The following is a 57,671-nucleotide window of genomic DNA, read 5'->3' on the forward strand; positions in this document are numbered from 1 at the left end:
GGGCCGCGGCCACCTGGATGGTCCGGTGGTGGTCATCGGCACCGGGTTGCTGGGCACCAGCATTGGGCTGGGCCTGCGGGGGCGCGGCGTACCCGTGTTCCTTTCGGACCCGTCGCCCACCAACCAGGCGGTGGCCGTGGACATCGGTGCCGGCCGCCCGCTGCCGGAACTGGGCGATACAGCGCCGCAGCTGGTGGTGGTGGCCGCTCCGCCGGACGTCACGGCCGACGTCGTCCTTGCTGCGCTGTCCAACTACCCGGACGCTGTGGTCATCGATATCGCCAGCGTGAAGGCGGACATCCTGGCCCGGCTGCGGGAATCGGGCGTCGACCTGTCCCGCTACGTGGGGACCCACCCCATGGCGGGCCGCGAAAAGTCCGGCCCGGTGGCGGCGCGCGGTGAGCTTTTCACCTCCATGCCCTGGGTGCTCTGCCCCTCGGAGGAGACGTCCGGCGCCGCCCTGCAGGTGGCCCGCTCGCTCGCCTCGGACCTGGGGGCCGTTGTCTCGCAGTTCACGGCGGACGAACACGATGAAGCGGTGGCACTGGTCTCGCACCTGCCCCAGGTGATGTCCTCGCTGCTGGCCAGCCGGCTGCAGGGAACTCCGCTGCATGCGCTGTCCCTGGCAGGCAACGGACTGCGCGACGTCACCAGGATCGCGGCCAGCGACCCCACCCTGTGGGTCCAGATCCTCGGGGGCAACGCGGACAAGGTGGTGGAGATCCTCTACGGTGTCCGGGAAGACCTGAACCGGCTGATTGGAACCCTGGAGAACCCCACCGCACCCGGGGCCCGGCTGGACCTCGCGCAGCTGATCAGCGAGGGCAACGCCGGCCAGGCGCGGATCCCCGGGAAACACGGCGGTCCGCCGCAGGCTTACGCGTGGCTTACCGTCCTGGTGGATGACAAGCCTGGCCAGATCGCCCGGCTGCTCACCGAGATCGGGGAGATTGGTGTCAACCTGGAGGACATGCGGCTTGACCACTCGTCGGGCCAAAACGTGGGTATGGTGGAAATCTCCGTGTTGCCGAACAAGCACGACCACTTGATCGAAGCTCTCAACGACCGCGGATGGCGGGTACTTCAGTAATGACACAGGAACTCCTCGAATCCATGCGCGCCCTGCGCATCGGCCGGTCGCTGGTGGTTGCCATCGACGGGCCTTCAGGCTCCGGAAAGTCGAGCGTGAGCAAGGAAGTTGCCCGCAGGCTCCGGCTGGCCTACCTGGACACCGGCGCCATGTACCGTGCCCTGACCTGGTACTGCTTGACCGAAGGCATCGATCTTGAGGACGGCGCGGCGGTGGAGCAGGCATCCAGGGACTTCGTCCTGGAACTGAGCACCAGCCCCCTGGAGGAATATGTCCGGGTGGGCGGCGTGGACGTCACGGACGCCATCCGAGAGCCGGCCATCTCTTCCGCCGTCAGTGCCGTCGCCACCACCCTGGGCGCCCGGACCGAACTGATCCGGCGGCAGCGGGACCTCATCGAAAAGCACCACCGCCGGATGGTGGTGGAAGGCAGGGACATCACCACCGTCGTCGCGCCCGGAGCCGAGGTGCGCATGCTCCTCACTGCCAGCGAGGAAGCCCGCCTGCGCCGGCGCGGCATCCAGCTGGGCGGAACGCAGAACGCCGAGCAACTGGCGGCCCAGGTCACGCACCGCGATGCCAAGGACTCCACCGTGGTGAACTTCACCCAGGCCGCTTCCGGGGTGGTGACGCTGGACTCCTCGGACCTCGACTTCGAACAGACCGTGGATGCCGCCCTCGTGATCGTTACCAAGGTCCTGAACCGTGACTGACGCCGGGGCCGGCCTGCCGTCCGGGCTGACCACGGCATGGAGCAGGCCGGTGGGCTGGATCCTTGACCACCTGGTCTACCGGACCACCGTGACCGGCAGGACGAATGTCCCCACCGGCGGACCGGTGATCTTCGCAGGGAACCACATCAGCTTCCTTGACGGGCCGGTGATGTTTGGCGCCGCGCCGCGGCCGATGCACATCCTGGTGAAGCAGGAGATGTTCAAGGGTTTCCTTGGCCGCGTGCTCACCGCGTCCGGGCAGCTGCCCGTGGACCGCCGCGGTGACCGTGCAGCGCTCCAGCGCTGCAAGGACGTGCTCGACGCCGGGCGCTGCGTTGGGATTCTTCCGGAAGGGACGCGGGGGAGCGGCGCAGCAGCGGATATCAACGGTGGGGTGGCCTGGCTGGCGCTGAATTCCGGAGCCCCTGTGGTGCCGGTAGCCATCCTGGGCACCCGCCAGGGCGATGAGCACCTGGACTTCGTTCCACCGCCCGGGCGGCGCTTCCACGTCAGCTTCGGATCAGCCCTGACCCTGGCCCGCCGGGCCGGTGAAACCGGCCGTGCTTCAATGGACAGGGCCGCGCAGGACATACGTGCAGCGCTGGCAGGGCACGTCCAGGACACCATCCAACTCAGCGGGCAGCCCCTGCCCTTCGCTGACCATAAAGACTTGACAGCAGTAGCCGGGGACGCCGGCAGATGACCACTAAGGACAGTGCAATGAGCGACACCACCCAGGCTTCCGGGCACCCCGGCGCCGACGACGAATACACCCCCACCGGCACCGACCAGGTTGCAGAGCGCCTGGCGGCGATCGGCGACGACGAAGCCGAGCTCCGCGCCGCCTCCCTCCGGGCCGGCCTGGAGGACTACGAGCTGGACGAGGACGACGCCGCCCTGCTGAGCGGCGAATACGGCGACGAGGACCTCGAAGGTCCCCTCAAGCTGGACCCCGTCCTGGCCATCATCGGACGTCCGAACGTGGGCAAGTCCACCCTGGTGAACCGTATCCTGGGCCGCCGCGAAGCGGTGGTGGAGGATACTCCGGGCGTGACCCGCGACCGCGTGATGTACTCCGCGAACTGGAACGGACGCAACTTCACCCTGGTGGACACCGGGGGATGGGAGCACGACGCCCGCGGTATCCACGCCAGGGTCGCTGAGCAGGCCGAGATGGCCGTGGAACTCGCCGACGCCGTCCTCTTCGTGGTGGACTCCGCCGTCGGTGCCACCGCCACGGACGAAGGCGTCATGAAGATGCTGCGCCGCAGCAAGAAGCCGGTCATCATGGTGGCCAACAAAGTGGACGACTTTGCCCAGGAAGCCGACAGCGCAGCACTGTGGGGCCTTGGCTTCGGTGAGCCCTACCCGGTGTCCGCCCTGCACGGACGCGGCGTGGCCGACCTCCTGGACCACGTCATGGATGTCCTGCCCGAGTTCTCCACCGTTGAAGGCGTGGAACGCTCCGGCGGTCCGCGGCGTATCGCCCTGATCGGCCGCCCGAACGTGGGCAAGTCCTCGCTGCTGAACAAGCTCGCCGGATCCGAGCGCGTGGTGGTGGACAACACCGCCGGCACCACCCGTGATCCCGTGGACGAATTCATCGAACTCGGCGGCCGCACCTGGCGCTTCGTGGACACCGCCGGCATCCGTCGCCGCCAGCACATGGCACAGGGCGCGGACTACTACGCCTCACTCCGGACGCAGGCCGCGCTCGAAAAGGCGGAGGTCGCCGTCGTGCTCCTCGCCGTGGACGAGGTCCTCAGCGAACAGGACGTCCGCATCCTCCAGCTGGCCATCGAGTCCGGCCGCGCCCTTGTCCTGGCCTTCAACAAGTGGGACCTGCTCGACGACGAACGCCGCCGCTACCTCGAGCGCGAAATCGAACAGGACCTGGCACACGTTGACTGGGCGCCGCGGGTCAACATCTCGGCAAAGACCGGCTGGCACAAGGACCGCCTGGTCCCGGCCCTGGACCTGGCACTGGAGAACTGGGACCGGCGCATCCCGACCGGGCGCCTCAACGCCTTCCTGGGCGAGCTGGTCGCCGCACACCCGCACCCGGTCCGCGGCGGCAAGCAGCCCCGTATCCTCTTCGGCACCCAGGCCTCCAGCCGGCCGCCGAAGTTCGTGCTGTTCACCACCGGGTTCCTGGATCCCGGGTACCGCCGGTTCATTACGCGGCGCCTGCGCGAGACCTTCGGATTCGAGGGCACGCCCATCGAGGTGAGCATGCGCGTCCGCGAGAAGCGTGGCCGGAAGCGTTAATTGCGACACACCTTGGGCCGATCACCGGAAAGTGTCACTGGCACCCCTCCGGATCGTGTAAGCTCTTCTAGGTGGTTCGGCCGGACTGCTGATGAAAATCTTCGGGTTTGAGTTCAGCGGAGAACGGCGGAACCAGCGGGCTGTAGCGCAGCTTGGTAGCGCACTTGACTGGGGGTCAAGGGGTCGCAGGTTCAAATCCTGTCAGCCCGACCAAAGAAACCGCAGGTCAGAGGCCGTTTCCGGAGAAATCCGGAGGCGGCCTCTGCTGTTTAACGGGCCGGGTGTAGCAACGGGTGTAGCAACGCCCGGAAATCCATGCTCAGAACCCCATGGCGTCGGACAGCTTGGAGATCGCGGCGCGTGCACTGTCATCGGATGTGTGCCCGTAGATGTCGCCGGTGATGCTCACCGATTGGTGCCCCAGCAGGTCCGACACGGCTTTGATGTTCACTCCTGCTTCCAGCATGGCCGTTGCCGCGGAGTGACGCAGTGAGTGAACGCCCACGTCCTTGAGCCCGGCCCGTGCCGCCGCCGTCTGCACCACCCGGTAAAGATTTCGCGGGTCCACCGGCTGGCCGCTCTCCGTGGTGAAGACGTGCCCGGTGTCCATCCAAGCACTCCCTGCATGCAGCCGCTCCGCGACCTGGGCCTTCCGCTGCGCCGTCAGCAGGACAGCTGTGACGGGGGAGACCGGCAGCACCCGGCGGGACCGATCCGTCTTGGGTTCCGTCACCGTGAGCTTTCCGCCGATACGGGAGAGGGTGCCCCTGACCTTTAGTATTCCGGCATCGAAGTCAACGTCTGCCCAGCGCAATGCCAAGCACTCACCACGGCGGATCCCGGTTGCGGCTATCACTACGAGGGCACTGTGGTACCGGGAGGACTCGGCAGCACTCAGGAGACGGCGAACCTCGGCGGGGGACAGATGCCGCGCTTCGGTGCGCTCGACCCCGGGCCGACGTATCACCGCCGCTGGATTACGGGCAAGCAGTCCATCCCGGACAGCGCCGTCCAGGGCGGAGCGCAGGACCGTGTACGTGGTCCGGATGGTCGAGTCGGAGAGTGCGCGGACTTCTACTTCGCCGCCGTCCTCCGCCCGCGCTTGGCGTGTCCTGGCCCGGAGGCGGAGGACCAACGCTTCGATGTCTGACGGCTTGAGCTTGTCCAGCCTCAGAGCGCCGAAGGGCTCTGGCATCAAGTGCTTGGCCGCGAGGGTCCGGTATAGCGAACGGGTGGACTCCTTGCGGTCGCTCGCGGCCAGCGTCGTCGCGGCCCAGTGCTGGAGCCACTGGGAAACCGTGGCTTTCGAGTCGCTGACCGGTCGGCCTTCCTCGAGCCGGTCGCTGGCTTCGCGTAGCCTTGTCCGAACCTCGGCGCGGGTCTTGCCGTAGAACACTTTCCTGCTGTTCTTCCCCGTCGCAGGGTCCTCGTAACTGAGTGCCCCGACATAGCGTCCGTCAGATTCGCGCTTGTATATAGAACCTTCGCCGTTTGCCCGTTTGCTCATGGCTGCTGCTGCCTCCTGCCTGGCTTCGCTGACTCCGTGACGTACCCGGCTTCGCGCGCCAATCGTATGTACTTCTCGGACGTACTCTTTGATATTCCTAGGCGTTCGCGGACCGCCTTGAGTGGCGTGCCGTCAATGTGCTGGTTGTAGATCGTGGCGGCTTTGAATATGAGGTCCGGCTTGACCGCGTTAGAGCGCCGTTCAATGCTCCGCGCAGTTCGGCGCTGCGTGGGCTGGTCCGCTGTGAGCGAGTGCAGTTGTGTGAAGTACTCGATCGCGCGTCGCCGAACGCGGTCAATCTCGGCGTGTTTGAACAATCCCGTCGTCATGTCTTCCGTCGTCGGCGACTCTCCAGCCGCGGGGTCTTCAGTGATGGAGAACTGAACGCCCACGCACCGCACAGCTGTGTCCCAGGCAGCGAAGGTGTACCAGACGTGAAGCGTCAGACCTGACTCGCCTGTGCGTGCACGCTCAATAGCGCCGAGGAGGTCTCTGGGGTCTTCTGCGGCACCTTTAAGCCGGACGCGGTCGATGACCTCAAATCCTCCGGGGAAGGGCACGCCCTCGATGGGGACCCACTTGCGGGGTGCTTCGGGGTCAGGCCATAGCTCAAGGACAAGTGGGCGCTCGTGATTTTTCGTCGGTTGGATCACGCGGCTTTCAAGCTGGTGCCCCTTGGGAAGTGCTTTCACTAATGCTTCCTTTCGTGTGCTTTTAGCTTACGCAGGTTTCAAGCAAGGTGGAAGTACAAGCACATAATGACAAACGAAGGCGGCTACCCATGGAACGTGTACTAGTGACCATAGATGAGGCGGCGACGGCCCTAGGGGTGGGGCGGTCCACCATCTACAAACTGATGAACACCGGGGAGTTGATCCCTGCGAAGATAGGCCGACGGTCGCTACTCACGGCCGAGAGCGTCCGGGCTTACGCAGCCAAGGTCAGCGGGGCGAACGTGGCGGTAGGCGGTGGCCGCGAGTGAGGGCCGCACTTGAACCGTCCATGGGTCTCCGCCGCCGCCAGGCTTCGCTGCGTTGTCCGCCTATGGACTGTGGACGCCGGGACCCTATGGACACCTACCCGGAGGGTTTCCTGGCGGCCCCGGTAGTGATGGGCCTGGAACCGTGGGAATTGCTGGCCGAAGCCAAGCGCCTTGAGCGGGCCGGGTGGTGGCCGTGGGAAATCCGGACGCGGCTCGGTCTGACCTGGGGCGGGGGTGGCAGGCCATGAGGGACCTGTTCGCGGCGTTGACGGATTCGGAGTGGGGCCAAGCCGTTACCCCTGTTACCGCTGTTGCCGATTACGACACCAGTGGGCGGGCGGTTCATGCCGTGCTGCTGGACGACGTCCAACGGTTCCTTGAGCGGTTCATTGCTTACCCGTCGCCCGAAGCGGCGACCGCCCACGCGCTGTGGATCGCCCACGCCCACCTGATCGAGGCGTTCGAGAACACGCCGCGGCTGGCGTTCCTGTCACCGGAACCCGGCAGCGGCAAGAGCAGATGCATGGAACTGACGGAGGCATTGGTGCCGCGCCCGGTGCTGTCCGTGAACGCAACGGTTGCGTATATCTTCCGCAAGATCAGCGACGAGGCCGGAAAGCCGACCCTGCTTATGGACGAAATCGACGCCGTGTTCAGCGGCGGGAAGTCCGAGAACAACGAGGACTTGCGCGGGCTGCTGAATTCCGGCTACCGAAAGGGCGCGACCGCCGGGCGTGCCGCCATACGCGGCAAGGAAATAGTCACGCAGGAATGGCCGTCGTTCTCCGCTGTGGCGCTGGCTGGCTTGAATCAGCTACCGGACACACTCATGACGCGCTCAATCGTTATTCCCATGAAGCGCCGGCGGCAGGGGCAGCGAGTGGAACCGTACCGCCGCCGGGTCAACGGCCCGGAGGCCGCGGGACTGCTTGACCGGCTGGCGGAATTCGCCACCGAAGTCCGCGCCGAAGTTACCGACGTGTTCCCAGACCTTCCGGAGGGCATCGAAGACCGGGATGCCGATATCTGGGAACCGCTGCTCGCTATCGCGGACGCCGCCGGCGGTCACTGGCCGGACACAGCACGAGCCGCCGCCGTCGTCATGGTTACCAAGTCCAAAGACAAACCGGCCACCCTGGGTATTCGGCTGCTGACCGACATTCGGACCGTCCTGGGCGACCGGGACCGCATTACTACGGCCGGACTCCTTGACGCGCTGCACGGGCTGGAAAACAGCCCATGGGGCAACATCAAGGGCGAACCCATCGACTCCCGGTTCCTGGCGCGGACCCTGGGCAAGTACGAGATACCGACGAACAACACGATCCGGACGGAAGCCGGAACGGCCAAGGGCTACCGGCGGCACGATTTCGCGGACGCTTTTGACAGGTATCTGCCCCCTGTTACCTCTGTTACCGATCCCGGGACGGACGGAAGGGAAGAATATGGCCAGCGTTACCGGAATGACCAAAACAACACACACCTTGACTCAGTCATTCTCAATAGTGTGGGTTTCATTCTCAATAATGAACCTGCTGACGCTGCCGCGCCCGTCTCCCCGGAAATCGGTAACAGCGGTAACAGCAGTAACAGTGAGCGGTGCCTGAAGCACGGTACTCCAGCTCACAAGGGCATGTGCGGGCGCTGCGACGCGGGCGCGTGATGGGTGGCAAGCCGGAGCGTCTAAAGGACGCTCAAGGCCACAAATGGCCAATTACGGGCTACTGGTGCGAGGCGTGCGGAATGCCGCTTCACAGCAGCCTTCTAAGCGGCGGCGTGCATCCATGTTGCGACGATCAACGACACCGCGAGCCCGCGTCGAAAGGCACAACGTGATCCACGCAAGAGATCTTCGGGGTCAACGTCATAACGCCGAGGGGGTACGGGGCGGGGTATCTGCCAGGGATGAGGAAGGTGCCGGGGAGGGGGCGTCCAAATCGCTAGAACTTCTGCAAAGGGACCCCTTTGCCAGCAGTAGTTCATATCCCCCCGAAAATTTTTGCCCACCCAACCGAGCTTGAGATTGCAAGGAGAAGAAACTTATGGACAGACAACGGGAAGCGCTTGAACGGACCATCGCTGCGGGGGGCGGTGTCCTCACTGACAAGCACGCGGCATTACTGGCTTTGTGTCGGGAGCTCGCAGAACAGATGGATGGGGAACCTGCGGAGTCCCCGCCGTCAACCCGCCTGATTGCGGCATACCTTTCAGCGCTAAAAGATCTTGGACGGGCACTTAACTCCAAAGAGGAGAAGCGGACGGGTGGGAAGCTCTCTGAGCTCCGGAGTATCAGAAGTGGTGCAGCCACCGGAACGCGGCGTGCCCGGAAAAGCTTAAGCATCGAGGGATTATGAGCACCAATACAGACAAAGTTAGCGAGCATCGCCGAGGCTGTGATTGCTGCGCGTTGGTGCTGGCCGAACTTGAGGCGCTCCGATACGAAGTGGGGCAGCTCACGGGGCTTATTGTGATCGGGAGCATTGGCAGCTAGCACGTGTGTAGGGTGTCGCACCTCCTAGCAGGCTGCTGAGGAGGAGTTTCCGAAGGCGGCAATCTTGCAACCCGGCGCACCAGGTAACGGAGGCCGAGACCGACAGGATATAAACGTCAGGGTGCACTGCAACAACGCCGAAGGAAGAATCAATTGCCGAACTACGCCGAGAGCGTTTCAACCATTTCCCTCCTAGTGTCTTTGGGCACCCTCGGCTGGACAATGTCACGGGCGGTGAGGGACCAGCCGAGAATCATGGTCCGGGGCGATTGGCTCTTTGCCTCCCAAGGATTCCCCATGACTCGGAGCAACTCAGCCTGGGAACTCACTGTGCAGGCCACGAATGATGGAGACAAGCCTGTCACCTTGACCTATGTCGGATGGTTGTTGATGCTTCCCATGGGCGACGTGCTTGTCTCGTGCCGTCCCTCTCATATAGGTGGCCGACCTGGTGAAGAGGCAGAGATGACGTTCCCTCCGACGGAACCCGAAGAGGACTGGGCATTTCCGCGAAGGCTGGAGGCGCACGATACCCGCACATGGACGATTCGTATTCCGATGGACGCCGCAAGGTGGGAGGGGGTTGCCGCTGTGCCTATCGTCAGGTTTGCCAAGCGCCGAGGGCTCTTCGATAAGTCGAACCACGATTTACACTACAAACAGGTCGTGGGCGAATGGCAGACCCTCAACAGCGACTTGGAGTAGTCCACGCTTCCCTCGCGACGACGCCGGTAGTCGTCCAGCTTGTACTCGCTCGTAATGCAAGCACGTTCTGCCCGACTGCGAGGGCATTGGGACCTTCGTCGCCGTTCGAGTAGGGCCGAGGAGCCGCGTAACCCGGGTCTATTGTCCATCCAAGATGGTCGCAGGTCGCTAACGTGGATTTGTGAAACTAACAGAGGCAACCCGCGAACCAAAACGCAAGACAGCCCGTGCCAGGAAGCTCTTTCAAGAAGCAGAAGCTGAACTTGATGCGTGGTCCTCAGCGAACCCGATCGTCGCCCGGCTCGTGCCGCACGATAGCCGAATGAAGATCGACATTGTCGTAGAGGCGGGCACAGAGCCACCCCTAGATGCCGTTGCCCTAACAGTTGGCGACGCGGTCCACAATCTTAGATCCGCTTTGGACAACTTGGCATGGACGCTGGCTCACCTGCCGGGCCTCCCAAAAAACCCAAAGAGTATTTATTTTCCTGTTTGTGAAAAGCTCAGCGCATGGGACAAAGCCACCAAGGATTTGGCATCAATCCCTAAACCGATTTTGGAAAGAGTTAAGACACTTCAGCCGTTCACCTTTCCCAAGAACGAAGAGTGCTTTCTTTGGCAACTCCACAAATTGGACATCGCTGACAAGCACCGGTCGTACTTGTCGGCTCTGGCACAGTGGCAAGGGTCCGACATAGAAGGCCTAGCGCTAGATGTCGAAGCCGATACCACTGTCCGGACTTTAGCGGCGAATCCCCGGCTAAGCACGATGAGGAATCAAGTAATCGGTTCAATTGAGCTTTCCAAGCCGTATCACAATCAGACTCCGATCCGGGCGACCGTTGGTGTGGATACCCTCTTCGTGGTTACCTACGAAGAAGGCGGACCAGCCTTCTCCGTAGGCGACATGGCCAAGTCCTTCCCCGCAATCGTAGATGGCATGATTGATTTGGTTTGCCTAGGGGAAGTAGGGCCGGACCAGATCACGGAAGAGAGACACTTCATCGGTCCTTAGCCGGTCGTTGGCCGCATCGATGACCGCAGCCAGGCCACACGCAGAACGAGCTGACGTAAGATTTGTCCTTCGCCTCTGGGTGCTGCGAAATCAGGAGAACGACGTTTGCCGTTAATGTGTTGAAAGCGGTCAGATCTTTACTCGCCCGAATTTAGGTGGCTCATAGCAGTGCCTGCAACAGCTGTGACGGCGGACTGCGAACCAACGCGGCTACACTTTCGGCTATGAGGATGGCATTGGCATGAGCCAAGATGAAGAACTGCGCTACGTGCGACGCCGCGAGGGGACGCACCGCTCAAGTTCCAGAGAGACCCCCGGCTATGAACGAGACCTCCTCCGCGAAAACGACACTGAAAACCTCCTAGGACCGACCGAATCACGTCCAGCAAATATCGACGAGATTATTCGATCGCACACCCCAGCCATGCCGCCCCGCCCATCAATAGCCCAGCAGATCGCTGGCCAGGTCGCCATTGACATCATGGACGCGCTCAGGCCACATATGATGCATGGTGTCGACGTTGCAGTCGACACCAAGCTCGGCATTCCCAAACTGGTTAAATGGGCCAAGACCAAGGCGGAGCAACGAAGGAACGAGGTTCGCAACCAAAGCCCATCCGCCGGTGCCCGACTAGACGCGGTGCCCGCAAAGGCAACTTCCGATATCGACGATGAAACCGGCACTCTCGAGGTACAAATGCCCAGCGTCACCGCCGAACAGTACCAGGCGGCCCTCCACTCGGCTCTTGAGGCCGAGCAGTACGCGGCACAGATGAGGCAGGTGCTTGCTCAAGTAACAGTTCGTGATGGTGCGGAGAGTGCGACACAGACGGCCTTGGAGGAAACCACTTCCTCGATCGACGAGGCGACACTCAGGCGTGCAGTGGAGCGGTTGGACAGCAGTCGCTCGGTCGATGGCGAGTTCATGCTTATCAGGAACCAGGACGCTGACACGCCGCCACGGACGGTCGACGGGCAGTTGTCATAGCCCCCAACTGGGGACTCCAGCGGTCGATGCGCCGACCTCGACTACACCCTGAAATGCGAAGAGCCATTTATGCTCCATTGCCGCTAGTCTGCATTTGGTATTAGTCGCAAGGAATAGAGGGGGAAGCGTGCCATATAACCGCACCGAAGAACAATGGGAACAGCTCATCGACGCAGCAATGGCAAACCTGACGGCCGTCGCGGAGCAACGAAGCCAGAAGTCCTACTCGAAGCTCAATGCAGAGCTTGCCGACGAAACAGGCCAACCTGCATTTAACTTCCGCAACCCGGGCGATTTAGCAGGAATGAGCCGCCTGCTGGCAAATGTCGGGGAACGAGGCCTAATTGCACATCCAGATTTCCTTATCACTTCGTTGGTAACCGGGAAGCATAGCGGCGAGCCTGGCCTCGGTTTCTACAGTCTTGGCGAGAGCGCGGGGCTACTCCAACCCGGCGGCGACAAGGAACAATTCTGGGTTGAGCAGACAAATGCGGCGCATGCCTATTATTCGCCTAAACGCAACGTTAGGTGATCGGCCAGAGCCAGGCGGCGGGATCAAACATCAAGCGTCAGCGCCCCGGGAGGAATATTCCACAAAGCCCCAGGCAAATCCGAAAGAGCTGTCATGACCTTGTTTACCGCCGCTGGACTCCGTGAGGCTGGATTTGTCGTTCCGATTCCATTTAGGGACATAGAACGGACTGACGTCCTCTCCTACCGCGGCGCTTCCGACGTCCAAGGCGTCTACATCGTGCTGCACGAACCCGCACCACAACCAGATTTCCTAGCCCCCGATCACCCCAAACACCAAAAGGTGACGGCGACAGCCTGCTTGGCTGAAAGATGGGTTCCTGAAGCTTCCGTCCTCTACATAGGCAAAGCCCCACTTCGCGCTCCTAATAAGCGTGGCAAGCGTGCTGGCCTGTGGCAGCGCATCAAAGAGTATCGGGGTTTCGTATACAGATCCCGAACCAATCACCAAGGTGGGGAGGACCTGCGACGACTGCCTGACCGGGACTCTTTTATGGTCACCTGGAAGGATGTGCCGAACCCCTCCGGAACTGAGCGGGATCTCATTCTTGAATTTTCGGGGGTCTACGGTCGAAGGCCGTTCGGCAATCGGGATGATGGCGATGGCCCGCTAGTCGGGGCAAAGTCCTGTTAGGGCGTGTCTCCCAATTCGTGGGTGAGACGCGCGGCACGGTCTCGGTGTGGGTTCGTCCCGCTTCTGGTCGTTGACCAACGCGCAGTGGGAGCGGGATTGGTGCCTCTCATTGTCCGTTGTCGGCTGATGAACCGCGGTCAGGAGACCGCTTCGTCTGAGCTGTGAGGGTAATCGGTCGTCGCGGGCGATGTCGGTGGATCGGAAAGCGGCCGGATCCTCAGCATGGACCGGATACACTTGCACACGGCTTGCGAAACTTGGTTCAACCCTGACAGAAGGGTGATGATGCGGGTGTCCTGCCTGTCCGATGAAGGGCTTGCCGGGCATCTGGGCGTAATCAAGGACACCGTCTAGTCCTGGATTGCTATCAAGGGCGTGCCCTCGCACAAGGTTGGCCGCGCTGTGGAAGTTCCAAATCAGTGAAGTTGATGAGTGGGTGCGCAGTGACGGTGCGGCCGAAGAATAACCGACTTCGTCGGACAAGGGGGAATGACGGACGTGCGGATCATCGACAACGTTAATGAGCTGCTGGGTGATGATCTTAAGGCAGAGATTGTCAGGGGTTCGAGGTTGCGCATCGCGGCGTCCTCCTTCTCAATTTTCGCGTTTGAGGCGCTACGCAAAGAGCTGGAGCACCTTGAGGAGTTGCAGTTCATCTTTACCTCGCCCTCTTTCGTAACCGCCAGAGCAACTGACCGACTCCCGAAGGAACAGCGCGAGTTCTTCATCCCGCATGGCCAGAACGGCGAGTCGACGTTGTACGGCTCAGAGTTTGAGATTCGGCTGCGCAACAAGATGACTCAGCGGGCCATCGCGCGCGAGTGCGCTGAGTGGGTGCGGCGAAAGGTGCGGTTCCGGTCGAACAAGACGGCCGCGCCGATGCAGCAGTTCGCCATCGTTGACGATACGGCCGCATACCTGCCGCTCCAAGGTTTCACATCTGCGGATCTGGGCTACGAGCGCGGCAACGCCGTGTCCAACATGGTCACCAAGCTTGACGAAGCGCCGATGACGTCGCAGTACATGCAGCTCTTCGACCAGATCTGGCACAACTCTGCGCAGCTAGAAGACGTGACCGAGGCAGTACACGACCACATTGCGTCGGTGTACGCAGAAAACTCACCAGCCCGCGTCTACTTCCTGATCCTGTTCAATTTGTTCTCGGAGTTCCTCGACGACGTTAACGAGGACGTGTTGCCCAACGACCTGACCGGGTACCAGGACAGTGCGATCTGGAAGAGCCTATACAACTTCCAGCGCGACGCCGCGACGGGCCTGATCAACAAGTTGGAGACCTACAACGGCTGCATCCTCGCTGACAGCGTAGGCCTGGGCAAGACGTTCACGGCGCTGGCGGTCATCAAGTACTACGAGCTGCGCAACAAATCCGTGCTCGTGCTCGCGCCGAAGAAGCTGGCTGAGAACTGGACGAACTACAACGCGAACCTGACCACGAATATCTTTGCGTCCGACCGCTTCAACTATGACGTGCTCGCCCACACCGACCTCTCGCGCACTCGGGGTGAGTCCCTGGGTATCCCGCTGGACCGCGTGAACTGGGGAAACTATGACCTCGTTGTGATCGACGAGTCGCACAATTTTCGCAACGCTGACTTCACCACCGAAAAAGAGACCCGCTACGGGCGACTTATGCGGCAGGTCATCCAGCAGGGTGTGAAGACCAAGGTGCTCATGCTGTCGGCGACGCCGGTTAACAACCACTTCACCGACCTTCGTAATCAACTCGCGCTGGCCTACGAAGGCAACTCGCAGAATCTGTCGGCCAAACTCAACATCTCCACGAGCATTGAGGAAGTATTCCGGCAGACTCAGCGCGTGTTTAACGAATGGTCAAAGCTCCCTGCAGAGCAGCGCACTACCGATGCGATCCTCTCCCGGCTGGACTTCGACTTCTTCGAGCTGCTCGACGCGGTAACCATCGCCCGCTCCCGCAAACAAATTCAAGCGTTCTACGACACATCTGACATAGGGGCGTTCCCCGAACGGTTACCGCCGGAGTCTGTGCGGTCGCCGCTGACCGACCTAGACGGGGTCCCATCATTCAACGAAATGTTCGAGCGGCTGTCGTCACTAACCCTCGCGGTGTACGCACCGCTGACGTACGTTTTCCCGAGCAGGATGGGGAAGTACGAGCTGCTCTACGACCCGGCAACAAGCGGAAGCATGGCCAACCTGGGGCACGCGAACCGTGAGCGTGGCCTCCAGAAGCTCATGACGGTGAACCTACTTAAACGGCTCGAGAGCTCCATCGAGGCATTCCGCATCACCCTTACCAAGCTCGTAAGCACAGTTGACCAAGGACTCTCTGCGATAGACAATCACGTCGGTTCGGTAGCCGATCTCGCGGCGGCCATCGGTGACCTCGAAGCCGATGACGACGATTTTGAGTTCCCCTCCAGCGGCACCGTCGGCACAAAGGTACGGATCGACCTCGCCGACATGGACATCGAATCCTGGCGGCAGGACCTCGCTCACGACGCAGGCGTGATTGCCGAACTGTTGGCAGGGGTCAGCGTCGTCACTCCGCAGCATGACCTGAAGCTCCAGGCACTGAAGCAGCGCATCCAAAGCAAGATCGCCACCCCAATCAACGTGGGCAACCGCAAGGTGCTCATCTTCTCAGCGTTCGCCGACACCGCCGCTTACCTCTACCGCGAACTCGCCCCGCAACTCGCACAGCAGGGCTTGCACACGGCAGTGGTGACCGGCCAGGGCAACCCCCGCACCACGCTCGGCAAGGGCTTCGCCTTCCAGCAAGTGCTCACCCTGTTCTCCCCAAGGTCGAAGTCCCGCCACCTTGCCATGCCGAGCGAGCAGCGCGACATCGATGTACTCATCGGCACCGACTGCATCAGCGAGGGACAGAACCTCCAAGACTGCGACTACTTGGTCAACTACGACATCCACTGGAACCCGGTGCGGATCATCCAGCGGTTCGGTCGCATTGACCGCATCGGCTCTATCAATGCGCAGATCCAACTTGTGAATTTCTGGCCAGATATCTCCCTAGACGAGTACATAAACCTCAAAGAGCGCGTCGAGAACCGCATGGTCATCGCCGACCTCGCCGCGACCGCCGACGACAACGTCCTCACCCAGGAGTCAAGTGACACCGCTTTCCGCAAGGAACAGCTTCGCAAGCTTCAGGACGAGGTAATCGAACTGGAAGACGTGCGCACCGGCGTGTCCATCACCGACCTCGGTCTTAATGAATTCCGCATGGACCTGCTGGGTTACGTCAAGGAGTACGGCGACCTCGCCGCAGCCCCCAAGGGCCTGCACGCAGTCGTACCCGCACGGCCCGAGATTGGCCTGCGTCCCGGCGTCCTCTTCGCACTCCGCAACGTCAACGCCGACGAGACAATCAACCGCGGAAACCGCCTGCACCCGCACTACCTCATCTACCTCGACAATGACGGCAACGTGATTGCCGACCATACCGAGGTCAAGCACATGCTCGATCTCATCCGTGCGGGATCCCGTGTCCATGACAAACCCGTCGCCGACGTCTGCCGGATCTTCAACGCCGCCACCCTCGAGGGCTCCGACATGAGCCGCTACTCTGACCTGCTTACTGTCGCGATCCGCTCCATGATCGACGTCACCGAGGAACGTGACCTCGACAGCCTGTTCACCGTCGGGCACACGACGGCGCTCACCCAAACCATCGCTGGACTCGACGACTTTGAACTCATCGCTTTCCTCGTCATCCTTGACCCGTCCGATCATCCTTCCACTGCGGAGGCGAGACAATGACGGCCTCGCTGTATCGCTGGCCCCAAGCAGCAGCCTTCGGACGCGTGGTTCCCAAGACAAAGTTCTACGAGCACACTACGATCTCTACTCAGGTGCGGGAGAAGTTCACCTCACAGGTACAGCGCATCACCTGGGCATACAAGCTCGCCGAGGCGACAGTCCGGCTTCGCGGCGACACGGGGGTGCCCGAGATGCAGGTGTTCGTCATCGATGCCAAGGACGACGACGTCAGCGACGAGGTGCTCATCGCCGTCGACAAGGCTGTACAGTTCCCTGTCATCTTCGAGATCAACCGTGGCCTAGACTTCAATGCCCGCACGCGCATGACCGCCGCGTACAAGAAGCCCGGCGCTGGGGTCATGAAGGTGAGCGCGTACTTCACATCTGAATGGCTGCCCGCGGACTCACCTCGAGTGCCGCTACCCCCAGCGGTCGACCTGGCTGGTCTCTACGGCAGCCTTCTGACGCCGATGATGCCAATCGCCGTGCGGCTCGGCGAGACTTTGTCTGCGGTCACCGACAGGATGGACCAGGTCCGCAAGCTCGACCGCGAGATCGTGAAACTGGAAAAGAGACTTCGAAGCGAACCCCAGCTCAACCGCAAGGTCGAGCTGCGGCGGCAGCTTCGAATGCAAACTGCCCTACTCAGCGCGCTTACCGACACCGCTACACCCGAAACCGAGGACATCACGTGGAGAAGCTGACGATGCATTCATCCGATCTGACCGAACGGAACATCGGCAAGATCGCCGAGTTGTTCCCCACCGTCATCACTGAGGGCGTCGATGACGAGGGCAATCCTACGCGCGCGATCGACTTCGACCTCCTGCGGCAGGAACTCTCACCCCACATCATTGAGGGGCCGCAGGAGCGGTACCAGCTCGACTGGCCCGAGAAGCGCGAGGCGCTCTTCGCCGCGAACGCACCCATCGCGAAAACCCTGCGTCCTGTGCGCGGGGAATCACTCAACTTCGACACCACCCAGAACCTCTTTATCGAGGGTGACAACCTCGACGTGCTCAAGCTGCTCCAAGAGTCCTACCTCGGCAAGGTCAAGCTAATCTACATCGACCCGCCCTACAACACGGGTTCCGATCTGGTCTACAAGGACGACTTCTCCGCAACGAAAGCGGAGTATCTCGCGAAGTCCGGGCAGGTTGACGCGGCTGGCAACCGGCTGGTCGTCAACACGGAATCCAACGGACGATTCCACTCAGACTGGCTCACCATGATCTATCCGCGCCTAAAGCTCGCCCGGAGGCTGTTGACCGATGACGGGCTGATCCTCATGAGCATTGACGATGCAGAGCAGGCATCACTGCGGCGAGTTGCGGACGAGATTTTCGGGGAGCGCAACTTCATCGCGCAACTGGTGTGGGAAAAAGGGCGCAAGAACGACGCAAAGTTCTTCTCATCGGGTCACGAGTACGTCCTCGTCTACGCGAAATCGAAGGCTCTATTGAGAGAGCGGGGGACAGAATGGCGCGAGGAAAAGCCTGGTGCGCGTGAGATCTGGGAAGAGTATGTGCGTCTTCGAGAGATTCACGGCATCGACGACGAGGCAATCGAGAAAGACATCACCAAGTGGTTTGCGGATCTCCCGAAATCCGAACCGGCGAAGAAGTGGTCCCGGTATCGGCGTATCGACGCGTCGGGACCGTGGCGCGACCGCGACATCTCTTGGCCCGGCGGCGACGGACCACGGTACGACGTCATCCACCCAGTCACCGGCCAGCCGTGCAAGGTGCCGGAAGCTGGATGGAGATACTCGACCTCTCAAGAAATGCAGCGACAGATCGCCCTCGGACTTGTGGTCTTCCGCGAAGACCACACTGAGCCTCCCTTCCGTAAGGCGCATCTGAGGCCAGTCACCGGAGAACTGGACTCCGAGTCGGAAGGCGAATCAGATGATGTAGAACTTGCCAATCAGGTTCGCGGTTCGTATTTCTACAAGCAATCACAAGCTGCCGTAGGTCACCTTCGCGACTTAATGGGGGCGAAGGTCTTCAATAATCCGAAAGACCACGTAGAGCTTTCGCGCTTGTTCGAGTACGTCCTGAATGGAGCGGAAGGCATTGTCATGGACTTCTTCGCTGGGTCAGGCTCGACCGCGGAGGCCGTGTTTGATTTGTGCGCTCGTACCGGCCAGAACTGCCCGGTCATCCTGGTGCAATTGCCTGAACGTCTCGAAGACAATCTCGTGACTGCCAAGGGCTCGGCGAAGACGACAATCTTGAACGCCATCAAGTACCTCCAACAGCGGCAGAAGCCGACGGTTATCGCGGAACTCACCAAGGTCCGGCTTGAATTGGCGGGTGAACGCGTCGTTGCAGAAAAAGCTCATCCAAAGTGGTTGCAAGATGTCGGATATCGTGTCCTGAAGGTTGATTCGTCAAATCTTTTCGACTTGCTTCGCACACCTGATGACCTCTTGCAGAGCGAACTTGATCTCTTCACCGACAACGTGAAGCCAGATCGGACGGGCGAGGACTTGTTGTTTCAGGTCTTGCTTGACTGGGGTCTCGAGCTAACCATGCCGATCGCCGTCGAGCTGATCGGCGAGCAAGAGGTGTTCGTCGTCGAGGACGGCGCGCTCATCGCATGCTTCGCGGAATCGGTCGGACCCGCACTCGTGCGCGAGATCGCGAGCCGCGCGCCGTTGCGTGCCGTGTTCCGCGACTCTAGCTTCGCTACTGACGCCGAGCGGATTAATGCCCAGCAAGTCTTTGCTGAGGTCTCGCCCGCGACTGATGTGAAGGCGATCTAACCCCAAATGAAACTTCAGTTCAAGGTTCATCAGTACCAAACGGACGCAGTCGACTCGGTGGTCGGATGCTTCGCAGGGCAGCCACGCGATGACGGGGTAAGCTACCGAATTGACCCTGGACGGCAGACGCAGCAGGCACTGACGGAGGATTCGGGCCTGCGCAACGCCGAGATCGTGCTGAGCCCGACGCAGGTCCTGGCAAATATTCAGGCTGTACAGCGCAGCCGCAATCTGCCCTTGTCTTCTGCGCTCGTGCCGAGCAAGGCAGGGCCGATCAATCTGGACATCGAGATGGAGACCGGGACGGGCAAGACCTACGTCTACATCAAGACGATCATGGAGCTGAAGAAGCTTTACGGATGGTCGAAGTTCATCATTGTGGTGCCGAGCGTGGCGATTCGCGAGGGTGTAAAGAAGTCGTTCGACATCACAGCTGAGCATTTCCAACAGATCTACGGCACCAAGCCTCGCTCGTTTATCTATAACTCCTCGCAGCTGCACGAACTGGAGCGGTTCAGCTCCGACGCCGGCGTCCAGGTGATGATTATCAACATCCAGGCGTTCAACGCCGTAAGCAAGGACAACCGGCGCATCTACGACGTGCTCGACGACTTCCAGTCCAGGAAGCCGATCGACGTGATCAGTGCGAATCGCCCGATCGTTATCATCGATGAGCCGCAGAAGATCGGTGCCGCTAAGTCCTTGGAAGCGCTGTCGCGATTCCGGGCACTGATGGTGCTGCGCTACTCAGCCACGCATAAGGTCGAGCACAACAAAGTGCACCGGCTCGATGCAATAGATGCCTACAACCAGAAGCTCGTGAAAAAGATCGCCGTGCGCGGCATCACGGTCAAGGGTCTGGCGGGGAGCACCGCCTACCTGTATCTGGACGCGATTGAGATCGCGAAGGGGGCAGGGCCCCGTGCGCGGGTTGAGCTGGAGGTGCAGACGAAGAGCGGCATCAAGCGGCAGGTCAAACGGCTCGACCGCGGAGCTCGGCTCCATGACATCTCCGGTGGGATCGAGGCATACAAGGACCTCATAATCACCGACATCGACGCTAACCGCGACGTCATCGAGCTTAGCGATGGCAGCATCGTGGCCTCCGGGCAGATCACTGCGGACGTGACCGAAGAGGCTAAGCGCCGCATCCAGATTCGTGAGGTCATCCGCGCTCATCTGGACAAGGAGCGCGAGCTCTTCGCGCAAGGCATCAAGGTGCTATCGCTGTTCTTCATCGACGAGGTGGCCAAATACCGCGACTACGAGCGTGGCGACACGCTCGGGGACTATGCACGCGTCTTTGAGGAGGAGTACCGGGCACTGGCGGCCGACGAGCTGAGCCAGCTGGACTTCGACATCGAGGCGGAGGCATACCGTCACCATCTGGGATCAATCCTTGTAGAGAAAACGCATCAGGGCTATTTCTCAATCGACAAGAAGACCAAGCAGCTGGTCGACCCAAGCGTGACCACACGCGGCGAGGATGCGGGCCAGTCCGCGGATGTCGGGGCCTACGACCTGATCCTTAAGAACAAGGAGCGACTGCTCTCGTTCGACGAGCCCGTGCGGTTTATCTTCAGCCACTCGGCGCTGCGCGAAGGCTGGGACAACCCCAACGTCTTTGTCATGGGCATGCTCAAGAAGAGCGATAATACGGTCTCCCGCCGCCAGGAGATCGGTCGCGGCCTGCGACTCGCCGTCGACCAGCACGGCGAGCGGATGGACAACCCCGTCACCGTGCACGATATCAACGAGCTGACCGTCGTCACTGACGAGTCCTACACCGACTTCGTGGCGGGCCTACAAAAGGAGATCAGCGAGTCGCTCGCCTCTCGCCCCCGGAAGGCGAGCGTTAAGTACTTCGTGGGCAAGACGTTCGCCACCGAATCCGGCGAGAGCCTCGTCGAGGAACCACTGGCAGCAGCGCTGTACAAGTACCTCGTCAAGAATGACTACATCAACGACGACGACAGCATCTCCGACGCCTACAAGACCGCCCGGGATGCAGGCACTCTCGCCGAGCCGAACTCGGACGTACTCAAGCCGGTTATTGACTACCTCTGGCCGCTCATTGACGGGCTTTACATTGGCGTTCCAGTGCCGGATGACGGGCGCAAGCCAAAGCGCATCCCGCTGAACGAACAGAACTTCGCCAAGAAGGAGTTCAAGGATCTCTGGAACCGCATCAGCCAAAAGGCCGTCTATCAAGTCGAGTTTGAATCGAACGAACTGATCGACAAGTGCGTCGCGGCGCTTGACGCCCACCTGAAGGTCAACGCGATGCAGTACGTCGTGCAGTCCGGCGAGCAACGTGCCGAGCTCGACTCAGACGATCTGGCGGCCGGGACCGTTTTTTCTGTTAGCTCGACGAGCACACATGCGGGGACGATCTCGGCGGGGTCCCAAGTCAAGTACGACCTCCTCGGCGAGATCACAGAAAAGACCCAGCTCACGCGCCGGACGGCCGGTTCGGTCCTGCGAAGGATCAACCCCTCGACGTTTGCGAAATACCGGCAAAACCCCGAGCACTTCATCGCAGAGGCCACGCGGCTTATTAACGAGCAGAAGGCCACCGTGATCGTTCAGCACCTGACCTACGACACGCTTGCCGAGCGGCACGATACCGCAATCTTTACCGCAAACCAGACTAAGCAGGACTTCGTCAAGGCGGGGGAGAAGCTGAAGAAGCACATCTACGACTACGTCGTCACCGATTCCAAGGGCGAACGCGCCTTCGTCACGGAGTTGGATACCAGCGACGAGGTTGTCGTCTACGCTAAGCTCCCACGCGGCTTCTTCATTCCAACTCCGGTTGGTGACTATAACCCCGACTGGGCCATTGCCTTCCGGGAAGGCGCAGTTCGGCACGTCTACTTCGTGGCGGAGACCAAGGGCTCGTTGTCCTCGATGCAGCTTCGCGGGGTTGAGGAGGCCAAGATCGAATGCGCCCGAAAGTTCTTCGCCGAGCTGAGCCGCAAGCATGATGAGACCGTGACTTATGACGTTGTGACCGACTATAGCCAGCTCATGCAGCTCGTCGGGGGATAGGGATGCGGAGATCGCGCTGCCCTATCGCTGGATCGGTAAGGTAGCGGCACCCCTGCCCTCGGCCCTGAAGTGTAGCAACGGGTGTAGCAACGCTACTGAAATCGCGGGTGTTCGCTAGGGTCCGCCACCGTCCGGGTTCCGCGGAATGTTGCGGGTTTTGGACGGTGGCGGATCTCGGTGAACCCCGTGCCTCTGCCTGGGGGTCAAGGGGTCGCAGGTTCAAATCCTGTCAGCCCGACCAAAAAGCGGAAAGCGCCGGAGAATTTCTCCGGCGCTTTCCGCTTTTTTGGGTTCGTGGTGTTTCCTGGCCGCGCACCAACATTCGGACAACCCACCCCGGGAGCCGGAGGTGATTTGTCCGGTTGGGGATGTCCTGGGCGGCGCCGGGCACAGCGGCCAGTCAGCCGAGGGCGGCGTCGAGGGTGACGAAGCCGTAGCCTGCAGCCCGGAGCTGGGAGATCACTTGGGGGAGGGCCGCAGCGTCGAGCGTTGAGCCGTCGTCCGGGTTCGAGCCGAGGTGCATCAGGACGATCTCACCGGGCTGCGCGGAAGCCATGACGCGCTGGACAATAAAGTCCGGGCCGCGCGTTCCGTTCATAGTGCCCTGCCAGCCAAGGGTGTCGACGGTCCACCGGACCGCCGCGTAGCCGGCGCCGTTGACATCGGCGATCGTGCGCGAATCGCGGGCGCCGAACGGGAAGCGGAAGAACGGGAGCGGGTCGCCTCCTGCGGCCTCGATGGCCCTCTGCGCGCCGCCGATCTCGGCCGCGATCTGGGCATCGGTCAGGGTGGTGAAGTCCGGGTGGGTCATGGAGTGGTTGCCGATTCGATTCCCCGCGTTGTAGATCAGGGCCGGGTCGGAGGGGAACTGGTTGACCCAGTTTCCGGTGAGGAAGAACGTGCCTGGGACCCCGTTGGCTGCGAGGGTGCTGAGGATCGATCGCAGGCCGGCGTCGTTGGCGCCGGCGTCGAACGTGAGCGCGACAACTTTCTGCGTGGTCGGAATGCGCTCGAGGTCCACGCCCAAAAGTGAAGCCGGGATAGTGGCATGGATGACCTCAATCCTGCTGCTGGCCTCATGCCACAGGATCGAACCGTGCTGGAAGTCGCTGCGGCGTCCGCCCGTGATGCCGTACTCGTCGCTGGTCGGGTAGCCGAGCCTGCTGTGCTCCCAACCGAGGGCCGCCCACTGGGCCCGGATGGCTCCATGCACCTCGTGGGCTCCGGTGGCGGGGCTCCAGTAGATCGAGCCCCCGGCGAAGTGATTGAACCTGCCAACGCCGTCGGGGGTTCCGGTCTCGTCGGTGAGGGGGAAGCCGAGGAATCCGGCGGGGCCGCCGAGTTCCGCGTAGTGTCCGCGGATTGAGCCATGTATTTCGTGGGCTCCGGTGGCGGGGCTCCAGTAGATGGCCCCTCCGGCGAAGTTGTTGTAGCGGGCGGTGCCCGGGGTGGCGGTCTCGTCGGTGAGGGGGAAGCCGAGGAATCCGGCTGGGCCGCCGAGTTCCGCGTAGTGTCCGCGGATTGAGCCGTGTATTTCGTGGGCTCCGGTGGCGGGGCTCCAGTAGATGGCCCCTCCGGCGAAGTTGTTGTAGCGGTAGCGGCGCCCGGGGTGCCGGTCTCGTCGGTGAGGGGGAAGCCGAGGAATCCTGACGGGCCGCCGAGCTCCGCGTAGTGTCCGCGGATTGAGCCGTGTATTTCGTGGGCTCCGGTGGCGGGGCTCCAGTAGATGGCCCCTCCGGCGAAGTTGTTGTAGCGGTAGCGGCGCCCGGGGTGCCGGTCTCGTCGGTGAGGGGGAAGCCGAGGAATCCTGACGGGCCGCCGAGCTCCAGGTAGTGTCCCCCGATTGAGCCGTGTACTTCGTGGGCTCCGGTGGCGGGGCTCCAGTAGATCGTTCCGCCCGTGTAGTCCTGCGCACGGCCCCCTGCGATGTCGTAGGGGCTGCCGACGGGCGTACCGAGGAACGATGCGGCGCCGCCCAGCTGCTCATAGTGCTGGATGATCGCGTCGTCGCCAACCTGTTCGACTGCCATCGACGCCGGAACGCTCCGCGGTGCGGCTACCGCTGACGCCGCGGCCGCGGGCGGCCCCAGAGCTGTACCCCAGAGGCCACCGCCGAGGGCGAGGGCCAAAGCCATTCCGAGGACGGCGGGTCGGGACCGGCGCATTGTGACCCCTTCGTACTGACTAAGACATGCGAGCCTTGATCAAAACGCTACGCTCCGGGGGCTTGGCCCGGCAGGACCGGAAGTCCCGAATCTTCCCGGGCAGGCAGCGTGACGCCCCGCGTGCCGGATCTTCCTACTTCAGGAACTTCGAGGTCCGCCGGTCAGCCAGGATCTTGCCCTTGGTCTGGCATGTGGGGCAGTACTGCAGTGCGGTGTCCGCAAACGACACTTCGCGGACGGTGTCACCGCAGACCGGGCAGGGCTGGTAAGCCCGGGCGTGGACCCTCATATGGCTGCGTTTGACGTCCTTAAGATCCTTTGGCGGCTTGCCGGCCGCCTCCGCGAGTGCTTCGCCCAGCACGCTGTGGATGGCGTCGTACAGAACCTGCACAGTCTCCCGGTCCAGGGATTTCGCGATGGCGAACGGCGAGATGCGGGCCGCGTGCAGGATCTCGTCGCTGTAAGCGTTGCCGATCCCCGCGATAACGCTCTGGCTGCGCAGGAGGCCCTTGATCTGCTGCGAACTGCCGGCGAGGATCTCAGCCAACATGCCGGCGTCGAACGCTTCCGTGAAAGGGTCCGGGCCCAGCGCGGCGATGCCTGGCACCTGCTGCGGATCACGCACTACGTAGACAGCCAGGCTCTTCTTGGTGCCCGCTTCCGTCAGGTCCAGTCCGCGCGGGCCATCCGGTCCGGAGAATGCGCCCCGGACCGCGATGAGGCCCTTGCCCATCCGGAGCTGGCTGTCGGCGGGAGAGTCGGTGAAACGCACCCATCCGGCCCGTGCCAGGTGGAACACCAGGGATATGCCGTCGGTGTCGATGCTGATGAACTTCCCGAACCGCCGGACGCCGGACACAGTGCGGCCCTCGATGGCGTTATAGGGAGGATCGGCCGTCTTGAGCACGGCGAAGGAGACAACCTGCAGTTTGGTGACCACGCAGCCGCGCAGCTGTTCATCAAGGAACGCGGCCAGGCCTGCGACTTCCGGCAGTTCCGGCATGACCTACCCGACCTTCCCCAAGGATGCTGCACCGGTGCTTGCACTCATGGGTTCCATCTTGTCAGAAAGGCCCGTGCCGACCCTGGCAGTTATGCCTATACTTTCAGCGGCGGCCCGATTTTCGGGCCCCTTGTGACATTGGCGCGTACCCCGATGAAAGGCCCCCCATGAGCAACATTCCCGAAGACCTGTCCTACACCGCCGAACACGAGTGGGTCACCGCCCCGAATACCGACGGCGTGGTCCGCGTGGGAATCACGGATTTTGCCCAGGACGCGCTCGGAGACGTCGTCTACGCCCAGATGCCCGAGGTCGGCACGAAGATTACGGCAAACGAAGTGGTGGGTGAGGTCGAGTCCACCAAGAGCGTGAGCGACATTTACGCACCGGTTTCCGGCGAAGTGGTGGCCCGCAACGACTCCCTGGACAGCGATTCGGCCCTGATCAACACCGATCCCTACGGCGACGGCTGGCTCATCGAGATCAAACTGGCCGAACCTGACGCCGTTGAGTCTTTGCTCAGTGCATCGGAGTACGAACAACAGGTAGGCTAAAGCTAACCGGTATTTCCGGTCCGGCCCCGGGTCGCGGGCATGGCGTCTGCGCACGTCAGAGCCCGGATCGGGAGCCGGCGCCGGACCTGCCGGACAGGACCGGCGAGTAACCGTTGGTTGCGGGTTGAATGCCCGCAACGTCTAAGAGGAGGAATCCATGGCTGGCCACAGACACAACCCTGCCGATGGGGAATACGGCACGGGTGCGGCTAGGTCGTCGGAGACCACCTCGATCCATCTCACCCCCGTCACTGACGAACCCATCATCGCCCCCAAGCTGTCCTCGGAAGAGCGCAACTCGGTCGAGGCCTTGCCTGCCGGCTCGGCGCTGCTCGTTGCCCACAGCGGCCCGAACGCCGGTGCCCGGTTCCTGCTGGATTCGGATGTGACCACCGCGGGGCGCCACCCGGACGCCGACATCTTCCTGGACGACGTCACGGTATCGCGGCGCCACGTGGAGTTCCGGCGCACCGCCCGCAGCTTCGAAGTGGTGGACAAGAACAGCCTCAATGGCACGTACGTCAACCATGACCGCGTGGACAGCGTGGAGCTGAAGTCCGGCAGCGAAGTCCAGATCGGCAAGTTCCGCCTCACCTTCTACCTGAGCCCTGCCACGGCTGCAGGCCGCAGCTGAACCGGGGACCGCTGCCTGTGGCAATGGCACAACCGGAACGCCGGGGCCCCCAGGTCCTGAACATTGGTGAAGTCCTCGCCCAGCTGAGCGCCGACTTCCCGGGCATGACCGCGTCGAAGATCCGCTTCCTGGAGGAAAAGGGACTGATCAACCCGCGGCGCACCCCTGCCGGCTACCGGCAGTATTCCGACGGCGACGTGGAGCGGCTGCGGTTCGTGCTGGCCCTGCAGCGGGACCAGTACTTGCCCCTGAAAGTGATCAAGGACTACCTTGACGCCATCGACAGGGGAGAGCGGCCGGAAAACCTGCCGCCCGGCGTCGTGGTTTCCCCCCGCATCGTCTCCGATGAACTGGCTGCCGAGCTGCAGAACCGTGGCCGCAAGCTGAGCGAGGAGCAGCTCCGTACCGAGTCCGGCGCCAGCGTACCCCTGCTGCAGTCCCTGCTGAGCTTCGGCCTCATCAGCCACAGCAACGGCCAGTTCGACGAGCACGCCCTCCAGGTGGCCCGCGCCTGCGTCCAGCTGGAAAGCCACGGCCTGGAACCACGCCACCTGAGGCCCTTCCAGGCAGCAGCCGAACGGGAATTCGGCCTGGTGGAACGCGCTGTCGCGCCCCTTGCCTCACGCAAGGACTCGGCATCCCAGGCACGCGCGGCAGAGGCGGCCCGCGAGATCAGCGATCTTTGCCTCACCCTGCACCGGGCCCTGGTGCAGGACCACATCTCACGCATGGACATCTGATGATCGAAGTCGAGATTGTAGGCGTTCGCATCGAACTGCCTTCCAACCAGCCGCTGGTCCTGCTCAAAGAGATGCACGGCGAACGCCACGTCCCCATCTGGATCGGCACCCCGGAAGCCAGCGCCATCGCCCTGGCCCAGCAGGGCGTGGTCCCGCCCCGGCCCATGACCCACGATCTCCTGGTGGACGTGGTGGAGTCGCTGGGCCACTCCGTGGTCAGCGTCAACATTGTTGCCGTGGAGGACAACATCTTCTACGGGCAGCTGCAGTTCGAGAACGGCACCACCGTGAGCTCCCGCGCCTCGGACGCGCTTGCGGTCGCGCTGCGCGCCAAGTGCCGGATCTGGTGTGCCGATTCCGTGATGGACGAGGCAGGCGTCCGCATCACGGAGCACGACGAGGGAGAAGACGCCGAGCCGGGACCCACCGTGGACGAGGAGCGCGAACTGCGGCGCTTCCGTGAATTCCTGGATGACGTGGAACCAGAGGACTTCGACGGCTAAGGTCACGTTAAGGTTAAAGTTAAGGCTGAAAGTTTCGACACGCCTCTTTGAAGCCCCCTAGGTCTTTGACCTCGGGACCCGCCGGGCCTAACGTCGAAGTATCAAGTTCCCTTGCTTACGGCAGCCGCGCAAGTCACACTGGAAAGTGCGCCCCGCGGAGAAATTACACCCATGGTCTTCATGCCAAGGCTGCTGTATCAGTTCCGGGGGAGCGTAAGACAAGGAGGATCCAGGTGAGTCCCAAAGGCGAAGCAGGCGGGCTTAAACAGCCCACGGCTGGTGTTGCTGTGCCCGTGAGCGGTGCCCAAGGCCTCCTGTTCACCGAAGACCTGCCGGTACTGGACGAGGACGCCGGCTACCGGGGCCCCACTGCCTGCAAGGCCGCAGGCATCACCTACCGCCAGCTCGATTACTGGGCCCGCACCGGCCTTGTTGAACCGGCCGTCCGCGGCGCGGCCGGCTCAGGCTCGCAGCGGCTCTACGGATTCCGCGACATCCTGGTCCTCAAGGTGGTCAAACGGCTCCTGGACACCGGAGTTTCCCTCCAGCAGATCCGCACCGCCGTGGAACACCTGCGGGAGCGCGGCGTTGAGGACCTGGCACAGATTACGCTCATGAGCGACGGCGCCAGCGTCTACGAGTGCACGTCCGCCGATGAGGTCATTGACCTGGTGCAGGGCGGCCAGGGCGTGTTCGGCATCGCAGTGGGACGCGTATGGCGCGAGGTCGAGGGCAGCCTCGCATCGCTGCCCAGCGAGCACGCCGCCGAACAGTCCTTTCCGGACGACGAACTGAGCAAGCGCCGGGCAGCGCGGAAGATCAGCTGACCCGCCCGCATCCATACGAATCAGGGGCCGCCCTCCAGCTGGAGGGCGGCCCCTGATTCGTTTAAGCGCAGTGGTTCCCGCGCCCTGCAGAGCGTCCCGGTCAGCGGGCGCGGCTGCGGAGCCCGCTGCCGGCCGCCATCAGGCTGGACAGCAGGTCGTCAAACAAGCCTGCCGCGGACTTCGCCGAATCACCCGGCCAATGGTGGACGGGGTGGGCTGCGCCCTGGATCTGCTGCCAGTTGGCCTGCTCGGGAATACGCGGGCTCAGCAGGAGTTCGCCGAACATGGACTCCATCTCCGCAAGCCGGTAGGTGTGCTCGGAGGAGCCGCTCCGGACCCGGTTGGCCACGATTCCCGCCGGTGAAAGATTGGGCGCAAACTCCTGCTTGAACAGCTGGATGGCCCGCATGGTGCGTTCGGTGCCGGCAACCGAGAACAGGCCCGGCTCGGCAACCAGGGCCACCTTGTTACTCGCCCCCCAGGCCATGCGCGTCAGGCCATTGAGGGAGGGCGGGCAGTCGACCAGGACCAGCTGGTAGTCCGCAGCTCCGGCAAGCACGGCGGAAAGCCGCCGGAGATCGCGCCGGCCAAGGTCCGGCCGGTCGTAGATACCGGTGTAGGCAGAGCCGACGGCGACATCCAGGACCGCGGGCCCGGAACCGTTGGAAGGGGCCCGGTCAGCCCAACTGCTCCGCACCACGTTCTCAGCCAGTTTCGCCCTGCGCGGGCTCTTCAGCATCCTGCCGATATCCAGCTGGTCACCCGGCTGTACGCCAAGGGCCGTGGTGGCGTCGGCGTGCGGATCCAGGTCCACCACCAGCGTGCGCACTCCTGCGGCCAGCGCCGCAGACGCCAATCCTGTGGTGACGGAAGTCTTGCCGACTCCACCCTTGAGGCTGCTGATGCTGACTACTTGCACTTGAGAGACCAAAACCTAACGCCGGATGCCGTGTTGGGGGTAATGTTTGCCTCGGCAGAGCCGAAGCCGGACGGTCCTGCCGCCCTACTCATCATATGTTGATGCGTCGGCGAATCCTGCTTTATCGGGCGTCGGCATGGCACCGACTGTGCTGCCGGGGCGGTTTCCGCCAGCCAGGCTGAAAGCGTTCGGGACATGACGGGAAAATCTGTGACCGTGGCCACAAAGATTTGTGTTTGTCCTTGCAGGTCCTAGACACTGTGACCACTCATCGATCCACCCGCAATGATGCAGGAGAAGTATGTTTTCCAAAGTTCTGGTGGCCAACCGCGGCGAAATCGCGATCAGGGCCTTCCGCGCCGGCTACGAGCTGGGCGCTAAGACCGTTGCCGTTTTTCCCCAAGAGGACCGTAACTCGATCCACCGCCAGAAAGCGGACGAGGCCTACCTGATTGGCGAGGAAGGACACCCCGTCCGGGCATACCTGGACGTAGCGGAGGTGGTGCGCGTCGCGAAGGAGTCCAGCGCTGACGCCATCTACCCGGGCTACGGTTTCCTCTCCGAGAACCCGGAACTGGCACGTGCAGCGAAGGAAGCCGGCATCACTTTCGTGGGTCCGCCCGCCGAAGTTCTGGAGCTTGCCGGCAACAAGGTGGCGGCCCTGAAGGCCGCCCGCGAGGCCGGTGTGCCGGTCCTGAAGTCCAGCGAGCCGTCCAAAGACCTGGACGAGCTCCTGGCTGCGGCCGATGAGATCGGGTTCCCCATTTTCGCTAAGGCCGTGGCCGGTGGCGGCGGGCGCGGCATGCGGCGGGTGGACACCCGCGAGGCCCTCCCGGAAGCCCTGAAGTCGGCCATGCGCGAAGCCGACGCTGCGTTCGGTGATCCCACCATGTTCCTGGAGCAGGCGGTCCTTCGCCCGCGGCACATCGAAGTGCAGATCCTCGCGGACGCCGAGGGCAACGTCATGCACCTCTTCGAGCGTGACTGCTCCATCCAGCGGCGGCACCAGAAAGTCATCGAGATCGCTCCTGCCCCCAACCTGGACGACACCATCCGCCAGGCCCTGTACCGGGATGCCGTGAAGTTCGCGCAGGCACTGAAGTACGTCAACGCCGGTACTGTCGAGTTCCTCGTTGACACCGAGGGCGAGCGGGCTGGCCAGCACGTCTTCATCGAAATGAACCCGCGCATCCAGGTGGAGCACACGGTCACCGAGGAAGTCACGGACGTGGACCTGGTCCAGGCCCAGATGCGGATTGCCTCCGGAGAGACACTGGCCGATCTTGGCCTCTCCCAGGACACCGTCAGGCTTCGCGGCGCCGCCCTCCAGAGCCGCATCACCACCGAAGACCCCGCCAACGGGTTCCGCCCCGACGTCGGAAAGATCACCGGGTACCGTTCGGCAGGCGGCGCCGGTGTCCGCCTGGACGGCGGCACGGTCTACTCCGGTGCCGAAATCAGCCCCCACTTCGACTCCATGCTGGTCAAGCTCACCTGCCGCGGCAGGGATTACCCCGCCGCGGTTGCCCGCGCCCGCCGCGCACTTGCGGAGTTCCGCATCCGCGGCGTCTCCACAAACATCCCCTTTCTCCAGGCTGTGCTGGATGACCCGGACTTCATCGCCGGGGATGTGGCCACGAACTTCATCGACCAGCGCCCGGAGCTGCTCAAGGCCCGCGTCTCGGCCGACCGCGGCACCAAACTCTTGACCTGGCTGGCCGACGTTACCGTCAACAAGCCCAACGGCGACCTGACCGTGCATTCGGACCCGGCCCACAAGCTGCCCGACGTCAAGGACGTGCAGGCAGGACCCGGTTCGCGCCAGAAGCTTCTTGAGCTGGGCCCGGAAGGCTTCGCGAGGGCACTGCGCGAGCAGAATGCCGTTGCCGTCACCGACACCACCTTCCGTGACGCGCACCAGTCCCTGCTGGCCACGCGTGTCCGCACCCGCGACCTCGTCGCGGTAAGCCCCGCCGTTACGGCACTCATGCCGCAGCTGCTGTCCGTCGAGGCCTGGGGCGGCGCCACCTATGACGTGGCACTGCGCTTCCTGGGCGAGGACCCCTGGGACCGGCTCGCCGCCCTGCGCAAGGCCATGCCCAATGTCTGCATCCAGATGCTGCTGCGCGGCCGCAACACCGTGGGCTACACCCCTTACCCCGAGGAAGTCACGGAAGCTTTCGTCAACGAGGCTGCCGCCACGGGCATTGACATCTTCCGCATCTTCGACGCCCTGAACGACGTCAACCAGATGGCTCCTGCCATCCGCGCAGTCCGGGCCACCGGAACCGCCGTCGCAGAGGTTGCGCTCTGCTACACCGGCGACATGCTGGACCCGGAAGAGACGCTCTACACCCTGGACTACTACCTGGGGCTGGCGCAGAAGATTGTCGACGCCGGAGCCCACATCCTGGCGATCAAGGACATGGCCGGGCTGCTTCGTCCCGCTGCCGCCGCCAAGCTCGTCGCGGCGCTGCGTGAACGCTTCGACCTGCCCGTCCACCTGCACACCCACGACACCGCCGGTGGCCAGCTGGCTACGCTCCTGGCGGCTGTCGACGCCGGCGTGGATGCCGTGGACGTGGCCTCCGCATCGCTGGCAGGCACCACCAGCCAGCCCTCGGCGTCGGCCCTTGTTGCCGCCCTGGCCCACACTCCGCGGGACACTGGCCTCAGCCTGGACGCGGTCAGCTCGCTTGAGCCGTACTGGGAGGCCGTCCGCCGCGTCTACGCGCCGTTCGAGTCCGGCCTGCCCGGCCCCACCGGCCGCGTGTACAAGCACGAAATCCCGGGCGGCCAGCTGTCCAACCTGCGCCAGCAGGCCATGGCCCTGGGCCTGGGGGAGCGCTTCGAAGCCATCGAGGACATGTACACGGCAGCGGACCGGATCCTTGGCCACTTGGTCAAGGTGACGCCGTCCTCCAAGGTGGTGGGCGACCTCGCCCTGCACCTCGTGGGACTCAACGCGGACCCCGCTGACTTTGAGGCGAACCCGCAGAACTATGACATCCCCGACTCCGTGATCGGGTTCCTGTCCGGCGAGCTGGGTGATCCTCCCGGAGGCTGGCCGGAGCCCTTCCGCACCAAGGCCTTGCAGGGCAGGAGCGTCAAGGTCCGCGACGTCGAGCTCAGCGCCGAGGACAGCGCAGCGCTCAAGTCCGACTCCAAGACCCGGCAGCACACGCTGAACCGGCTGCTTTTCGACGGGCCCACCAAGGACTACCTGAAGAGCGTGGAGACGTACGGCAACATTTCGGTGCTGGATACCCGTGATTACCTCTACGGCCTCCAGCGCGGCACTGAGCACGAGATCCAGCTGGAACGCGGCGTGAGGTTGATTGCCTCCCTGGAGGCCGTGTCGGAGCCGGACGAGAAGGGCATGCGTACCGTCATGTGTACCCTGAACGGCCAATCCCGTCCCGTGGTGGTGCGCGACCGTTCCGTGGTGAGCAACGTCAAGGCCGCTGAGAAGGCCGATCCCGCCCAGCCCGGACAGGTGGCCGCCCCCTTCGCCGGGGCCGTCACCGTGACGGTCAAGCCAGGGGAGACGGTCAAGGCCGGAGACACCGTGGCCACCATCGAGGCAATGAAGATGGAAGCGTCCATTACGACGCCGGTAGCCGGCAAGGTGTCCCGCCTCGCCATCTCCGCCGTGGAACAGGTCCAGGGCGGAGACCTGCTGCTGGTCATCGACCAGTAGGTTTCACCGGAGACGGCGAAAGGGTCCTCCCGTTCGTGAACTGCTCCCCGGAAGTTGGACTGAAGAATTCAGGTCTGGCCTTCGGGGAGCAGTTTTTGCGTGGATACGGAAAGTCCGCCATCCCGGGAACAGTGCGAAGCGGCAGTGGTCCGGTCAGGCCAGCCAGCGCCACCAGCGTGGCTGCTCCGGTTCCGGCGCCGGTTCAGGCTCCGGCTCCTCGCCGAGGGCCAGGGCGGCCTCGACGATATCGTCCGCGGTGAGGGTCATGACGGCTTCGCGATCGAGCGCGTCGAGGCTTTGTTCCTCATCGAGCGAGAGCCGCAGCGCCTGGCGGTTGAGTGCCTGCTCGAACAGCGTACGGGCGAACCGCGCGTTGCCGGAGTCCTCGCCCGCGTGGAGTCCGGTGAAGATGCGGCGCAGCATCTGGTCCGCACCCGGCTCCAACATGTACTCGTGCTGGGCCAGCATCTGGTGGAAGATCGTCTGGAGCGCGTCCACCGAGTAATCGGGGAAGGTGATCTCACGGGCGAACCGGGAGCGCAGCCCGGGGTTGGAGAGCAGGAAGGACTCCATCAGCGCCGGATACCCTGCCACAATCACCACCAGGCGGTGGCGGTGGTCCTCCATCCGCTTGAGCAGGACCTCGATTGCCTCCGGGCCGAAGTCCATCCGGCCGTCCTCCGGGGCCAGCGCGTAGGCCTCATCGATGAACAGGACACCATCCAGCGCGCGCCGGATCACCCGGTCCGTCTTGATGGCGGTCTGCCCGACGTACTGGCCCACCAGGCCCGAACGGTCCACCTCGACCAGGTGGCCTTTCTGCAGCAGGCCGACCGCGCGGTACATCTCGGCCAGGAGCCGCGCCACGGTGGTTTTCCCCGTGCCCGGGTTTCCCAGGAACACCAGGTGCTGTGATGTGGCCACCTCCGGAAGGCCGTGCGCCTTGCGGCGGGCCTGGACCTGGAGCAGTGCGACGAGGGCCCGCACCTGTTCCTTCACGGTCTCCAGTCCGACCAGCGCGTCGAGTTCGGCCTGCACCTCGGACAGCGGCCGGGCCGGCCCGGGCCTCGCGCCCATGAGATCGCCCACGAGGTCGTCGACGCGCTCCGAACCGCCGGGCAGCTTGAGCTGATCGGCGAGGTGGCCGATGGTTTCGCGCAGGTCATCGAGCGGTTTCCGGCTGGCAGCCATGCAACCACTGTAGTACCCGATGCCCGGCCAGGGGTGGTCATTCGAACAGGAAAGGGTCCTCCCGCCATGGGAGGACCCTTCCAGTTACCGGCTTCAGGAGCGCGGGGCGGAGTACATTTCCTCGATAACGCTTTCGAAGTCCTTCATGACCTGTGACCTTTTGACCTTCATTGACGGCGTGAGGTGCCCGGAGGCTTCCGTGAAGTCGGCCGGGACAATGCGGAAGGACTTGATGGCCTCGGCCTGGGAGACGGACGAGTTTGCCGCGGTAATGAGGTCCTGCACTGCTGCCTTCACCACTGGATTGGCCGCTGCCTGCTCCAGGGTGGTGTCGGCCGGAAGGCCGTGGCGCTGGAGCCAGCCCGGCAGGGCTTCCTGGTCCAGGGTTACCAGGGCCCCGATGAAGGGCCTGTTGTCGCCCACCACGAGAACCTGCGACACCAGGGCGTCGGCACGGATCTGGTCCTCCAGCAGGGCCGGGATGACGTTCTTGCCGCCGGCAGTGACGATGATTTCCTTCTTGCGGCCGGTGATCCAGACGAAACCGTCGTCATCCAGCTTGCCGATGTCCCCGGTATGGAACCAGCCATCCGTGAACGCTTCCGCCGTGAGGTCGTCCCGCCCGTAGTAGCCGCGCATGACGCAGACTCCCTTGGCCAGGATCTCGCCGTCGTCGGCAATCTTGACGGAGTTCCCCGGGAGGGGCTTGCCCACGGAGCCGATCTTGATCCGGGACGGGGTGTTGACCGTAATGGGGGCCGTGGTCTCGGTGAGCCCGTAACCCTCCAGCACCTGCAGGCCGATGCCCTGGAAGAAGTGGCCCAGCCGCTCGCCCAGGGGGCCGCCGCCGGACACGGCATGGGCAACGTGTCCACCCATGGCAGCCCGGAGCTTGCCGTAGACCAGCTTGTCGAATAACGCGTGCCGCAGCTTCAGGCCCAGTCCCACCCGTCCGTCCTGCCGCGCCTTCGAGAAGGCGATGGCAGTTTCGGCGGCCCGGTGGAAGATGGCGCCCTTGCCGCCGTCCTCGGCCTTGGTCAGCGCGGAATTGTAGACCTTCTCGAAGACCCTGGGCACCGCCAGGATGAACGTCGGTTCGTAGCTCTGCAGGTCCGCCAGGAGGTTCTTGATGTCCGGGGTGTGGGCCACCGTGGTTCCGGCTGCCATCGCCAGCACCGAGATGTACCGGGCAAATACGTGGGCCAGCGGCAGGAACATGATGGTCTTGGCATGCTCGTGGACAATTTCGCCGATGATGGCCAGGGCATTGTCCGAGAGTTCCACGAAGTTGCCGTGCGTCAGCTCACAGCCCTTGGGGCGTCCCGTGGTTCCGGAGGTGTAGATGATGGTGGCAACGTCCTGCAGTCCCGCCGCGCTGCGGCGGGACTCGAGTTCCTCGTCGCTGACGCCCCGGCCTGCTTCCCGGAGGCTGTCCAGGCCCTGGCCCTCAAGCTGCCACACGTGCTGCACTTCCGTCAGGCCTTCGGCGGTGACGGCCTGGCGGATAACGTTCTCGTGCTGGGCGGACTCGCCGAACGCGGCCACCGCACCGGAGTCACCCAGGTTCCAGGCCACCTGGGAAGGGGAGGAGGTTTCATAAATGGGGACCGAGACCGCTCCTGCGAACCAGATGGAAAAGTCCACGAGAGACCACTCGTAGCGGGTGCGGGACATGATGCCGACCCGGTCACCGGCGCCGACTCCACTCGCGATGAGCCCCTTGGCCAAAGCCTTGACGTCGGCCAGGAATTCGGTGGCGGACACGTTGCGCCACGCACCCGAGGCGTCCAGGCGGGAAAACAGTGCCGGGTTGCTGGGCTTGGCCGCCTGCCGCAGCACCAGGTCGGTGATGTTGGTTTCGGGCGGGACAACAACCAGGGGCGGAACACTGAATTCGCGCACTTTAGCTCCTTTGATAACTGAAGTCCCGCGCAGGGGATTTGCCTAAAGACTAATACCCCGGACGGAACCGTGCAGTACACAAACCTACTGGCGAGTAACTTAGTCGTCAATGTGTGGCGTGCAGGGCTATGTCAAGACAATTTTTCCGCCCGCCTAGAATGGTGGACTATGTACGGACCGTTGCCCGGCGATCAGGCCGGCCCCCTGAAAAGACCAGCTCCGTGGCGCCGCCGTCCCGCCACCCACCGTGCCGGACAGCTTCATGGCGGCACGGGCGGGCACCTCCGCCTGGGCCGCAAGGGACTGGCCATTGGAATCGACATTGGGGGAACCAAGGTCGCCGCGGCGTGGTGGACGCCGAAGGGCGGATCCTCAGCGAGGCCCGCCGCTCCACCCCGGAACGGATCCGCGGGCAGTGGAGCAGGTCATCGTCGAACTGGTGGAGGAACTCGGCCGGGGGCACCGCATCTGGTCAGTGGGCATCGGCGCGGGCTGGATGGACCTGGCCGGTGGGACCGTCCTTTTCAGCCCGCACCTGGCCTGGCGCAATGAGCCGCTGCGTGAAAACCTCCAGCGGCTCCTCCGCGGCCGGTGCTCCTGACCAACGACGCGGATGCCGCAGCATGGGCTGAGTGGCGCTTCGGCGCTACCAGGGGAAGACAGGCTGGTCTGCATCACGCTGGGCACCGGCATCGGCGGCGCCATGGTGATGGACGGCAGGGTGGAACGCGGCCGCTTTGGCGTGGCAGGGGAGTTTGGCCACCAGATCATCATGCCGGGCGGCCACCGCTGCGAATGCGGCAACCGCGGCTGCTGGGAACAGTACGCTTCGGGCAACGCCCTGGGACGGGAAGCCAGGCTCCTGGCCCGGTCCAACTCACCGATGGCCCAGGACCTGCTGGCAGCCGTGGGGGGACACCCTGAAGCAATCACCGGAGCCATCGTGACCGAACTGGCGCTGGTAGCGACCCGCTTCGCGGGAGCTGATCGAGGAGGTCGGCGAATGGCTGGGCCTCGGGCTGGCCAACCTGGCAGCGGCCCTGGACCCGGGGCTGTTCGTCATTGGCGGCGGCCTGTGCTCAGCGGGTGACCTGCTGGTGGAACCGGCCCGCAAGGCCTTCGCGCGGAACCTGACGGGGCGCGGATTCCGCCCGGCCGCAGGGATCGAGTTGGCGGCCCTGGGCCCCAACGCGGGGCTCATTGGAGCGGCCGACCTTTCCCGCGTCAGCAGCCGCGTCCGCAGTTGACGACGACGGCGGGCCGGCTGGCGGGGAGCTAGACCCTGGCGCCGTCGTCGTCGCCGTTCTTTTCCTCGGGCAGCTTCATGATCAGGTACACCGTGGCCAGCACGAACACCGCAACTATGCCCACGATGGCCAGCAGGGGTGCTGACCGCCAGAACATGGCTGACAGCAGCAGTGCGACGGGTCCGCCGACGGCTCCGAGCCAGGCGAGCATGGTCAGGGGGTCGGTGCCGGCCAGGCTGGGTGGTTCCTCCGGCACGAACTCTTCGCCGTCGTCGTCCACGTCATAGTCCCTGGGACCCTCGCCGGACCCGTCCGCGCCATTCCCGGGCCGCGCCTGGCGTTCGGCCGCGGACATTTCGGCGGGCGGACTTCCCGCCAGTCCCAGGGGATCGAAGTCGCGGAACGTGGGTTGCGCGGGGGGTTCCGGCGCAGCAGCCACCGGACCGGTGGGCAAGTGTTCCCCGGGGGCGGGGGAATCGGGGCGAACCGCGACGGTGTCCGATTCCAGCCTTGCCACCAGGTCCAGCCAGACGGCGTCGTCCTGGTTGGCGCCCTGGTCCGGCTGGTCGGAGTCAGGCCTGTTCACTGCGGACCTCCTGTCCCGGCCGCGCCGGGCCGGCCTGCTCATCCTGCAGGACTCGCCGGATGAAATCTACAGACCCCTCGAAGATGCGGTCGGCGTCGTTGTCCAGGGTTGCGACGTGGTAGCTGTTCTCCAGCCGCACCACTTCCAGCGGAGCGTGTGTCAGTCCGCGCCGGAGGGCGTTCATGCTGGCATCCGACACCACGTGGTCCACGGTGGAGCGGTAGACCTGCACGGGTGCGGTGACCCGTGGCAGGAGCCGGACGGTGTCCCTGAACATCTTGTTCAGTTCGTGGGCAGCGGCCACGGGCGTGCGCGCATAAGCACCCTCATCCATCCCTGCCTTCAGGATGTCATTGCCGATGGACGGGGTGCTTTTGAGCACCAGCTTCAGGATTCCCGCCAAGGGCGCCCGGGGATCGTCAATCACCAGGCCGGGGTTAACCAGGATCACCCCCGCGACGGGCCGGGTGGCCGCAATTCGCAGGGCCAGGGCCCCGCCCATGCTGAGGCCGGCTGCGAAGACTTGGTCGCACTCGGCGTCCAGCTCCAGGAAGGCGTCATCCAGGGCACCGTGCCACTGCTGCCAGCGGGTGCGGGCCAGATCCTGCCACGTGGTCCCGTGGCCGGGCAGCAGCGGCATGCGGACGGCGAAACCGGCTGCGGCGAACGCCGTGGCCCAGGCGCGCAGGCCATGGGGGCTTCCCGTGAAGCCGTGGGACAGGACCACCCCCGTGCGGGAGCCTTCGCCGCTGAAGGGGCTGGTGAACGGGCTGTGGTCCGGGCCGGAGGTCATGGCGTCTCCAAGGGACTGGTACGGCGGGCGTGGGCGGCGACGAACTCTCCGGACCTGGCGAAGATCGCGGGCGCGTCAACGTCCAGAGTAGCCACATGGCCGCTGCCGGCAAGGTCCACCACGTCGGTGAGGTTCGAGCCCAACCCCTTCCGCAGCAGGGCCAGCGACGTGGGCGGGACCACGGCGTCGGTACGCGACTTGAAGACCTGGACCGGGGCGTCGACACCGGGCAGCGCCCGCACAGTTGCACCGAACAGTTTCTTGAGCTCATGCACTGCCGCCAGCGGCGTCAGGGAGTAATCGCCATCGTTCGTCGCCGGCGCCCCGGTCTGCTCCTCCTGGATGGGGACCGTGGTCCGCTGGAAGTATTTGAGGAGGCCGATGATCCGTACCCGGCGGTCATAGAAGCTGAGGCCCGGGTTAACCACGCTCACCCCTGCCACCTGGTGGCGCGAGGCTGCGAGGAGGGCAATCGCACCTCCCATCGACAGGCCCGCCGTAAAACAGGAATCCGTCCGGGCCGCCAGATCGAGGAGGGTCTTTTCGTAGCTGCGGTACCAGTCCTGCCAGCCGGTCAGCGCGAGCTGGCGCCAGTCTGTTCCGTGCCCCGGCAGAAGCGGGACGGAGACGGCGTATCCCAGGTCCGCGAGGTGCTGCGCCCACGGCAGGACGCTCAAGGGACTGCCCGTGAAACCGTGGCAAATGGCCACCCCGGTGCGGGCGTTGGCGCCGTGGCCCGGATAACTGAAAGCGGCCGGACGGGACGGGGGGCTGCTTTCAGTCATGACTCCATCGTGTCACTGTTCCAGCCAAATCTCACTAGAGTAGGGTTGCATTGAATCGCTGGCCAGGGCCGACGCAGGGCCTGGGGCTGCCTTCCGGAGAGGTTCACCACGTGTTCTATTGGGTCATGAAAAGGATCTTCCTCGGTCCGGTGATCAAGCTGCTCTTCAGGCCATGGGTCAAGGGCCTGGACAACATTCCGGCGCAGGGGGCCGCCATCATCGCCTCCAACCATCTGTCGTTCTCCGACTCCATTTTCATGCCGCTCATGGTGCGGCGGCCCGTGGTCTTCCTGGCCAAGTCGGAGTACTTCACGGGAACCGGCATCAAGGGCAGGCTCACGGCCGCGTTCTTCCGCCTCACCAACCAACTGCCCATGGACCGCTCCGGGGGCGCTGCCTCTGCCGCGTCCCTGAACGCAGGGATGGAAGTACTCAACGCCGGCGGACTGCTGGGCATCTACCCGGAGGGCACACGAAGCCCCGACGGACGGTTGTACCGCGGCAAGGTAGGCGTGGCACGACTGGCGCTCCAGGCCGGGGTCCCCGTGATCCCCGTTGCCATGATCGGCACCGACAAGGTCCAGCCCATCGGCAAGCGGCTGCCCAACATCCGCAGGATCGGCATGATCTTCGGCGAACCGCTGGACTTCAGCGAGTACCGGGACCAGGCAGACGACAGGATTGTCCAGCGCAAGGTCACCGACGACATCATGGCCCGGCTGATGCGCCTCTCCGGACAGGAATACGTGGACGAGTACGCGGCCGTGGTGAAGCTTCGGCTTGCCGGGAAGCCGGACGAACCGCAGGCCGCCGCGGAACCCCTTGCCGCCCCGGCACCCTCCGGAGACGGATTCGTCCCGGACTCCGGGGCCGACCCGGCGCCGGCCCACCCCGGTGTGGAGGACGACGCCGGCACAAAGGCCACGGGATAGCAGAACCTTCCGGGGGTCCCACCGCAGTTGTGACGGGGGCAGCGGGCAGCGTGACGGTCCGGTGCCCGGCGCTGCCGCCCTGCCGCTAGTCTTAGAGGGTGACTGAGCTATCTGCAAAACCAGCCTTTTCTCTGTCCAGCACCGCCCAGAGCGGAGCGGCCAACTATCCCGGACTGGACCACTGGCGGGACCTTCCCATCTCCCAGCAGCCCAGCTGGCAGGACCGGGATGTCTTCGAGGCCTCAGTGAAGGAACTGTCGGTCCTGCCGCCGCTGGTGTTTGCAGGCGAAGTGGACGTCCTTCGCGAGCGGCTGGCTGCCGCTGCCCAGGGCAAGGCGTTCCTGCTGCAGGGTGGCGACTGCGCCGAGACCTTCGAGGCTGCCACGGCGGACAAGATCAGTGCCCGTGTCAAAACCATCCTCCAGATGGCCGTGGTGCTCACCTACGGGGCCGCGATGCCGGTCATCAAGATGGGCCGCATGGCGGGCCAGTTCGCCAAGCCGCGCTCCTCCAATGACGAAACACGTGACGGTGTGACCCTGCCCGCCTACCGCGGCGACATCGTCAACGGGTACGACTTCACCCCCGAGTCGCGCGGCCACGACGCCGCGCGCATGCTGCGGGCCTACCACACGTCGGCCTCCACCCTTAACCTCATCCGCGCCTTCACGCAGGGCGGTTTCGCGGACCTGCGCTCCGTGCACCAGTGGAACAAGGGGTTCACCGAGAACCCGGCCCACGCCCGTTACGAATCACTGGCCCGCGACATTGACCGTGCCATCAAGTTCATGGACTCCTGCGGCGCCGACTTCGAAGCCCTTAAGCGGGTGGAGTTCTTCGCAAGCCATGAGGCGCTGCTGCTGGATTACGAACGTGCGCTGACCCGTATCGACTCCCGCACCGGCTTCCCGTACGACACCTCGGCACACTTCCTGTGGATCGGCGAGCGTACCCGGGAACTGGACCATGCCCACGTCGACTTCCTCTCGCGGGTACGCAACCCCATTGGCGTGAAGCTGGGCCCGTCCACCACCGGTGATGACGCACTGCGCCTGATTGACAAGCTCGACCCGGACCGCGAGCCCGGCCGCCTCACCTTCATCACGCGCATGGGCGCCGGCAACATCCGCGAAAAGCTGCTTACCGTCGTCGAGAAGGTCACCGCCTCCGGGGCGCAGGTCCTGTGGGTCACCGACCCCATGCACGGCAACACCGTCACCTCGCCCAACGGGTACAAGACGCGGAACTTCGACGACGTCATCGACGAAGTGCGCGGGTTCTTCGAGGTGCACCACGGACTGGGGACGGTACCGGGCGGCCTGCACGTGGAGATGACGGGCGACGACGTCGCCGAATGCCTGGGCGGCGCCGACCCGATCGACCAGGATGCGTTCCTGGACCGCTACGAGTCTGTCTGCGATCCCCGCCTGAACCACATGCAGTCACTCGAAATGGCCTTCCTGGTGGCCGGCGCGCTCGCCAAGCACTAGGAACGAAGCCACACGGTTCCGGGTGGGCAGGCTCATGCCTGCCCATCTGGACTACACCACCGTGATGGTGACGACGGAGCCTTCCGGGACCTCCCGGTCTACAGGCGACTGGTCCCGCACGGTGCCGAAGAAGCCGCCCAGGATGTTGTTCACCCGGACCTGGAAGCCCAGGGCCTCGAGCGCCTTGCGCGCCTCCGATGCCTGCTTGCCGATGAAGCTGGGGACCGACACCATCTTCGGGCCCTTGGAAATGGTCAGGGTCACCGTGCCGCCCCTGGTCAGCGTCCCGTTGGCCGGGGACTGGCTGACGACCGCGCCCTCTGGAACGTTCCGGTCGAACACCTCGTCGGGGGCTACCTCGGCAGTGAGGCCTGCTGCCTCAACCGCAGCGACGGCGTCGTCCTCGGGCTTTCCCACGACCGACGGAACGGCAATGGGCTGCGGTCCCTTGGACACCGTCAGTCCTACGGGAGTACCGTGCCGGGCAGGGGTACCGGCAGCGGGATCCTGGGACAGGACGGTACCGGCGGCTGCTTCCTCATCGAATTTCTCGGTGACCGTCCCCAGCGCCATCTCCGCCGCGTTCAGGTCGCTCTTTGCTGCGTCCAGACTCCTGCCGGTGAGTGGTGGCAACGGGAAGAGCTGCGGCCCCTTTGACACCAGCAATGAGACGGGCTGGAACTTCCGGATTTCTGTCCCCGCGGCGGGCTCGCTGCCCACTACGAGTCCGGTGGGCACGTCGTCGTCGAAGACGTCGCTCGTAGTGGAGCGGAAGCCCACCCCGTTGAGCAGTTGCTGGGCCTGTGCCACTGTCTTGTTGGCCACTGCAGGCACGGCAGCGGCGGCACCGGGACCCATGCCGAAGAACCAGCCCGCGCCCGTCGCCAGCAGGGCCGCGAGGATGAGGACCACCACCCATATGAAGCCGCGTCGGCGCGGATTTCCCTCCCGCAGGGTACGCACCGGAGTGGCGGCGGCCAGCGCGCGGAGCTTCTCGCTTTCCCGGTCCGCTTTCCGCTGCGCCCGCTTGCCCAGCCGCGGCGGCGGGGGAGACCAACCGCTGTCCGCATCGTCGTCGTCGGGCAGCGTAAGTCCGGGCCGCTGATGGTAGGCCACGTGCTCCGTTGGGGCTCCGCCTGCCGGATTGTCCTGCGGCACCGGGTAGTGGGCTTTCGGGTATTGCCCCGGCGGGTAGGCCGGTGCCGTTGGCCGGGAAGGAGGCATCAGCGTCGTCGGATTGCTGGCGCGGCCCAGGACCTCGGTCTGGTGCTGGGCCGCAGCGGCCGCTGCTGCCGCGGCTGCAGGTCCAGCTCCGCATCGGTGAGGTTGGTCCGGATGTGGCGCAGCTCCTGGAGCAGCGCGTTGCCGTCCACCGGCCGGTTCTCGGGATCGTTGGCTGTGCACCACTGCACCAGTTCATCCACTTCGCCGGCCAGCCGGGGGACCAGGTCCGACGGCGGCCCGACCACCCCGTTGACGTGCTGGTAGGCCACCTGGATGGGTACTTCGCCCTCGAACGGCTGCCGCCCGGTCAGCATTTCATACAGCATGATGCCCACCGAGTAGACGTCGCTGCGCGCATCCGCCGGCTTGCCGAGGACCAGCTCCGGCGAGATGTAGGCCACGGTCCCGATCAGGGCGCCGGTGCTGGTTGAGCTGGTCACGGCACGGGCGAGGCCAAAGTCGCCGATCTTGATCCGGCCGTCGTCGGCGATCAGGACGTTTTCCGGCTTCACGTCGCGGTGGATGAAACCGGCTGCGTGTGCCGCCCCCAGCCCCTCCACCACTGGATCAATCAGTGCCAGCGCCAGCCGGGGTGGCAGGGCACCACGGTCCCGGAGGACGTCCCTGAGCGTGTGGCCCTTGATGTATTCCATGACGAGGTAGGCGGTGTTGCCGTCGTTGCCCTGGTCCAAAACACCCACCACGTGCGGATGGGACAGGCGGGCGGCGGCCTTGGCCTCACGGCCCAGCCTCCCCAGGAAGTTTTCATCGGCTGCGAGGTGGGGATGCAGCACCTTGAGGGCCACCTCACGGTCCAGTCTTTGGTCCACGGCCAGGTAGACGGTGGACATCCCGCCACGGGCGATCCTGGAAGTGACGGCATAGCGGTTGTCCACCAGCGTCCCTACAACTGGGTCTGACACGTGTTCCTGCACCTTACGATCCTAATCCCGCAGCAAAACGCGTCTGAAATGAAAACGGGTCCGAACCGGTAACGGTTCGGACCCGCAAACAAGAAATTGGCCAGCGGCCGGAGCTCAGCTGAAGTTCTTCTGGTGCGCCTTGATGGCCGCCAGGTACGCCTTGGTGTCGTCGTACATACCGTACTTGCTCACCGAGTACTGGCCCTGGTAGTAACCGGCGATGGCGGTGTCCTGGTCCTTGCTGGTGGCCAGCAGCTGCCGGATGATGGCCACCCCGGCCGTGGCGTTGTCGTACGGGTCCAGCAGGTTCAGCTTCCGTCCAACCAGGTCCGAGGCCCACTGCCCGGAGCTCGGAATGACCTGCATGGTGCCGATCGCGTTGGCGGGCGACACGGCTCGCTGGTTGAAGCCGGATTCCTGGAAGGCGAAAGCCAAAGCCAGGGAGGGGTCCACCCCCATGCGGCGTGCCGTGTCCGCAACGATGTTCTTCATTTCGTCCCGCGAGGGAACGGGCGAGGCATTCAGCAGGGCCTTGTTTTCATTGGCGGAGCTGACAACAGCGGCCGGGTAGCTGAACCCCAGGAAGGAACTGGGCACCAGGGGAGCGGCTGCAGGCTGGGGTGCTGCTGCGGGCTGTGCTGCCTGGCCGGAGGCGCCGGGAATCACCAGCTTGCTGCCCGGGTAGATGACCGTGGTCATACCCAGCTTGTTCGCGGCGAGCAGGTCCGACAGCTTGACGCCGTGGCGGGACGCGATGGCGGAGAGCGTGTCGCCGGCCTTGATGGTGTACGAGCCCGTTGCCGGTGCCGCGGTGTTTGCCAGGGGTGCAGGTGCAGGTGCAGGTGCGGCGGGAGCAGGGGCTGCGGGGGCGGGTGCGGAATCGCCGCCGCCCACTTTGACCTTCTGTCCCGGGTAGATGATGGAGCGCATGGAGAGGTTGTTCCAGGCGAAGACGTCCGAGAGGGACACGTTGTGCCTGGCAGCGATGGCACCAAGGGTGTCGCCGGGCTTTACCGTGTAGGTCGCGCCGCCCGCGGGCGCCGGGGCTGCGGGAGCCGGAGCTGCGGGAGCAGCGGCGGGTGCAGGAGCCGCAGGCTCCGCGGAACCGGACAGCTTGAGCTTCTGGCCCGGGTAGATGATCGTGTTGGCCTGCAGGTTGTTCAGCTTCAGGATGTCCCCGGTGTTCAGGCCGAACCGGCCGTCGATCCCGCTGACGGTATCACCACGGACGATCGTGTACTCCGCGGGTGCTGCCGGCTGTGCGGGCTGGAAGGCTGCGGGAATGGTGGTGGAGACGACCGCAGCGGGGATTACGGTGCCTGCCGCTTTCGCTGCAGCCTGGGCCTTCATTGCTGCTGCAAGGCTGCTGGGAATGTTCCGGACGGGCTGCTGGGCGGCCGCCGGCTGGGCGAGGGCCAAAGATGACAATACGACCGCTGGCAGCGCCGCAGTGGTGGCGGCAATCATCGGCAGACTCGGCTTGGGGGGCTGCTTGGGCGAGCGGGACATCGTCATCGGAAAGAATCCTCTTCTCAACTGCGGGTGCGGACGCGGACGGGGATGCCGCTGTCAATCTTGATACTACTGTGGCTCAAGTTATTAGTGTTACAACTGTGATGTGTGTGAATCTCTCATGAATTTGCGGATAGCACAAGAATTTCGGGAATTCGGTAATGGCTTCTTTTTGGGAGTGTCCGCAGGCCAGGGGTGGAATGAAATGCGCCGACTAGGCGCCGGGGTGGGCGGCGTGGCAACCTTGATCCGTGAGTAATGTAGAAAACTTGGTGGGCCAGTGGTTGCCGCTGCCCGACGTCGCCCGTTTGTTGGATGTTTCAATCACCAAGGTGCACAGCCTTATTGACGAGCGTTCCCTGGCGGCTTTGCGCGTGGGGGACCGGAAAATCCGCTCGGTACCCGCGGAGTTCATTCAGGACGGCCAGGTAGTGGACAGCCTAAAGGGAACCATCGTGGTGCTGGCGGACGCCGACTATTCAGACGAGGACCTTATTGTGTGGCTGTTTACCGAAGACGAGTCACTGCGTGGCCGCCCCATCGACGCCCTGCGTGAGGGCCGCAAGACGGAAATCAGGCGCAGGGCCCAGACCCTGGCCTGGTAACAGCCCGCTTCAGGAGGCTCGGCTGACCGTCGCTTCGGCCAGCCTCCGGAGGGCGGTTTTGGGTAACTCTTCCAGTTCAAGCCCGTCAAGGGCATCGAAGGCTGCCGAGCCGAATTCATTGATGAGGACTTCGGTGGCCTGGAGCGCTCCTGAGTCCTCGATGATCCGCCGGATCTCCAGGATGTCAGCGTCTGAAAGATCCGGGCTGCCCAGGCTGGCATCGATGAATGCCGACTCTTCCGGCGACGCCTGGTCCAGGGCGAGTGCCACCAAAACTGTCCGCTTTCCTTCGCGCAGGTCGTCGTGGCTTCCCGGTGGTCAGCGGATCACCAAAGACGCCCAGGACGTCATCGCGGAGCTGGAACGCTTCGCCCAGCGGAAGGGCAAATGCCGAGTAACCCCGGAGCAATTCATTGGTGGCTCCGGCCAAGGCCCCGCCCAGGGCCAGGGGGTGTTCGGTGGAGTACTTGGCACTCTTGAACCGGATGATCGACTGAGCCCTGCCGACGGCGCCGGCCCGGTCCCGGACGGGGCCCGCTACTTCTTCCAGGATGTCAAGGTACTGGCCAGCCATGACCTCTGCCCGCATGAGGTTGAAGATGAGCCTGGCCCGGCTGCCCGACGCAGCCCGTTCGCCGATGTCAGTGAACGCCTCTTCGCTGAAGGAGAGGCAAAGGTCGCCCGCAAGGATGGCAGCGGCCTGGCCAAACCGTTCGCTGTCCAGTGCCCAGCCCTGCGCGGTGTGGAGCTGGCTGAAGCGGCGGTGCACGCTGGGACCGCCCCGCCGCGTATCCGAACGGTCGATGATGTCATCGTGGATCAGGGCGGCCGCCTGGAACAGTTCAAGTGCGGCACCGGCCGTGACGACCTGGCTGGCCCCTGCCTCGCCGCCTGCGCCCCGCCAGCCCCAGTAGCACATCAGCGCACGGAGGCGCTTGCCGCCGGTGACCAAATTGGAGATCGACCCCATGATGGGTTCGATGTCAGGGGAGATGCCGGACATGACGGACTGGCGCGCCGTCAGGAAGCCTGTGAGCTCACCGGCCACCCCTGCTACAAAGTCGGCCTGTTCATTCCTCAACTGCTCCGCGGCGGTCACTTTACCGACTCAGCAGCCACGTTGGCACCGATGGTGAAAGTGGAGACGCCGGCAGCCTCAACGACGGAGAGATTAACAGTCTCGTTGTCACCGCGGACGAAATCTTTAGAGGCCACCCCGCCTACGTTGTCGCCGGGAACGGCCTTGAAACCCTGGCCCTCCAGGGCCTTGCTGTAGAAGTCGATGACGGAGGCGGTGGGGGCTTTGACGGTTCCCACGAGTGCCGCTGTGGAAGGCGAAGACGCCTTGTCGAAGCTGCTTGACACCACCGTGGCACCGGTCATCAGCGGGAGGAGCTGCTGCGGAAAGCCTTCCACTACGGCGCCAACGGTTGCCGAGGTATTGGGCGACGCCGAGGGGCTCGGCGAGGCTGTCAGGGAGGACTGAGTGGCGGCAACGGAAGCGGACTGGGATGGCTCGGCTTGTCCGGACGGTGTCTGGCTGCAGGCAGCCAGGACCAGCGCTCCAGCGGCGGCAAGCGCGGCCAGGCCAGCCGGCTTGAAGTATCCAATAGCCGTCACGAAGACTTTCCTCCTGGTGTTGTGGGCGGAACCAGCCTCCAGTTTAGCCAGCCTGCGGTGCTCTCCCGACAAACCAGGACAGCCCGCACAAACCGATAGGATGGCAGCCGTGGGGCCCGCAGGTATGAACCAGGCATCCGCCGCGCGCCTTCCGGGCCGGCGGCGCACGTGCATCATGCACGTAGACATGGACGCTTTCTTTGTCTCCGTGGAGTTGCGCACGCGCCCCGAACTTCGCGGCAAGCCCGTCATCGTCGGCTTCCCGGGGGAGCGTTCCGTGGTTCTCTCGGGGTCCTACGAGGCCCGGGCGTTTGGCGTCAAATCCGCAATGCCCATGGCCGTGGCCATGCGGATGTGTCCGCAGGCAGTAGTGATCGAACCCCGGCACAAGCTCTACTACGAGGTGTCCGGGCAGCTGATGGCCATCTTTGAATCCATCACGGGACTCGTGGAGCCGCTCAGTGTGGATGAAGCCTTCCTGGACGTTACAGGAGCCCTGCGGCGGCTGGGGCCGCCCAGGGGAATTGGCGAGCTGATCCGGCGCCGGGTCGCAGCGGAACTCGGCATCACCGCATCGGTAGGGATTGCCGAGACCAAGTTCGTTGCCAAGATCGCGTCCACCCGGTGCAAGCCCGACGGCCTGCTGCTCATTGGACCGGACCAGACCGTGCCTTATCTGCACAGTTTGCCCGTGGGTGCGCTCTGGGGTGTGGGCGCCAAGACCAAAGAGGTCCTGGCAAAGATGGGAATCAGCACCGTGGCGGACGTCGCCGCAACCCCGGTGTCGTCGCTGAAGAAGGTCCTGGGCGCGACGGGGGAGCACGTTCACCAGCTCGCCTGGGGCATCGATCCCCGTCCGGTCACGCCGGTGCGGCTGGAAAAGAGCATCGGAGCGGAAGAGACCTTTGCCACGGATACCGACGACGACGCCCTCCTCCGGCGGGAACTGCTGCGGCTTTCGCACCGGACCGCGGGCCGTCTGCGGAGTTCCGGGATGGTGGCCCGGACCGTGGCACTGAAGCTGCGGTTCGCCGACTTTTCCACGATTACCCGCAGCAGAACCGTCCAGACACCGGTGGACAGCGCCCAATTGATCTATGCGGTGGCACTCCAGCTCCTGGAGTCGGTCGGTACCAGGGCCATGGCCGTCCGGCTGGTGGGGGTCAGGGCCGAGCAGCTTGAGGAAGCGGCCCGGACCTCGCTCCAGCTGAGCATTGACCGCAGGGATGACAACTGGCGCGCGGCCGAGCAGGCACTGGACGAGGTAGCGCGCAAATTCGGCAACAAATCGGTCCTTCCTGCCCGCCTGATGGAGCCGGAAAACCGGCCGGGGGACAGCACGCAACGGCCCGCCTGACGGGGTCCGCCGAAGTCATTGCCGTCTTTCAGATCAGCCCTCAACAATCTATCCTTAGAGGTACATAGTTTCGAGTGAATGGACTTACTGCCGGACCCTCTTGGACATGCTTCCGCTCCCGCGACTGCATGCTGGGTTTCCGTTTTGGCAATGGCTGGCCAAGCGGGAACTTTCCAGCAGCAGCACGCGTTCATCCGAGTAGAAGTTATGGCTGGGATCAGCCCGGACGTTGGCCTACAAAAGGAGGTCGTGATGCCGCTGTCGGAGCACGAACAGAAGCTGCTTGAGCAGCTTGAAAAGCAGCTTCACGAGGACGACCCGAAATTTGCGAACTCTATGGGTTCGGACCCGGGGCGTTCATGGTCCACCAGGCATGTGGTCATTGGGGTTCTCGGCGCGCTGGCCGGCGTCTTCCTGCTTCTGGTCGGGGTCACCCTCCAGAACATCTTTGTGGGAGTGCTGGGCTTCGTGGTCATGGGCGGCGGCGTTTACTTCGCCACCATGCGCAGCTCCCGTGGCAAAGCCGGGTCCAAGGCCGGCGGGGGAAAGCCCGGCAAGCAAAGGAGTTCGTTTATGAGCAGCCTTGAAGAGCGGTGGGACGAGCGCCGCAGGGGTGAACCCTAGGCACCACGGAAGCCCGGCCGCCATCCGGCTCCAGGCTCCTCCATTTCGCTCCCCCCGCAACAGGGGGCCGCAGGAAAAGACCCGCTCCGGCGGGTCTTTTCGTATTTAATCGGCAATTTGCCGCAAATTCCGGGCTCCCTTCGGCCGAGGGAATTCAGGCGACGGGCGCGGGTGCGAAATTTCCTCCACTTCCCACCACGGCATCCAATCCGCGGCATTTCAAGGGACTTTTCCCATATTTGGGCCCCGCGCCGGGCCGTTTTGCGTTGACTGTGGTGGAAAGTGGAGTAATGTGGAGGACATAAGAGGGTGGTTGCAACATAGGGGATGTGCAGTTCCTGACGGCGGACAGGCGGTGGGCCAGTGTTTCTGGGCACTCACTCGCCGCGTCTGGACGAAAAGGGACGGATCATTCTCCCCGCTAAGTTCCGCGAGGAGCTTGCCAGCGGCCTGGTGCTCACAAGGGGCCAGGAGCGTTGCATCTACGTCTTCAGCGAGAAGGAATTTGCGCGGGTCCACGAGCAGATGCGGGAGGCTCCAATCTCCTCCAAGCAGGCACGTGACTACATCCGCGTCTTTCTCTCTGGAGCCTCTGACGAGGTACCTGACAAGCAGGGGCGCGTGACCATTCCACCGGCGCTCCGGGAGTATGCAGGACTCGGAAGGGAACTTGCCGTCATCGGCGCCGGAACCCGCGCCGAGATCTGGGACGCCCAGGCTTGGAATGAATACCTCGCGGAGAAGGAGACGGCCTTTTCCGAAACCGACGATCCCATTCCGGGCATTCTCTGAATTCCGGAACGGGGTGGCAGGGGTTTCTTGGATGAGATCTCCAGCCGGCCCATCGGCTGCCAACCTGGCTCACCTTCCCCGGAGCCAGGCGGGCGGAACGGTAGGCGCGGATGGAGATCTGATCCCAGAAGCATCAAGGGGACAACGACGGCGGGAAAGGACCAGGCATGACCGATCAACCCAAGCCCACGTCCGAACGCCATGTGCCGGTCCTTCGCGACCGGTGCATCAATTTGTTGGCACCGGGATTCGAAGCGGCAAGGCTGCGTGGCGAGACCCCCGTTGCCGTCGACACCACCCTGGGCATGGGCGGACACTCCGAGGCCATGCTGCAGAGGTTTCCCGACCTCCACCTCATCGGCATCGACCGGGACGAGGAAGCGCTGGCCCTCGCTGGGGAACGGCTTGCTCCGTTCGCCGCCCGGACTGACCTGGTACACGCCGTGTACGACGAGATCCAGGACGTCCTGGCAGACCTCGGTGTGGCCGAAGCCCACGGAATCCTCATGGACCTGGGCGTCTCGTCGCTGCAGCTGGACGAGCGTGAACGCGGATTCGCCTACTCTTTCGACGCGCCGCTGGACATGCGCATGGATACCAGCCGGGGCCAAACCGCCGCGGACGTAGTCAATACGTACAGCGAAGAGGACCTTGTCCGGATCATCCGCAAGTGGGGAGAGGAAAAGTTCGCCGGGCGGATCGCCAACAGGATCGTCACAGCGCGGGCGGCCAAGCCCTTCACCACCACAGGCGAACTGGTGGAGCAGATCCGTTCCGTGGTTCCGGCGTCCGCTGCGAAGTCCGGTGGACATCCCGCCAAACGGACCTTCCAGGCTTTGCGGATCGAGGTCAATGAAGAGCTCGACGTCCTGGAACGGGCAGTTCCCGCCGCCGTCGATTCACTGGCCCTCGGCGGCCGCATCGTGGTCATGTCCTACCACTCACTGGAGGACAAGATCGTCAAAGGTGTTTTCCAGTCCCGCTCCAAGTCTTCGGCTCCCCTTGGTTTCCCGGTGGAGCTGGAAGAGCACAAGCCCGAACTCAAGACCCTGACCAAAGGCACTGAGGTGCCCACCGCCGTCGAAATCGCTGAAAACCCGCGCGCCGCCTCCGCCAGGCTCCGCGCGGCAGAACGAATCAGAGCCAGGAGAGCTGCATGAGCACCGCCGCCGTCAAGGACTTTCCCGTTGTTTCCGGCAGCTCGGCGCCCGATACCAGGCCTGCAGGTAAACCTGGCGGGGGACAAAAAGCGCGCACACCGCTCTCCGTGGTCCGCTCCGCCCCGCGGAAGCGGCGTGCCCCTTTCGTTGTGCTGTGCTTTGCGATACTCGCAGTGGCGCTGGTTGCGGTGCTGGTCCTGAACATCTCGGTGTCCACCGCGCAGTACCAGCTGGTGGAGCTGCGTGCCAAGCAGAGCTCGCTGACCAAGGCAAACCAGGACCTCACCCAGCAGGTGCAGAGCTACGAGGCCCCGCAGAACCTCGCGGCCAAGGCCACCGAGCTGGGCATGGTGGCATCGACCGTAAAGGGCCAGATCGACCTGTCAACTCTGTCAGTAACAGGAAAGGCCACCCCCGCCGTCAAGGGCGCGGCAACAGGAGCAGTCATCCCGTCGCCTGCCGTGGCAGGGCAGCTGATCGTGCCGCCGGCGAAGAGCGCGGATGCCAAGGGGGCAACCAGTGACAAGGCCGCCGGGCCGGCCGCCGACAACGCGGCTCCCTCCGCCGATGCCGCCCAGGCAGCCGCAGCCCAGGCGGCTGCAGCAGCGCAGGCCGCAGCAGCTGCGGCGAACCCCCGAACTTCACGGCGGCTCCGTCCCGGCGCCGCAGCAAAAGGTCCCCGGACAGTAGGCGGCAGGCAGGTAAGGCAGCAGCGTCGAGCAGCAAGGAAATACACGGTGGCGAAGACGACCGGCACGGCAGGAAAAAGCAAGGTACCCAACGCCACGAAGCGCTTGCGGCTGGGGCTGGGCATCATGCTCACACTCCTGCTCGTGGTGGGTGGGAAGCTGTTCCTGGTCCAGGGGCTGGACGTCGGCGGCATGGCGGAAGCGGCACTGAACAGCCGGATGACGTCGGCCATCCTGCCGGCGGAGCGGGGCAGCATTCTGGACTCGCGCGGCACTGTCCTGGCCAACAGTGTGATCCGCTACAACATCGTGGTTGACCAGCGCGTCAACACTAAAACCGACTCCTACAAGCGGCTGGAGCAAACCGACGGCCACGAAAAGCTGGTGGACGTCAGCCGCGACCAGGCAATCTCCGAACTCGCCTCGGCCCTCGGCATGGACACCAACGCCGTCAGGGACGCTGTCACCGGGCAGCAGCCGTATTACATCGTGGCCAAGGACGTGAAGCCCGATGTTGAGGACCGCATCTCCAAGCTCCAGGTTCCGGGCATCGTGGCCGAAGGCGTCAGCAAGCGCGTCTACCCGAACGGTGCGGTCGCAGGGGGAGTGGTGGGATTCCTCCAGGACGGGACCACCGGGCAGGCCGGCATTGAGCAGACACAGGACGACAAGCTGAAGGGAACGGACGGCAAGCGCCTGTTCGAGATCGGCGCGGACGGGCTCCGCATTCCCGTGGGCCTTGACGAGCTGACCCCGCCCCAGAACGGCAAGGACGTCAAACTCACCCTCAACTCTGACCTGCAGTACTTTGCCCAGCAGGCCATCCAGAGCCAGGCGGACAAACTGAGCGCCGAATGGGGCGTCATCATCGTCATGGACGCCAAGACCGGCAACCTGCTTGCCCTGGCCGACACCAACTCCCCGGATCCCAACAACCCCGGGCTGGTGGCAGCGAAGGACCGCGGCGTCCGCTCCGTGACCGCAGCGTATGAGCCCGGCTCAGTGGAGAAGATGATGACGGCCGCGGCTGTGATCGATGAAGGCCTTGCCAAGCCACTGGATACCTTCACCATTCCGCCCACCTACACCGTGGACGGCCAGACGTTCAGCGACGCGTTTACGCACGGCACCGAGGAACGGACGCTGGCGGGAATCATCGGTTACTCCATGAACACCGGAACCGTGATGGCCGTCCAGCGGCTGAGCAAGGAACAGCGTTACGACTGGTTGAAGAAGTTCGGCATTGGCGAGGCACCGGACATCGGACTTCCAGCAACGGCATCCGGCATCCTCTCGCCCCCGGACCAGTGGGACGGGCGCCAGCAGTACACCGTCCTGTTCGGGCAGGGCGTTTCGCAGTCCACGCTCCAGACGGTCCGGGCATACCAAAGCATCGCGAACAACGGCGTCATGCTGCAGCCACGGCTGATCGACTCGTACATCTCGCCCGACGGGACTGAGGAAAAGGTCCCGGCGCAGCCGTCCCGGCAGGTCGTCTCGGACAGCACGGCCCAGCAGGTCCAGGACATCCTGGAAAGCGCCGTCACCGAGGGCGAAATCAAGGATGCGGGCATCGACGGCTACCGGGTGGGAGCCAAGACGGGTACGTCCGAATCGCCCTGCGACGACGGCAAGTCCGGCTACTGCGGCTACACCGCCTCCATCGTGGGAATGGCGCCGATGGATGATCCGCGGTTTATTGTGGAGGTGGTGCTCCAGCGGCCGAAGGGCAGCATCTACGGCATCACCAACGGACCGGTGTTCCGCTCCGTTATGAGCCAGACGCTGCGGACCTACAACGTCCAGCCTTCAACCGGCGCGCCGGACAGGATGCCCCAGTACGCCAAATAGCGGCTGTTCCAGGCCGGAAGTACCAGCAGCATCCAGCGCATCACAGTGCCCGGGCCGAACCATGCCGGGCACGCACTAGCACCATCGGAGATTCCCTTGTCAGAGTTCACCACGCCCGGCAGCGATACTGCCCGGGATGAAAGCGCAGGCCGCTTCCGGCCTGAAGCCGTTGCGCCCGTCCCGCTGGCCGCCGTCGGGCAGGCCCTTGGCGTAGCGGTGCCCGCGCCTGCTGCTGACGTGGAAATCACAGGCATATCCCTCAACTCCCGCACCGTGGAGGCCGGCGACCTGTATGTGGCTTTGCCGGGCGCCAGCAGGCACGGCGCTGACTTTGCCAGGGACGCCATCGGCGCCGGGGCGGCGGCCGTTCTGACGGACGACGCCGGTGCACGCCTGCTTGCCCTGTCCGCGGACACGCCGGTGCCCGTGCTCGTCGTCGCGAAGCCGCGCAACGAGGTGGGACCCCTCTCTTCCATGATCTACCGCAGCCAGTCAGCTGACGGCCGCCCGCTGCAGCTTTTCGGTGTCACGGGTACCAACGGGAAGACCACCACCACCTACTTCATCACCTCACTGCTGCGTGCCCTGGGCCGGCAGACCGGGCTGATCGGGACCATTGAGATCCTGGTAAGCGGGAAGGCGATTCCCAGCCTCCTCACCACCCCGGAATCACCCGAGGTCCACGGCCTCATCGCCCTCATGCACGAACGAGGGCTCGACGCCGCGGCCATGGAAGTGTCCTCGCATGCCATCTCCTACCAGCGGGTGGACGGACTTGTCTTCGACGTGGCCGGGTTCACCAACCTGACCCAGGACCACCTGGACCTGCACAACACCATGGAGGAGTACTTCGCCACCAAGGCAGAGCTTTTCACTCCAGGGCGTGCCCGGCGGGCAGTAGTAACGGTCGACGACGAGTGGGGGGCGGCTGGTAGCAGCGCCCAGGTGCCGGTCACCACGCTCAGCACCAGTGGCTCGGGCCCGGCGGACTGGACCGTTACCTCGGCCTCGCCGCGTGGCCTCGGGACCAGCTTCACCCTCACGGGTCCGGACGGCGCCGTCCTGGACGTCCACACCGGACTGCCCGGCAGCTTCAACGTTGCGAACGCTGCCCTGGCCGTGCTCATGGTGCTGGCGTCCGGCGTCGGACTCTCTGACCTGCAGGCGGCCCTGGACAATGCCGACCCGTTCACCGTCGCCGTGCCCGGGCGCATGCAGCTGATCTCCGACCGGCCTGCTGCCGTGGTGGACTTTGCGCACAACACCGACGCCCTGGCCAGGGCCTTGGAAGCTGTCAGGTCCCCGGAACCGGACTCGCGCCTGATCGTCGTTTTCGGCGCCACAGGGCAGCGGGACCAGGGCAAACGCCCCGCAATGGGCGCCATCGCGGCCCGGCTCGCAGACACCGTGATCATTACCGACGACGACCCGCACGACGAGGACGCGGCAGCGATCCGCGCCGATGTGCTGGCCGGGGCACGTGTTGCCCTGGAGACGGAGTCCCTGGGCGCCGACGTGCTGGAAGTCTTCCCGCGGGAGGAGGCCATCCGGCATGCCGTGGCCCTTGCACGCCCCCAGGACAGCATTCTCGTCGCGGGCCGCGGCCACGAGGTATGGCAGGAAGTGAAGGGCGTTAACCTCGCCCTGGACGACAGGGTTGAACTGCGCACCGCCTTGACAGCCAGGGGATTCAACGTTCTCCAAGACGACCGGATAGAGTCCTAGACCGAGATGATTGCATTTACTGCGGCGGAAATCGCCGAAATCACCAGCGGGCGCCTGGACGCCGATCCCGGAATTACGCCCCTCTCGGTGGTGACGGATTCACGCGAAGCCATCCAGGGTTCGCTTTACGTCGCGAAGCCGGGCGAGCACGCCGACGGCCACGACTTCATTGACGCAGCTTTCGCTGCCGGTGCGGTCCTGGCACTTGTCGAGCGCCCAGTGCCCGGCCCCGACGGCACCGCCTACCCCTCCATCGTGGTTCCCGACGCCGTCCTGGCGATGGGAGCCCTCGCCGCCGAAGCCGTCCGCCGCATCCGTGCCGCCCGTGCAGAAGCCGGCAGCCAGCTGACGGTGGTGGGCATCACCGGTTCCGCCGGCAAGACCACCACCAAGGACCTGCTGGCCGGAATCCTGGCAACGCAGGGCAACACCGTGGCGCCCCAGGGCTCCTACAACGGCGAGGTGGGCGTCCCGCTCACGGTCTTCCGGGCGGGCACCGATACCCGCTACCTGGTCATTGAAATGGGAGCCACCGGCATTGGCCACATCCGCTACCTCGCGGAGATGGTCAAGCCGGACATCGGAGTTGTCCTGGCAGTGGGCACCGCACACGCCGGCGAGTTCGGGGGAGTCGGGAACATCGCGCTGGCCAAGGGCGAAATGGTTGAAGGCCTTACCGCCCAGGGAACGGCCATCATCAACCTCGACGACGAACGCGTCGCGGCCATGCGCAGCCGCACCCAGGCCACGGTCCTCGGTTTTTCCGCGGAAGGCCGCCAGGACGCCCAGGTGCAGGCCCTGAATGCCGACACCAACGCCGGGGGCAGCCCCGAATTCGATCTCCAACTTCCCGACGGCGCCGCTCCCCGCCACGTGAGCAGCAGGCTCATCGGAGTCCATCACATGGGAAACCTCCTGGCAGCCGCCGCGGCGGCCTGGGCTGCAGGCGTGCCCGGAGACCACATCGCGGAGTCACTGAGCATCCAGGCAGCCGCCAGCCGCTGGCGCATGGAGCGTACCGAGCGGCACGACGGCGTCACCATCATCAACGATGCCTACAACGCCAACCCCGAATCAATGCGGGCCGCCCTTCGCACCC

General features: G+C 64.2%; 41 protein-coding genes, 1 tRNA gene and 8 pseudogenes (2 of these 50 only partly in view). 33 read left to right on the top strand and 17 right to left on the bottom strand.

Features of this window, described 5'->3' with window-relative positions:
* From NMQ03_RS07875 to NMQ03_RS07895, 5 genes and pseudogenes are all read left to right on the top strand, one after another.
* Nucleotides 1–1,090, top strand: partial view of a prephenate dehydrogenase gene (locus NMQ03_RS07875; RefSeq protein WP_255175109.1) — the 3' portion only. 20 nt of this gene lie to the left of the window's left edge; the window shows 1,090 of its 1,110 coding nt (coding positions 21–1,110); the start codon falls outside the window, past its left edge; its stop codon occupies nt 1,088–1,090.
* On the top strand, nt 1,090–1,803 hold the full coding sequence (cmk, locus tag NMQ03_RS07880) for a (d)CMP kinase (RefSeq protein WP_255175110.1): 714 nt from the start codon (nt 1,090–1,092) through the stop codon (nt 1,801–1,803). The genes NMQ03_RS07875 and cmk overlap by 1 nt, the downstream gene beginning before the upstream one ends.
* Nucleotides 1,796–2,513, top strand: a pseudogene (locus NMQ03_RS07885) (lysophospholipid acyltransferase family protein). Before cmk ends, NMQ03_RS07885 begins: the two are co-directional and overlap by 8 nt.
* Nucleotides 2,514–2,523: 10 nt before the next feature.
* Nucleotides 2,524–4,071: a ribosome biogenesis GTPase Der gene (gene der, locus NMQ03_RS07890; protein ID WP_255175112.1), complete on the top strand. Its 1,548-nt coding sequence runs from the start codon at nt 2,524–2,526 to the stop codon at nt 4,069–4,071.
* A gap of 136 nt (nt 4,072–4,207) precedes the next feature.
* Nucleotides 4,208–4,284, top strand: a tRNA-Pro gene (locus NMQ03_RS07895).
* Between the two features lie 106 nt (nt 4,285–4,390).
* Here NMQ03_RS07895 and NMQ03_RS07900 read toward each other — a convergent pair.
* Both NMQ03_RS07900 and NMQ03_RS07905 read right to left on the bottom strand, forming a co-directional pair.
* On the bottom strand, nt 4,391–5,578 hold the full coding sequence (locus NMQ03_RS07900) for a site-specific integrase (RefSeq protein WP_255175113.1): 1,188 nt from the start codon (nt 5,576–5,578) through the stop codon (nt 4,391–4,393).
* Nucleotides 5,575–6,270, bottom strand: a complete 696-nt coding sequence (locus NMQ03_RS07905; protein WP_255175114.1) for a hypothetical protein — start codon at nt 6,268–6,270, stop codon at nt 5,575–5,577. Before NMQ03_RS07905 ends, NMQ03_RS07900 begins: the two co-directional genes overlap by 4 nt.
* 164 nt (nt 6,271–6,434) lie before the next feature.
* On the opposite strand from NMQ03_RS07905, the gene NMQ03_RS21125 reads away from it, so the two are divergent.
* From NMQ03_RS21125 to NMQ03_RS07960, 10 genes are all read left to right on the top strand, one after another.
* Nucleotides 6,435–6,560, top strand: coding sequence for a hypothetical protein (locus NMQ03_RS21125; RefSeq protein ID WP_369693216.1), 126 nt, complete (start codon nt 6,435–6,437; stop codon nt 6,558–6,560).
* 86 nt (nt 6,561–6,646) lie between these two features.
* On the top strand, nt 6,647–6,808 hold the full coding sequence (locus tag NMQ03_RS07915; RefSeq protein WP_255175116.1) for a hypothetical protein: 162 nt from the start codon (nt 6,647–6,649) through the stop codon (nt 6,806–6,808).
* On the top strand, nt 6,805–8,223 hold the full coding sequence (locus NMQ03_RS07920) for a DUF3631 domain-containing protein (RefSeq protein ID WP_255175117.1): 1,419 nt from the start codon (nt 6,805–6,807) through the stop codon (nt 8,221–8,223). Before NMQ03_RS07915 ends, NMQ03_RS07920 begins: the two co-directional genes overlap by 4 nt.
* 1,714 nt (nt 8,224–9,937) lie before the next feature.
* Nucleotides 9,938–10,771, top strand: a complete 834-nt coding sequence (locus NMQ03_RS07925) for a hypothetical protein (protein WP_255175118.1) — start codon at nt 9,938–9,940, stop codon at nt 10,769–10,771.
* Nucleotides 10,772–11,012: 241 nt separating this feature from the next.
* Nucleotides 11,013–11,759 carry a hypothetical protein gene (locus NMQ03_RS07930; protein WP_255175119.1) on the top strand — a complete coding sequence of 249 codons (747 nt, stop codon included), beginning with the start codon at nt 11,013–11,015 and terminating at the stop codon, nt 11,757–11,759.
* A gap of 127 nt (nt 11,760–11,886) precedes the next feature.
* Nucleotides 11,887–12,291 carry a hypothetical protein gene (locus NMQ03_RS07935; protein WP_255175120.1) on the top strand — a complete coding sequence of 135 codons (405 nt, stop codon included), beginning with the start codon at nt 11,887–11,889 and terminating at the stop codon, nt 12,289–12,291.
* 1,131 nt (nt 12,292–13,422) lie between these two features.
* On the top strand, nt 13,423–16,701 hold the full coding sequence (locus NMQ03_RS07945; protein ID WP_255175121.1) for a helicase-related protein: 3,279 nt from the start codon (nt 13,423–13,425) through the stop codon (nt 16,699–16,701).
* Nucleotides 16,698–17,405 carry a DUF4391 domain-containing protein gene (locus NMQ03_RS07950; protein WP_255175122.1) on the top strand — a complete coding sequence of 236 codons (708 nt, stop codon included), beginning with the start codon at nt 16,698–16,700 and terminating at the stop codon, nt 17,403–17,405. Before NMQ03_RS07945 ends, NMQ03_RS07950 begins: the two co-directional genes overlap by 4 nt.
* The gene (locus tag NMQ03_RS07955) at nt 17,393–19,468 is read left to right on the top strand and encodes a site-specific DNA-methyltransferase (protein WP_255175123.1); all 2,076 of its coding nucleotides are present in this window, start codon (nt 17,393–17,395) and stop codon (nt 19,466–19,468) included. Before NMQ03_RS07950 ends, NMQ03_RS07955 begins: the two co-directional genes overlap by 13 nt.
* 6 nt (nt 19,469–19,474) lie before the next feature.
* Nucleotides 19,475–22,519 carry a type III restriction-modification system endonuclease gene (locus tag NMQ03_RS07960; RefSeq protein ID WP_255175124.1) on the top strand — a complete coding sequence of 1,015 codons (3,045 nt, stop codon included), beginning with the start codon at nt 19,475–19,477 and terminating at the stop codon, nt 22,517–22,519.
* Nucleotides 22,520–22,919: 400 nt separating this feature from the next.
* Here NMQ03_RS07960 and NMQ03_RS07965 read toward each other — a convergent pair whose 3' ends face one another.
* The 5 genes and pseudogenes from NMQ03_RS07965 to NMQ03_RS07975 all read right to left on the bottom strand — a co-directional run bounded on the left by NMQ03_RS07965 (nt 22,920) and on the right by NMQ03_RS07975 (nt 25,687).
* Nucleotides 22,920–23,732 carry a polysaccharide deacetylase family protein gene (locus tag NMQ03_RS07965; protein WP_255175561.1) on the bottom strand — a complete coding sequence of 271 codons (813 nt, stop codon included), beginning with the start codon at nt 23,730–23,732 and terminating at the stop codon, nt 22,920–22,922.
* Nucleotides 23,733–23,744: 12 nt separating this feature from the next.
* Nucleotides 23,745–24,242 (bottom strand): annotated as a pseudogene (locus tag NMQ03_RS07970) (LGFP repeat-containing protein); the annotation flags it as partial.
* Nucleotides 24,215–24,484: pseudogene (locus NMQ03_RS21130) on the bottom strand (hypothetical protein); the annotation flags it as partial. The pseudogenes NMQ03_RS07970 and NMQ03_RS21130, both read right to left, overlap by 28 nt.
* Nucleotides 24,385–24,684: pseudogene (locus NMQ03_RS21135) on the bottom strand (LGFP repeat-containing protein); the annotation flags it as partial. The pseudogenes NMQ03_RS21130 and NMQ03_RS21135, both read right to left, overlap by 100 nt.
* A 133-nt stretch (nt 24,685–24,817) precedes the next feature.
* Entirely contained in the window at nt 24,818–25,687 is an 870-nt protein-coding gene (locus NMQ03_RS07975; RefSeq protein ID WP_255175125.1) for an Fpg/Nei family DNA glycosylase, read from the bottom strand.
* A gap of 167 nt (nt 25,688–25,854) precedes the next feature.
* Here NMQ03_RS07975 and gcvH point away from each other — a divergent pair, with 167 nt between their 5' ends.
* From gcvH to NMQ03_RS08000, 5 genes are all read left to right on the top strand, one after another.
* Entirely contained in the window at nt 25,855–26,241 is a 387-nt protein-coding gene (gene gcvH / locus NMQ03_RS07980) for a glycine cleavage system protein GcvH (protein ID WP_255175126.1), read from the top strand.
* 157 nt (nt 26,242–26,398) lie between these two features.
* Entirely contained in the window at nt 26,399–26,875 is a 477-nt protein-coding gene (locus tag NMQ03_RS07985; RefSeq protein ID WP_159632263.1) for an FHA domain-containing protein, read from the top strand.
* Between the two features lie 23 nt (nt 26,876–26,898).
* A complete protein-coding gene (locus NMQ03_RS07990) occupies nt 26,899–27,615 on the top strand; it encodes a MerR family transcriptional regulator (protein ID WP_018763526.1) in 717 nt (238 codons plus the stop codon).
* The gene (locus tag NMQ03_RS07995; RefSeq protein WP_056331728.1) at nt 27,615–28,118 is read left to right on the top strand and encodes a bifunctional nuclease family protein; all 504 of its coding nucleotides are present in this window, start codon (nt 27,615–27,617) and stop codon (nt 28,116–28,118) included. Before NMQ03_RS07990 ends, NMQ03_RS07995 begins: the two co-directional genes overlap by 1 nt.
* 233 nt (nt 28,119–28,351) lie before the next feature.
* Nucleotides 28,352–28,945 carry a MerR family transcriptional regulator gene (locus NMQ03_RS08000; protein WP_018763528.1) on the top strand — a complete coding sequence of 198 codons (594 nt, stop codon included), beginning with the start codon at nt 28,352–28,354 and terminating at the stop codon, nt 28,943–28,945.
* Between the two features lie 100 nt (nt 28,946–29,045).
* Here the strand turns inward: NMQ03_RS08000 and NMQ03_RS08005 are convergent, their stop codons facing one another.
* On the bottom strand, nt 29,046–29,864 hold the full coding sequence (locus NMQ03_RS08005; protein ID WP_255175127.1) for a ParA family protein: 819 nt from the start codon (nt 29,862–29,864) through the stop codon (nt 29,046–29,048).
* A 301-nt stretch (nt 29,865–30,165) separates the two neighbouring features.
* Here NMQ03_RS08005 and NMQ03_RS08010 point away from each other — a divergent pair, with 301 nt between their 5' ends.
* Nucleotides 30,166–33,564, top strand: coding sequence for a pyruvate carboxylase (locus NMQ03_RS08010; RefSeq protein WP_255175128.1), 3,399 nt, complete (start codon nt 30,166–30,168; stop codon nt 33,562–33,564).
* A 153-nt stretch (nt 33,565–33,717) separates the two neighbouring features.
* On the opposite strand, the gene NMQ03_RS08015 is transcribed toward NMQ03_RS08010, so the two are convergent.
* Both NMQ03_RS08015 and NMQ03_RS08020 read right to left on the bottom strand, forming a co-directional pair.
* Nucleotides 33,718–34,755, bottom strand: coding sequence for an AAA family ATPase (locus tag NMQ03_RS08015; protein ID WP_255175129.1), 1,038 nt, complete (start codon nt 34,753–34,755; stop codon nt 33,718–33,720).
* Nucleotides 34,756–34,848: 93 nt separating this feature from the next.
* Nucleotides 34,849–36,657, bottom strand: a complete 1,809-nt coding sequence (locus NMQ03_RS08020; protein ID WP_255175130.1) for a long-chain fatty acid--CoA ligase — start codon at nt 36,655–36,657, stop codon at nt 34,849–34,851.
* Between the two features lie 168 nt (nt 36,658–36,825).
* Between NMQ03_RS08020 and NMQ03_RS08025 the strand changes: the two are divergent.
* Nucleotides 36,826–37,904 (top strand): annotated as a pseudogene (locus tag NMQ03_RS08025) (ROK family protein).
* 28 nt (nt 37,905–37,932) lie between these two features.
* On the opposite strand, the gene NMQ03_RS08030 reads toward NMQ03_RS08025, so the two are convergent.
* The 3 genes from NMQ03_RS08030 to NMQ03_RS08040 are packed head-to-tail and all read right to left on the bottom strand — an operon-like array spanning nt 37,933 to nt 40,068.
* On the bottom strand, nt 37,933–38,490 hold the full coding sequence (locus NMQ03_RS08030; protein WP_255175131.1) for a hypothetical protein: 558 nt from the start codon (nt 38,488–38,490) through the stop codon (nt 37,933–37,935).
* Entirely contained in the window at nt 38,477–39,283 is an 807-nt protein-coding gene (locus NMQ03_RS08035; RefSeq protein ID WP_255175132.1) for a carboxylesterase, read from the bottom strand. The genes NMQ03_RS08030 and NMQ03_RS08035 overlap by 14 nt, the downstream gene beginning before the upstream one ends.
* Nucleotides 39,280–40,068, bottom strand: coding sequence for a carboxylesterase (locus tag NMQ03_RS08040; RefSeq protein WP_255175133.1), 789 nt, complete (start codon nt 40,066–40,068; stop codon nt 39,280–39,282). Before NMQ03_RS08040 ends, NMQ03_RS08035 begins: the two co-directional genes overlap by 4 nt.
* A 110-nt stretch (nt 40,069–40,178) precedes the next feature.
* Between NMQ03_RS08040 and NMQ03_RS08045 the strand changes: the two genes are divergently transcribed.
* Both NMQ03_RS08045 and NMQ03_RS08050 read left to right on the top strand, forming a co-directional pair.
* Nucleotides 40,179–41,000, top strand: a complete 822-nt coding sequence (locus NMQ03_RS08045; protein WP_255175134.1) for a 1-acyl-sn-glycerol-3-phosphate acyltransferase — start codon at nt 40,179–40,181, stop codon at nt 40,998–41,000.
* Between the two features lie 98 nt (nt 41,001–41,098).
* Complete coding sequence (locus NMQ03_RS08050; protein WP_255175135.1) at nt 41,099–42,490, top strand: class II 3-deoxy-7-phosphoheptulonate synthase; 1,392 nt, start codon at nt 41,099–41,101, stop codon at nt 42,488–42,490.
* Nucleotides 42,491–42,541: 51 nt separating this feature from the next.
* Here NMQ03_RS08050 and pknB read toward each other — a convergent pair.
* Both pknB and NMQ03_RS08060 read right to left on the bottom strand, forming a co-directional pair.
* Nucleotides 42,542–44,649: pseudogene (gene pknB, locus NMQ03_RS08055) on the bottom strand (Stk1 family PASTA domain-containing Ser/Thr kinase).
* Nucleotides 44,650–44,751: 102 nt separating this feature from the next.
* A complete protein-coding gene (locus NMQ03_RS08060) occupies nt 44,752–46,152 on the bottom strand; it encodes a lytic transglycosylase domain-containing protein (RefSeq protein WP_255175136.1) in 1,401 nt (466 codons plus the stop codon).
* Between the two features lie 248 nt (nt 46,153–46,400).
* Between NMQ03_RS08060 and NMQ03_RS08065 the strand changes: the two genes are divergently transcribed.
* Nucleotides 46,401–46,754: an Rv2175c family DNA-binding protein gene (locus NMQ03_RS08065; RefSeq protein ID WP_255175137.1), complete on the top strand. Its 354-nt coding sequence runs from the start codon at nt 46,401–46,403 to the stop codon at nt 46,752–46,754.
* A 9-nt stretch (nt 46,755–46,763) separates the two neighbouring features.
* Here NMQ03_RS08065 and NMQ03_RS08070 read toward each other — a convergent pair.
* Nucleotides 46,764–47,853 (bottom strand): annotated as a pseudogene (locus NMQ03_RS08070) (polyprenyl synthetase family protein).
* Nucleotides 47,850–48,374 (bottom strand): hypothetical protein, encoded by a 525-nt coding sequence (locus NMQ03_RS08075; protein WP_255175138.1) that lies wholly within the window; start codon nt 48,372–48,374, stop codon nt 47,850–47,852. Before NMQ03_RS08075 ends, NMQ03_RS08070 begins: the two are co-directional and overlap by 4 nt.
* Nucleotides 48,375–48,498: 124 nt before the next feature.
* Here NMQ03_RS08075 and dinB point away from each other — a divergent pair, with 124 nt between their 5' ends.
* The 8 genes and pseudogenes from dinB to murF form a co-directional block, all read left to right on the top strand.
* Nucleotides 48,499–49,731 (top strand): DNA polymerase IV, encoded by a 1,233-nt coding sequence (dinB, locus tag NMQ03_RS08080; protein WP_255175562.1) that lies wholly within the window; start codon nt 48,499–48,501, stop codon nt 49,729–49,731.
* Between the two features lie 252 nt (nt 49,732–49,983).
* A complete protein-coding gene (locus tag NMQ03_RS08085; RefSeq protein ID WP_159632249.1) occupies nt 49,984–50,355 on the top strand; it encodes a DUF3040 domain-containing protein in 372 nt (123 codons plus the stop codon).
* A 363-nt stretch (nt 50,356–50,718) separates the two neighbouring features.
* A complete protein-coding gene (mraZ, locus tag NMQ03_RS08090) occupies nt 50,719–51,147 on the top strand; it encodes a division/cell wall cluster transcriptional repressor MraZ (protein ID WP_018763545.1) in 429 nt (142 codons plus the stop codon).
* A 167-nt stretch (nt 51,148–51,314) separates the two neighbouring features.
* Nucleotides 51,315–52,307: a 16S rRNA (cytosine(1402)-N(4))-methyltransferase RsmH gene (gene rsmH, locus NMQ03_RS08095; protein ID WP_255175139.1), complete on the top strand. Its 993-nt coding sequence runs from the start codon at nt 51,315–51,317 to the stop codon at nt 52,305–52,307.
* A pseudogene (locus NMQ03_RS08100) lies at nt 52,304–52,997 on the top strand (hypothetical protein). Before rsmH ends, NMQ03_RS08100 begins: the two are co-directional and overlap by 4 nt.
* Nucleotides 52,998–53,044: 47 nt before the next feature.
* Nucleotides 53,045–54,847 (top strand): penicillin-binding protein 2, encoded by a 1,803-nt coding sequence (locus NMQ03_RS08105; protein ID WP_255175140.1) that lies wholly within the window; start codon nt 53,045–53,047, stop codon nt 54,845–54,847.
* Nucleotides 54,848–54,943: 96 nt separating this feature from the next.
* Nucleotides 54,944–56,572: a UDP-N-acetylmuramoyl-L-alanyl-D-glutamate--2,6-diaminopimelate ligase gene (locus NMQ03_RS08110; protein WP_255175141.1), complete on the top strand. Its 1,629-nt coding sequence runs from the start codon at nt 54,944–54,946 to the stop codon at nt 56,570–56,572.
* Between the two features lie 6 nt (nt 56,573–56,578).
* Nucleotides 56,579–57,671, top strand: partial view of a UDP-N-acetylmuramoyl-tripeptide--D-alanyl-D-alanine ligase gene (gene murF / locus NMQ03_RS08115; RefSeq protein ID WP_255175142.1) — the 5' portion only. The gene runs 371 nt beyond the window's last position; the window shows 1,093 of its 1,464 coding nt (coding positions 1–1,093); the start codon lies at nt 56,579–56,581; the stop codon falls past the right edge of the window.

It is taken from the genome of Arthrobacter sp. DNA4 (genome assembly GCF_024362385.1).
In the GTDB taxonomy this organism is placed as follows: Bacteria; Actinomycetota; Actinomycetes; order Actinomycetales; family Micrococcaceae; genus Arthrobacter.

Bases quoted from the DNA above. Each gene is read 5' to 3' on its own strand.
- cmk (WP_255175110.1), top strand. From the start codon at position 1,090: ATGACACAGGAACTCCTCGAATCCATGCGCGCCCTGCGCATCGGCCGG.
- der (WP_255175112.1), top strand. From the start codon at position 2,524: ATGAGCGACACCACCCAGGCTTCCGGGCACCCCGGCGCCGACGACGAA.
- NMQ03_RS07900 (WP_255175113.1), bottom strand. From the start codon at position 5,578: ATGAGCAAACGGGCAAACGGCGAAGGTTCTATATACAAGCGCGAATCT.
- NMQ03_RS21125 (WP_369693216.1), top strand. From the start codon at position 6,435: ATGAACACCGGGGAGTTGATCCCTGCGAAGATAGGCCGACGGTCGCTA.
- NMQ03_RS07915 (WP_255175116.1), top strand. From the start codon at position 6,647: ATGGACACCTACCCGGAGGGTTTCCTGGCGGCCCCGGTAGTGATGGGC.
- NMQ03_RS07920 (WP_255175117.1), top strand. From the start codon at position 6,805: ATGAGGGACCTGTTCGCGGCGTTGACGGATTCGGAGTGGGGCCAAGCC.
- NMQ03_RS07930 (WP_255175119.1), top strand. From the start codon at position 11,013: ATGAGCCAAGATGAAGAACTGCGCTACGTGCGACGCCGCGAGGGGACG.
- NMQ03_RS07950 (WP_255175122.1), top strand. From the start codon at position 16,698: ATGACGGCCTCGCTGTATCGCTGGCCCCAAGCAGCAGCCTTCGGACGC.
- NMQ03_RS07960 (WP_255175124.1), top strand. From the start codon at position 19,475: ATGAAACTTCAGTTCAAGGTTCATCAGTACCAAACGGACGCAGTCGAC.
- NMQ03_RS07975 (WP_255175125.1), bottom strand. From the start codon at position 25,687: ATGCCGGAACTGCCGGAAGTCGCAGGCCTGGCCGCGTTCCTTGATGAA.
- gcvH (WP_255175126.1), top strand. From the start codon at position 25,855: ATGAGCAACATTCCCGAAGACCTGTCCTACACCGCCGAACACGAGTGG.
- NMQ03_RS07985 (WP_159632263.1), top strand. From the start codon at position 26,399: ATGGCTGGCCACAGACACAACCCTGCCGATGGGGAATACGGCACGGGT.
- NMQ03_RS07990 (WP_018763526.1), top strand. From the start codon at position 26,899: ATGGCACAACCGGAACGCCGGGGCCCCCAGGTCCTGAACATTGGTGAA.
- NMQ03_RS07995 (WP_056331728.1), top strand. From the start codon at position 27,615: ATGATCGAAGTCGAGATTGTAGGCGTTCGCATCGAACTGCCTTCCAAC.
- NMQ03_RS08010 (WP_255175128.1), top strand. From the start codon at position 30,166: ATGTTTTCCAAAGTTCTGGTGGCCAACCGCGGCGAAATCGCGATCAGG.
- NMQ03_RS08015 (WP_255175129.1), bottom strand. From the start codon at position 34,755: ATGGCTGCCAGCCGGAAACCGCTCGATGACCTGCGCGAAACCATCGGC.
- NMQ03_RS08035 (WP_255175132.1), bottom strand. From the start codon at position 39,283: ATGACCTCCGGCCCGGACCACAGCCCGTTCACCAGCCCCTTCAGCGGC.
- NMQ03_RS08040 (WP_255175133.1), bottom strand. From the start codon at position 40,068: ATGACTGAAAGCAGCCCCCCGTCCCGTCCGGCCGCTTTCAGTTATCCG.
- NMQ03_RS08060 (WP_255175136.1), bottom strand. From the start codon at position 46,152: ATGACGATGTCCCGCTCGCCCAAGCAGCCCCCCAAGCCGAGTCTGCCG.
- dinB (WP_255175562.1), top strand. From the start codon at position 48,499: ATGAACCAGGCATCCGCCGCGCGCCTTCCGGGCCGGCGGCGCACGTGC.
- NMQ03_RS08085 (WP_159632249.1), top strand. From the start codon at position 49,984: ATGCCGCTGTCGGAGCACGAACAGAAGCTGCTTGAGCAGCTTGAAAAG.
- rsmH (WP_255175139.1), top strand. From the start codon at position 51,315: ATGACCGATCAACCCAAGCCCACGTCCGAACGCCATGTGCCGGTCCTT.